Source organism: Stenotrophomonas sp. STEN031, assembly GCF_056759975.1.
The window spans coordinates 1-57,151 of the sequence record NZ_JBRREA010000017.1 but is presented as its reverse complement, the minus strand read 5'-3'; the positions used below and the strand labels follow the sequence as shown (position 1 = coordinate 57,151).

Annotated in this window: 52 protein-coding genes and 2 tRNA genes (1 of these 54 cut by a window edge); 22 read left to right on the top strand and 32 right to left on the bottom strand. The window is 64.4% G+C overall.

Features of this window, described 5'->3' with window-relative positions; translation table 11 throughout:
* The 6 genes from ACVOLQ_RS10150 to ACVOLQ_RS10125 all read left to right on the top strand — a co-directional run.
* On the top strand, positions 1-34 hold the 3' end of the coding sequence (locus ACVOLQ_RS10150) for a GNAT family N-acetyltransferase (RefSeq protein ID WP_481527895.1). It extends 575 nt beyond the left edge of the window; 34 of the gene's 609 nt are visible here — the last part of the coding sequence; its start codon lies off the left edge, out of view; the stop codon is at positions 32-34.
* Entirely contained in the window at positions 31-984 is a 954-nt protein-coding gene (gene argC / locus ACVOLQ_RS10145) for an N-acetyl-gamma-glutamyl-phosphate reductase (protein ID WP_312914593.1), read from the top strand. Before ACVOLQ_RS10150 ends, argC begins: the two co-directional genes overlap by 4 nt.
* Positions 985-1,066: 82 nt before the next feature.
* Positions 1,067-2,365 (top strand): argininosuccinate lyase, encoded by a 1,299-nt coding sequence (locus ACVOLQ_RS10140; RefSeq protein ID WP_481527894.1) that lies wholly within the window; start codon positions 1,067-1,069, stop codon positions 2,363-2,365.
* Between the two features lie 361 nt (positions 2,366-2,726).
* Positions 2,727-2,984 carry a YciI family protein gene (locus ACVOLQ_RS10135; protein WP_481508068.1) on the top strand — a complete coding sequence of 86 codons (258 nt, stop codon included), beginning with the start codon at positions 2,727-2,729 and terminating at the stop codon, positions 2,982-2,984.
* Positions 2,985-2,988: 4 nt separating this feature from the next.
* On the top strand, positions 2,989-4,137 hold the full coding sequence (gene proB, locus ACVOLQ_RS10130; RefSeq protein WP_313169655.1) for a glutamate 5-kinase: 1,149 nt from the start codon (positions 2,989-2,991) through the stop codon (positions 4,135-4,137).
* Positions 4,138-4,167: 30 nt separating this feature from the next.
* Positions 4,168-5,424 (top strand): glutamate-5-semialdehyde dehydrogenase, encoded by a 1,257-nt coding sequence (locus tag ACVOLQ_RS10125; RefSeq protein ID WP_481527893.1) that lies wholly within the window; start codon positions 4,168-4,170, stop codon positions 5,422-5,424.
* Between the two features lie 192 nt (positions 5,425-5,616).
* Here the strand turns inward: ACVOLQ_RS10125 and ACVOLQ_RS10120 are convergent, their stop codons facing one another.
* The 6 genes from ACVOLQ_RS10120 to ACVOLQ_RS10095 form a co-directional block, all read right to left on the bottom strand.
* Positions 5,617-6,831 (bottom strand): CynX/NimT family MFS transporter, encoded by a 1,215-nt coding sequence (locus tag ACVOLQ_RS10120; protein ID WP_481527892.1) that lies wholly within the window; start codon positions 6,829-6,831, stop codon positions 5,617-5,619.
* A gap of 80 nt (positions 6,832-6,911) precedes the next feature.
* Positions 6,912-6,988: transfer RNA gene (locus ACVOLQ_RS10115), tRNA-Pro, on the bottom strand.
* A gap of 160 nt (positions 6,989-7,148) precedes the next feature.
* Positions 7,149-7,225, bottom strand: a tRNA-Pro gene (locus ACVOLQ_RS10110).
* Positions 7,226-7,285: 60 nt separating this feature from the next.
* Positions 7,286-7,396 (bottom strand): cytochrome bd-I oxidase subunit CydX, encoded by a 111-nt coding sequence (cydX, locus tag ACVOLQ_RS10105; RefSeq protein WP_282269734.1) that lies wholly within the window; start codon positions 7,394-7,396, stop codon positions 7,286-7,288.
* Between the two features lie 30 nt (positions 7,397-7,426).
* Complete coding sequence (gene cydB / locus ACVOLQ_RS10100) at positions 7,427-8,578, bottom strand: cytochrome d ubiquinol oxidase subunit II (RefSeq protein ID WP_481527891.1); 1,152 nt, start codon at positions 8,576-8,578, stop codon at positions 7,427-7,429.
* Between the two features lie 15 nt (positions 8,579-8,593).
* On the bottom strand, positions 8,594-10,180 hold the full coding sequence (locus ACVOLQ_RS10095) for a cytochrome ubiquinol oxidase subunit I (protein WP_481527890.1): 1,587 nt from the start codon (positions 10,178-10,180) through the stop codon (positions 8,594-8,596).
* Between the two features lie 200 nt (positions 10,181-10,380).
* Here ACVOLQ_RS10095 and cydD point away from each other — a divergent pair, with 200 nt between their 5' ends.
* Positions 10,381-12,102, top strand: a complete 1,722-nt coding sequence (gene cydD, locus ACVOLQ_RS10090; protein WP_481527889.1) for a thiol reductant ABC exporter subunit CydD — start codon at positions 10,381-10,383, stop codon at positions 12,100-12,102.
* On the top strand, positions 12,099-13,766 hold the full coding sequence (gene cydC / locus ACVOLQ_RS10085) for a thiol reductant ABC exporter subunit CydC (RefSeq protein WP_481527888.1): 1,668 nt from the start codon (positions 12,099-12,101) through the stop codon (positions 13,764-13,766). Before cydD ends, cydC begins: the two co-directional genes overlap by 4 nt.
* Before the next feature lie 66 nt (positions 13,767-13,832).
* Here cydC and ACVOLQ_RS10080 read toward each other — a convergent pair whose 3' ends face one another.
* From ACVOLQ_RS10080 to ccmA, 16 genes are all read right to left on the bottom strand, one after another.
* Entirely contained in the window at positions 13,833-14,105 is a 273-nt protein-coding gene (locus ACVOLQ_RS10080) for a hypothetical protein (RefSeq protein WP_481527887.1), read from the bottom strand.
* 50 nt (positions 14,106-14,155) lie between these two features.
* On the bottom strand, positions 14,156-14,758 hold the full coding sequence (locus tag ACVOLQ_RS10075) for a GyrI-like domain-containing protein (protein WP_481527886.1): 603 nt from the start codon (positions 14,756-14,758) through the stop codon (positions 14,156-14,158).
* A 51-nt stretch (positions 14,759-14,809) separates the two neighbouring features.
* Complete coding sequence (locus ACVOLQ_RS10070) at positions 14,810-16,798, bottom strand: PEP/pyruvate-binding domain-containing protein (RefSeq protein WP_481527885.1); 1,989 nt, start codon at positions 16,796-16,798, stop codon at positions 14,810-14,812.
* Positions 16,799-17,048: 250 nt separating this feature from the next.
* Positions 17,049-17,657: a DUF1294 domain-containing protein gene (locus ACVOLQ_RS10065; RefSeq protein WP_481527918.1), complete on the bottom strand. Its 609-nt coding sequence runs from the start codon at positions 17,655-17,657 to the stop codon at positions 17,049-17,051.
* 192 nt (positions 17,658-17,849) lie between these two features.
* A complete protein-coding gene (locus ACVOLQ_RS10060) occupies positions 17,850-18,686 on the bottom strand; it encodes a DNA ligase (protein WP_481527884.1) in 837 nt (278 codons plus the stop codon).
* A gap of 92 nt (positions 18,687-18,778) precedes the next feature.
* Positions 18,779-19,903, bottom strand: a complete 1,125-nt coding sequence (gene metX / locus ACVOLQ_RS10055) for a homoserine O-acetyltransferase MetX (RefSeq protein ID WP_481527883.1) — start codon at positions 19,901-19,903, stop codon at positions 18,779-18,781.
* 437 nt (positions 19,904-20,340) lie between these two features.
* On the bottom strand, positions 20,341-21,366 hold the full coding sequence (locus tag ACVOLQ_RS10050) for a tetratricopeptide repeat protein (RefSeq protein WP_481527882.1): 1,026 nt from the start codon (positions 21,364-21,366) through the stop codon (positions 20,341-20,343).
* Positions 21,360-21,812, bottom strand: coding sequence for a cytochrome c-type biogenesis protein (locus tag ACVOLQ_RS10045; protein ID WP_481527881.1), 453 nt, complete (start codon positions 21,810-21,812; stop codon positions 21,360-21,362). Before ACVOLQ_RS10045 ends, ACVOLQ_RS10050 begins: the two co-directional genes overlap by 7 nt.
* Positions 21,809-22,435, bottom strand: coding sequence for a DsbE family thiol:disulfide interchange protein (locus tag ACVOLQ_RS10040; protein WP_481527880.1), 627 nt, complete (start codon positions 22,433-22,435; stop codon positions 21,809-21,811). Before ACVOLQ_RS10040 ends, ACVOLQ_RS10045 begins: the two co-directional genes overlap by 4 nt.
* Positions 22,432-24,366 (bottom strand): heme lyase CcmF/NrfE family subunit, encoded by a 1,935-nt coding sequence (locus ACVOLQ_RS10035; protein ID WP_481527879.1) that lies wholly within the window; start codon positions 24,364-24,366, stop codon positions 22,432-22,434. Before ACVOLQ_RS10035 ends, ACVOLQ_RS10040 begins: the two co-directional genes overlap by 4 nt.
* Complete coding sequence (gene ccmE / locus ACVOLQ_RS10030) at positions 24,367-24,834, bottom strand: cytochrome c maturation protein CcmE (RefSeq protein ID WP_481527878.1); 468 nt, start codon at positions 24,832-24,834, stop codon at positions 24,367-24,369.
* Entirely contained in the window at positions 24,831-25,004 is a 174-nt protein-coding gene (gene ccmD / locus ACVOLQ_RS10025) for a heme exporter protein CcmD (protein ID WP_481527877.1), read from the bottom strand. The genes ccmE and ccmD overlap by 4 nt, the downstream gene beginning before the upstream one ends.
* The gene (gene ccmC, locus ACVOLQ_RS10020) at positions 25,001-25,753 is read right to left on the bottom strand and encodes a heme ABC transporter permease CcmC (protein ID WP_481527876.1); all 753 of its coding nucleotides are present in this window, start codon (positions 25,751-25,753) and stop codon (positions 25,001-25,003) included. Before ccmC ends, ccmD begins: the two co-directional genes overlap by 4 nt.
* 332 nt (positions 25,754-26,085) lie before the next feature.
* Positions 26,086-26,718, bottom strand: coding sequence for a TetR/AcrR family transcriptional regulator (locus ACVOLQ_RS10015; RefSeq protein WP_313169693.1), 633 nt, complete (start codon positions 26,716-26,718; stop codon positions 26,086-26,088).
* Between the two features lie 99 nt (positions 26,719-26,817).
* On the bottom strand, positions 26,818-27,513 hold the full coding sequence (gene ccmB, locus ACVOLQ_RS10010) for a heme exporter protein CcmB (RefSeq protein ID WP_313169694.1): 696 nt from the start codon (positions 27,511-27,513) through the stop codon (positions 26,818-26,820).
* Positions 27,510-28,169, bottom strand: coding sequence for a heme ABC exporter ATP-binding protein CcmA (gene ccmA / locus ACVOLQ_RS10005; protein ID WP_481527875.1), 660 nt, complete (start codon positions 28,167-28,169; stop codon positions 27,510-27,512). Before ccmA ends, ccmB begins: the two co-directional genes overlap by 4 nt.
* A 181-nt stretch (positions 28,170-28,350) precedes the next feature.
* Between ccmA and ACVOLQ_RS10000 the strand changes: the two genes are divergently transcribed.
* The 4 genes from ACVOLQ_RS10000 to ACVOLQ_RS09985 all read left to right on the top strand — a co-directional run bounded on the left by ACVOLQ_RS10000 (position 28,351) and on the right by ACVOLQ_RS09985 (position 31,166).
* Complete coding sequence (locus tag ACVOLQ_RS10000) at positions 28,351-29,499, top strand: pyridoxal phosphate-dependent aminotransferase (protein ID WP_481527874.1); 1,149 nt, start codon at positions 28,351-28,353, stop codon at positions 29,497-29,499.
* Positions 29,499-29,825, top strand: coding sequence for a hypothetical protein (locus ACVOLQ_RS09995; protein ID WP_313494963.1), 327 nt, complete (start codon positions 29,499-29,501; stop codon positions 29,823-29,825). The genes ACVOLQ_RS10000 and ACVOLQ_RS09995 overlap by 1 nt, the downstream gene beginning before the upstream one ends.
* Before the next feature lie 5 nt (positions 29,826-29,830).
* A complete protein-coding gene (locus tag ACVOLQ_RS09990; RefSeq protein WP_481527917.1) occupies positions 29,831-30,646 on the top strand; it encodes an amidohydrolase in 816 nt (271 codons plus the stop codon).
* 91 nt (positions 30,647-30,737) lie between these two features.
* Positions 30,738-31,166 carry a peptidase associated/transthyretin-like domain-containing protein gene (locus ACVOLQ_RS09985; protein ID WP_313169701.1) on the top strand — a complete coding sequence of 143 codons (429 nt, stop codon included), beginning with the start codon at positions 30,738-30,740 and terminating at the stop codon, positions 31,164-31,166.
* Positions 31,167-31,706: 540 nt separating this feature from the next.
* Here the strand turns inward: ACVOLQ_RS09985 and ACVOLQ_RS09980 are convergent.
* The 5 genes from ACVOLQ_RS09980 to ACVOLQ_RS09960 all read right to left on the bottom strand — a co-directional run bounded on the left by ACVOLQ_RS09980 (position 31,707) and on the right by ACVOLQ_RS09960 (position 36,253).
* A complete protein-coding gene (locus ACVOLQ_RS09980; protein WP_481527873.1) occupies positions 31,707-32,342 on the bottom strand; it encodes an ATPase in 636 nt (211 codons plus the stop codon).
* A gap of 3 nt (positions 32,343-32,345) precedes the next feature.
* Complete coding sequence (locus tag ACVOLQ_RS09975; protein WP_481527872.1) at positions 32,346-32,690, bottom strand: type II toxin-antitoxin system prevent-host-death family antitoxin; 345 nt, start codon at positions 32,688-32,690, stop codon at positions 32,346-32,348.
* Between the two features lie 177 nt (positions 32,691-32,867).
* The gene (locus ACVOLQ_RS09970) at positions 32,868-34,502 is read right to left on the bottom strand and encodes a pseudouridine synthase (protein WP_313169707.1); all 1,635 of its coding nucleotides are present in this window, start codon (positions 34,500-34,502) and stop codon (positions 32,868-32,870) included.
* Positions 34,495-35,340, bottom strand: coding sequence for an SMC-Scp complex subunit ScpB (scpB, locus tag ACVOLQ_RS09965; protein WP_313169709.1), 846 nt, complete (start codon positions 35,338-35,340; stop codon positions 34,495-34,497). The genes ACVOLQ_RS09970 and scpB overlap by 8 nt, the downstream gene beginning before the upstream one ends.
* 16 nt (positions 35,341-35,356) lie before the next feature.
* Complete coding sequence (locus ACVOLQ_RS09960) at positions 35,357-36,253, bottom strand: segregation and condensation protein A (RefSeq protein WP_313169711.1); 897 nt, start codon at positions 36,251-36,253, stop codon at positions 35,357-35,359.
* A gap of 352 nt (positions 36,254-36,605) precedes the next feature.
* Between ACVOLQ_RS09960 and ACVOLQ_RS09955 the strand changes: the two genes are divergently transcribed.
* The 9 genes from ACVOLQ_RS09955 (at position 36,606) to ACVOLQ_RS09915 (ending at position 49,402) form a co-directional block, all read left to right on the top strand.
* Positions 36,606-36,905 (top strand): YciI family protein, encoded by a 300-nt coding sequence (locus ACVOLQ_RS09955; protein WP_313169713.1) that lies wholly within the window; start codon positions 36,606-36,608, stop codon positions 36,903-36,905.
* A complete protein-coding gene (locus tag ACVOLQ_RS09950; RefSeq protein WP_313169715.1) occupies positions 36,902-37,180 on the top strand; it encodes a BolA family protein in 279 nt (92 codons plus the stop codon). Before ACVOLQ_RS09955 ends, ACVOLQ_RS09950 begins: the two co-directional genes overlap by 4 nt.
* A gap of 144 nt (positions 37,181-37,324) precedes the next feature.
* Positions 37,325-38,344 carry a LacI family DNA-binding transcriptional regulator gene (locus ACVOLQ_RS09945; protein ID WP_481527871.1) on the top strand — a complete coding sequence of 340 codons (1,020 nt, stop codon included), beginning with the start codon at positions 37,325-37,327 and terminating at the stop codon, positions 38,342-38,344.
* Between the two features lie 76 nt (positions 38,345-38,420).
* A complete protein-coding gene (locus tag ACVOLQ_RS09940; protein WP_481527870.1) occupies positions 38,421-41,378 on the top strand; it encodes a TonB-dependent receptor in 2,958 nt (985 codons plus the stop codon).
* Between the two features lie 157 nt (positions 41,379-41,535).
* On the top strand, positions 41,536-43,110 hold the full coding sequence (locus ACVOLQ_RS09935) for a glucoamylase family protein (protein ID WP_481527916.1): 1,575 nt from the start codon (positions 41,536-41,538) through the stop codon (positions 43,108-43,110).
* A 22-nt stretch (positions 43,111-43,132) separates the two neighbouring features.
* The gene (locus tag ACVOLQ_RS09930; protein WP_481527915.1) at positions 43,133-44,398 is read left to right on the top strand and encodes a sugar ABC transporter substrate-binding protein; all 1,266 of its coding nucleotides are present in this window, start codon (positions 43,133-43,135) and stop codon (positions 44,396-44,398) included.
* Positions 44,395-45,276: a carbohydrate ABC transporter permease gene (locus ACVOLQ_RS09925; RefSeq protein WP_313169722.1), complete on the top strand. Its 882-nt coding sequence runs from the start codon at positions 44,395-44,397 to the stop codon at positions 45,274-45,276. Before ACVOLQ_RS09930 ends, ACVOLQ_RS09925 begins: the two co-directional genes overlap by 4 nt.
* On the top strand, positions 45,273-46,124 hold the full coding sequence (locus ACVOLQ_RS09920; protein WP_313169724.1) for a carbohydrate ABC transporter permease: 852 nt from the start codon (positions 45,273-45,275) through the stop codon (positions 46,122-46,124). The genes ACVOLQ_RS09925 and ACVOLQ_RS09920 overlap by 4 nt, the downstream gene beginning before the upstream one ends.
* Before the next feature lie 128 nt (positions 46,125-46,252).
* Entirely contained in the window at positions 46,253-49,402 is a 3,150-nt protein-coding gene (locus ACVOLQ_RS09915; protein ID WP_481527914.1) for a discoidin domain-containing protein, read from the top strand.
* Positions 49,403-49,730: 328 nt separating this feature from the next.
* Here the strand turns inward: ACVOLQ_RS09915 and eda are convergent, their stop codons facing one another.
* From eda to zwf, 5 genes are all read right to left on the bottom strand, one after another.
* Positions 49,731-50,390: a bifunctional 4-hydroxy-2-oxoglutarate aldolase/2-dehydro-3-deoxy-phosphogluconate aldolase gene (gene eda, locus ACVOLQ_RS09910; protein ID WP_296250452.1), complete on the bottom strand. Its 660-nt coding sequence runs from the start codon at positions 50,388-50,390 to the stop codon at positions 49,731-49,733.
* A gap of 39 nt (positions 50,391-50,429) precedes the next feature.
* Positions 50,430-52,340, bottom strand: coding sequence for a phosphogluconate dehydratase (gene edd / locus ACVOLQ_RS09905; RefSeq protein ID WP_481527869.1), 1,911 nt, complete (start codon positions 52,338-52,340; stop codon positions 50,430-50,432).
* A 132-nt stretch (positions 52,341-52,472) separates the two neighbouring features.
* Complete coding sequence (pgl, locus tag ACVOLQ_RS09900) at positions 52,473-53,192, bottom strand: 6-phosphogluconolactonase (protein ID WP_481527868.1); 720 nt, start codon at positions 53,190-53,192, stop codon at positions 52,473-52,475.
* Complete coding sequence (glk, locus tag ACVOLQ_RS09895; protein ID WP_481527867.1) at positions 53,189-54,196, bottom strand: glucokinase; 1,008 nt, start codon at positions 54,194-54,196, stop codon at positions 53,189-53,191. Before glk ends, pgl begins: the two co-directional genes overlap by 4 nt.
* On the bottom strand, positions 54,193-55,764 hold the full coding sequence (zwf, locus tag ACVOLQ_RS09890) for a glucose-6-phosphate dehydrogenase (RefSeq protein ID WP_481527866.1): 1,572 nt from the start codon (positions 55,762-55,764) through the stop codon (positions 54,193-54,195). The genes glk and zwf overlap by 4 nt, the downstream gene beginning before the upstream one ends.
* A 185-nt stretch (positions 55,765-55,949) precedes the next feature.
* Between zwf and ACVOLQ_RS09885 the strand changes: the two genes are divergently transcribed.
* Entirely contained in the window at positions 55,950-57,053 is a 1,104-nt protein-coding gene (locus tag ACVOLQ_RS09885) for an ABC transporter ATP-binding protein (protein WP_481527865.1), read from the top strand.
* Positions 57,054-57,151: the final 98 nt, after the last annotated feature.

The following is a 57,151-nucleotide window of genomic DNA, read 5'->3' as shown; positions in this document are numbered from 1 at the left end:
CCACCTGCAATTCCTTCTGGATTCGCATTCATGACTGACAAGAAATTCTCGGTAGGCATTGTCGGCGCACGCGGTTACACCGGTGCCGAACTGATCCGCCTGCTGGCCGCACATCCGCGCATCGAGCTGGCCTTCGTGTCCTCGCGCGAGCTGGACGGGCAGCGCGTGGCCGACCACAACAGCGCCTATACCGGCGAGCTGCGCTATGAAAGCCTGGGCCCGGACGCGGTGGCGGCCAAGGGCGTGGACGCGGTGGTGCTGGCCCTGCCCAACGGCAAGGGCGAACCGTTCGTGGCGGCGCTGGATGCGGCGGCACCGGACACGGTGATCGTCGACCTGTCGGCCGACTACCGTTTCGACAACAGCTGGTATTACGGCCTGCCGGAACTGACCCGCGCGCGCTATGCCGGGCAGAAGCGCATCAGCAACCCGGGCTGCTATGCCACGGCCATGCAGCTGGCGATCGCGCCGCTGCTGAGCCAGCTCGCCGGTCCGCCGACCTGCTTTGGTGTCTCCGGCTGGTCCGGTGCCGGCACCACGCCGTCGGACAAGAACAACCCCGAGCTGCTGCGCGACAACCTGATGCCTTACGCCTTGACCAACCACGTGCATGAGCGCGAGGTGTCGACTCAGCTCGGCGTGCCGGTGGAGTTCATGCCGCATGTGGCCCCGCATTTCCGCGGCATCACCATGACCGTCAATCTGTGGCTGCAGCAGCCGCGCAGCCGCGAAGAGATCGTCGCCCTGTACGCGCAGCGCTATGCCAACGAGCCCCTGGTCGAGGTGGTGGATGAGGCGCCGTGGGTCAGCCGCATTGCCGGCAAGCACGGTGTACAGATCGGTGGCTTCACCATGGCGCCGGGCAACAAGCGCGTGGTAGTGGTGGCGACCATCGACAACCTGCTCAAGGGCGCGGCTACCCAGGCATTGCAGAACCTCAACCGGGCGTTGGGGCTGGATGAACTGATGGCGGTTCCGTACTGATTCTGGTGGGCAGCGGCGGCTGAGAGGTTGTCCGCTTCGCGGCTTACGCCGCGCCTACATGGCTGCATTGAGAGAGATCGACATGACAAATTTGCTTTGGCAGAAGCCCGGCGTTGCGGTTGATGCGAAGATCCAGACCTTCCTGGCCGGTGACGACGTCATCCTGGACCGTGAGTTTTTCCTGCACGACATCCAGGCCAGCACCGCACACGCCGAGGGCCTGCAGCACATCGGCATCCTCAGCGCCGACGAGTTGGGCGCGCTCAAGCGCGAGCTGGCCATCCTGGCCGAGGATTTCCGCAACGGCAGCTTCGTGCTGGACGAGCAGTACGAGGATTGCCATTCGGCCATCGAGGCACGCCTGACCGAGCGCCTTGGCGATGCCGGCCGCAAGATCCACACCGGCCGCAGTCGCAACGATCAGATCCTGGTCGCTACCCGGTTGTGGCTGAAGGACAAGCTGGAGCGTGTTGCGCAGATCAGCGCCGAAGTTGCGAAGGTCGCGCTGGACCGCGCCGCTGCCGAACCGCTGCAGCCCTTGCCGGGCTACACGCATATCCAGCGCGCCGTGGTGTCCTCGGCGGGCATGTGGTGGGCCGGCTGGGCCGAGGCCTTCATCGACAATGCCATTCGTGCCCGCGACACCCGCGCGCTGATCGACACCAACCCGCTGGGGACGGCGGCCGGTTACGGCGTCAACCTGCCGCTGGACCGCGAGCACACCACCAAGGCGCTGGCATTCTCGCGCATGCAGATCAGCCCGATCTATGCGCAGCTTTCGCGCGGCAAGTTCGAGTTGGCGGCATTGGAAGCCTTGGGCGGCGCCACCCTGGACCTGCGTCGTATCGCCTGGGACCTGTCGCTGTTCACCACCGGTGAGTTCGCCTTCGTGGCGCTGCCGGCGCAGTACACCACCGGCAGCTCGATCATGCCGAATAAGCGCAACCCGGATGTGATCGAGTTGATGCGTGCCACCCATGCCAGCGTTGCCGCCGCGCGTACCGAGATCGAGCAGCTGCTGTCGCTGCCGTCCGGCTATCAGCGTGACCTGCAGAACTCCAAGGGCGCCATCGTGCACGGCTTTGGCCGCGGCCTGGCGGCGCTGGAACTGTTGCCGGCCTTGTTGTCGAACCTGGATTGGCGCGATGACAATATCCGCGCAGCGATTGATTCGGGCATGTATGCGACCGACGTTGCGGTGGAAGCCGCGGTGGCGGGCGTGCCGTTCCGTGATGCTTACAAGGCTGCAGCAGAGGCGGCGGATACGGCGGGGCAGGGGCGTACGCCCGAAGGCAGCCTGGCGGCGCGCGTGTCGCCCGGTGCGGCAGCGGATCTGCGACTGGAAGAGCTCAGTGCGCGCTGGAGCGCGTTGCAGGGCTGATGTTTTGATGCGGGCGCCGGAGGGCGCCCGTATTGGTTTTTGCCCCGGCTCTTGCTGTGGCATTGGCTTCGGCTTCGGCTTCGGCTGTGGCTGTGGCTGTGGCTGTGGCTTTGGCTTTGGCTTTGGCTGTGGCTCTGGCTGTGGCTCTGGCTGTCCCTTCTCCCGCCTGCGGGAGAAGGTGCCCAAAGGGCGGATGAGGGGGGCTTTTGATTTTCGCTTAGCTAGAAGCTTGCCCTCACCCCAACCCCTCTCCCGCAGGCGGGAGAGGGGCTTAAGCCAAAGCCAAAGCAAGTTCCAAGCGAAAGCAATCGCACCAACTTCCGCTTCGGCGTGGTGTCATACGCAGCTAAAGGAGAATTCAATGAAGCTCTACCTGGTACTGGCAATGCGCAAGCCGTCATTCGACGACGCAGTGATTGCCCCACACATAGCTTTCCTCAACGCACTTGTTGCGAAAGACCAGCTGCACCTGACCGGTGGTTTCAGCGACGGTACCGGCGGCGCCTACGTGCTGAAGAATGTCGACACCCTCGAAGCCGCCAAGGCCATCGTCGCCAGCGACCCTTTGGCCATCCAGGGCAGCTCCGAGCTGACCATCCACGAGTGGAACACCCGCTGATCCCATGATCCAGACGTCGTTCTCTCCGTTCACCGAACAAACACTGCCGCAATGGCGCCGCGCCGTCCTCAAGGTCGGCAGCAGTCTGCTGGCGGCCGATGGTGGCGGTCTGACCCCGCGTTTCGCGCTTGGACTGGCGCAGTTTGTCTCGGCCAATGTGCTGGCCGGGCGCGAAGTGGTGATCGTCTCCTCCGGCGCCGTTGCTGCCGGCCGCGCCATCGTTCCCAAGGCCGCTGAGGCCGGTGCAGCCATGGCCGCGCGACAGGCGCTGGCTGCGCTGGGGCAGGCGCAGCTGATCGCCTTGTGGCAGCGCTTCTTCGAGCGCCCGGTGGCGCAGGTGCTGTTGACCCACGACGACCTGCGCAATCGCCGCCGTTATCTCAATGCGCGCGCAACGCTCAATGAGTTGCTGGCACTGGGCGCCTTGCCGGTGATCAACGAGAACGACACCGTGTCGGTGGATGAGCTCAAGCTTGGCGACAACGACAACCTCGCCGCCATCGTCGCCGCGCTGGTCGATGCCGATGCCTTGTTCATCGCCACCGACATCGACGGGTTGTACACCGCCGACCCGCGCAGCAATCCCGATGCACAACCGATCAACGAGGTCGCCGAATTGACCCCGGACGTCCTTGCAATGGCTGGCGGCAGCGGCAGCGCGGTAGGCACCGGTGGCATGCAGACCAAGCTGCAGGCCGCTGCCAAGGCCGGCGCGGCCGGCATCGATACCTTCCTGTTCAATGGCCGCAGCGCCGACGTGGTGCGCGGGTTGGCACAGGGGCGCTTGTACGGCACCCGCCTGCATGCCGGGCAGTCACGTATTGCCGCGCGCAAGTATTGGCTGAAACATGCGCCGCTGGAGCCGGGTGCGATCCTGATCGACGCCGGCGCGGCACGCGCATTGCGTGACAAGGGCGCCTCGCTGCTGCCAGGGGGCGTGGTGGGTGCGGAGGGCGAGTTCCGCCGTGGTGACATGGTGGAGGTGCGGCTGTTCGATGCGCGGGGCCAGCAACAGGTGGCGCGCGGCGTCAGCCAGTACTCGGCAGTCGATATCCGCCGCATCAGCCAGCACCACACCCGTGAGATCGAATCCATCCTTGGCTACAACTACGGCGACAACGTGGTCCACCGTGACGACCTGGTGTTGCTGTGAGTTTTCCTTTGATCATCGGCAGGACAGAACATGAGTGATATCCGCACCCTTGCATTGCAGTGCCGCGATGCCGCGCAGCAACTGGGCCTGCTTTCCAGTCAGGCCCGCAGCGCGCTGCTGAAGTCGATGGCTGCTGCGCTGGAAGCCGATGCAGGCAGCATCCTCGTCGCCAACGCGCGTGACCTGCAGGCGGCACGCGACAAGGGGGTGGGCTCGGCGATGCTGGATCGGCTGGCCTTGAACCCGGAACGACTGCGCGGCGTGGCCGATGCGCTGCGCGAAGTCGCTGCCTTGCCGGATCCGGTAGGCGAGGTGACTCGGGACTACGACCGCCCCAATGGCATCCGTGTGCAGAAGGTGCGGGTACCGCTGGGCGTGATCGCGATGATCTACGAGGCACGCCCGAACGTGACCGCCGACGCTGCGGCGCTGTGCATCAAGGCCGGCAACGGCGTGATCCTGCGCGGTGGCTCGGAGGCCATCCATTCCAATACGGCGATTGCTGCCAGCCTCAAGCGTGCGTTGCGCGAGGCCGGCTTGCCGGATGCGGCACTTACCCTGGTTGAAGACCTGCGCCGCGAGACCATGCTGGAGCTGCTGCAGCTCAATGACCTCATCGACCTGGCCATCCCGCGCGGCGGTGAAGGCTTGATCCGTTTCGTCGCGGAGCATGCGCGGGTGCCGGTAATCAAGCACTACAAGGGCGTCTGCCACCTGTTTGTCGATGACAGCGCTGACCTGCAGTTGGCAGTGGACCTGCTGGTGGATGGCAAAACCTCGCGCCCGGCGGCCTGTAACTCGCTGGAGACCTTGCTGGTGCATGAGGCCATCGCGCCACGCTTCCTGCCGCTGGCCGCGGCCGCGCTGCGCGAGAGGGGTGTCGAACTGCGCGGTGATGCAGCCAGCCAGTCGCTGCTGCCCGGCATCGCCGCGGCCACCGAGGAGGATTACGCGGCCGAATACCTGGACCTGATCCTGGCCATCCGTGTGGTGCCGGACATGCAGGCGGCCATCGCCCATATCCAGACCTATACCTCCGACCATACCGAGGTGATCGCCACCGGCGATCCGGCCCATGGCGAAGCCTTCGTGCGTGCACTGCGCTCGGCGGTGGTGATGGTCAATGCCTCTTCGCGCTTCTCCGACGGCGGCGAACTGGGACTGGGTGCGGAGATCGGCATTTCCACCACGCGCCTGCATTCCTACGGGCCAATGGGGCTGGAGGCACTCACGGTGGAGCGCTTCGTCGTGCGTGGCGAAGGCCAGGTCAGGCATCCGCTGAAGTAACAGTAGAGGACCGCCATCGTGGCCTCGTAGCCCGGGTAAGCGCAGCGCACCCGGGAGCACATGGCGTTGGTAGCTGCAGGCCTTCGATCGTTGCAATCCCCGGGTGCGCTGCGCTTACCCGGGCTACGTTGCTTGCGCGAATACGAAAAAGCCGCCGATTCACATCGGCGGCTTTCCTGTATCAACGGCAGCTCACTTCCAGTGGTCTTCCAATTGCTGTGGTTTGCAGGCAAACCAGGCGCCGGTCAGCAGCACGCCGGAACATACGGCGAGGAAGGCGAACGACCAGGTCCAGCCGTTGCTCAGGCCATGCAGCCAGCCAAACAGCAGCGGGCCCAGGCTGGCCAGGCTGTAACCCACGCCCTGCATGAAGCCGGACAGCGCTGCCGAGCCGGCCTGGCTGCGGGTGCGCAGGTTGATCAGGGTCAGGCCGAGCGGGAAGGTGGACGGGCCCAGGCCGGCGATCACCGCCCACAGCAAGGGCGCGCTCATCGGTGCCCACAGCAGGCCAGCGAAGGCGATCATGTTCAGCACGAACACCATCACCGCGATCGGGAACGGATTGCGCATGCGCACCGCAAGTGCCGGTACCAGCAGGGACGGCAGCAGGCCGATGGCCGAATACACCGCCACCATCACGCCGCCGAAGGATTCACTGGCACCGGCTTCCACCATCACCTTCGGCAACCAGGTGAACAGCGAATACGTACCCAGCGAGGTCATGCCGAACATCAGCGCCATGCCCCAGCCGAGTTGCGTCTTCCAGACGCGGCCAGCGGCATGCTCGGCGTTGGTGGTGGTTGTTGCTTCCGCGCGTGGGGCGCTGCGTGCCAGCAGGATCCACGGCAGCAACGCGGCCAGCGACAGCAGTGACCACATGCCCAGCGAGATGCGCCAATCGAACTGATCAGCCACCGGTACCGCCAGCAGCGCAGGCACCATGGTGCCGGCCTGCAATACGGTGATGTAGATGGTGCTCAAGGTGCCGACGCGGTCGGCGAAATAGCGCTTTACCAGCGGCGGCACCACCACGTTGCCCATGCCCATGCCGGCCAGGGCGATCGCCGAGCCCAGCAACAGCATGCCGACGTTGCCGGAGAAGGCGCGCAACAGCAGGCCGGTGGTAGCCAGCACCATGGTCAGTACTGCCGTGCGCTCCAGGCCAATGGCGCGGGTGATGCGTGGGGTGGCCAGGCCGAATACGGCGAAGGCAGCGGTCGGCATCATGCCGAGCACGCCGGTCATGGTGCTGCCGAAATCGAAGATGTGGCCGAGTCGGTCCAGCAGCGGTGTCAGCGAGGTGACGGCGCTGCGCAGGTTGGCCGAGACCAGCACGATGGCGATGAATGCCAGCAGGCGGCCCTTGAGCAGGGGGTGCCGGGAAAGGGGCTGGGCGGACGTGGACATTGCTTACTCCGACGCGGTGGGTGGCGTCGTTTGAAACCCACCAAAAACAAAAGCCGACCAGAGGCCGGCTTTTGTCAAATTGGTCGGGGAGACAGGATTCGAACCTGCGACCTCTACGTCCCGAACGTAGCGCTCTACCAGACTGAGCTACACCCCGAAGGAGCCGCCTATGATAGCGGTGAACCTCGTGCCCTGCAAGTTCTTTTGTTCAGCCAGCGCTGCCTGCAAGGCGTGGTGCGTTGGCTGCCGGTAATCATGTACCGGCGAATAAAAAGCCTGGACAACGTTGCCGTTGTTCCAGGCTAGTTTCGACCCTTTGGTCGGGGAGACAGGATTCGAACCTGCGACCTCTACGTCCCGAACGTAGCGCTCTACCAGACTGAGCTACACCCCGCGAAGGGAGCCGGAAAGATACGCTCAGTCCGGCGTTTTGGCAATACCTTCACGCAGTTTTTCAGCGCTTTGCATCGATCTTGTTTGCTTCGCGCGCTTCAAACCACATGCCGTTGAGGATGGCGACCGTCGCAGCGAGGCCAGCACCCAGAATCCAAGCGAAATACCACATGAGTTGTCTCCTTGATGTTGTCGTTGCGGATCAGTAGGCGTTCGGGTTTTCACCCATTTCTTCCAGCGTGGTCTTGCCCTTCAGTACGCGGTACACCCAGGTGGTGTAGGCGATGATGATCGGCAGGAAGATCACGGTGGCCAGCAGCATCACCCACAGGGTCAGGTGGCTGGAGGAGCCGTCCCACACCGTCAGGCTGGAGCCCGGCTGGGTGGAGGAGGGCAGCAGGAACGGGAAGATCGCAAAGCCGACGGTGAGGATGATGCCGGCAATGGAGGCGCCGGAGGCGATGAAGGCCAGGCCGCCACGACGCTTGCGTAGCAGGACTGCGCTGGCAAGTGCACCCAGCAGGCCCACCATCGGCGCCAGGATCGTGGCCGGCATGGTGCTGTAGTTGTGCAGCCAGCCGCCGGCCTGGGAGAACTCAGCCGTCTTCAACAGCGGGTTGCTGGCACCATCGGTAACCACCTGCGAGGTGATCTGGTAGCCCGGCAGGCCGAAGGCAACCCAGGCACCGGCAAGGGCGAACAGTACGAACGAGGCAATGGCGGCGATGCTGCCGATCTTTGCCGAACGCTCAGCGACCGGGCCGCTGGTCTTGAGCACCAGCATGGCGGCACCGTGCGACACCAGCATCGCCACGCTGACCAGGCCTGCCAGCAGGGCGAACGGGGTCAACAGGCCGAGCAGGTTGCCGGTGTAGAACACGCGCTGGGTGTCATCGAAGTGGTACGGCACGCCAAGCAGCACGTTGCCAACCGCCACGCCCATGATCAGCGCCGGGATGAAGCCACCGATGAACAGCGCCTTGTCCCAGTTGTTGCGCCAGCGCTGGCTGGGCATCTTGCCGCGGTACTTGAAGCCGACCGGGCGCAGGATCAGGGCGAACAGGATCAGGAACATCGCCAGGTAGAAGCCGGAGAAGCTCACCGCATACAGCGGCGGCCAGGCGGCGAAGATCGCGCCGCCACCGAGCACCAGCCACACCTGGTTACCTTCCCAAACCGGGCCGATGGTGTTGATCACCAGGCGGCGCTCTTCATCGGTCTTGGCCACGAACGGCAGCAAGGTGCCAACGCCCAGGTCGAAACCGTCCATCACCGCAAAGCCGATCAGCAGCACGCCCAGCAGCAGCCACCAGATCACGCGTAGCGTCGTGTAGTCCAGAAGAATGAATTCCATGTGTGTTCTCCTGCCTTATGCCTGGCCGTTGCCGGCGGCATTGGCGTGGTTGGTTGCGACGGCCGACTGCTGCAGCGAGGGCAGGATGTCGTCCGGGCCCTTGCGGATGGCCTTGAGCATCAGCTTGACTTCGATGACCAGCAGCACCGTGTACAGCGCGGTGAAGCCGACCAGCGTTGCCAGGATTTCGTAGACGGCCAGGCCCGAGGCGGCATAGAACGTCGGCAGCACACCATCAACAGCCCACGGCTGGCGGCCGTACTCGGCGATGAACCAACCGCATTCGATGGCGATCCACGGTGCCGGCAGCGACCACAGGGCAACCCGCAGGAAGGCGCGCTTGTCCTCGAAGTTGTTGCGGCAGGAGTAGTAGAAGGCCAGGGCGAAGAAGCCAATCATGTAGATGCCGAGGCCAACCATGACGCGGAAGGTCCAGAACAGCGGGCCAACCGTCGGCACCGTATCCAGCGCAGCCTGTGCAATCTGCTCGGGGGTGGCGTTCTCGATGTCGTCGCGGTAACGCTTCAGCAGCAGGCCGTGGCCCAGATCCTGCCAATGACGGTCAAAGACCTCGCGGGCTTCAACGTCGTTCTTGTCGGCGCGGATGCGTTCCAGTGCGGCGTAGGCGATCTGACCACCCTTGACGCGACCTTCGGCCTGCTTGACCAGGTCCAGGATGCCCGGGATCTCCTCATCCAGCGAGCGGGTGGCGATCAGGCCCATCACGTACGGGATCTGCACTTCGAAGTCGTTGCGCTGTTCCTGCTGGTTCGGGATACCGAATGCAGTGAACGGTGCCGGAGCCGGATGGGTATGCCACATGCCTTCGATGGCAGCCAGCTTCATCTTCTGGTTTTCGGCCGTGGCGTAACCGGACTCATCACCCAGCACGGCAACCGAGATCGATGCCAGCAGGCCGAAGGCCGAGGCCACCGCGAACGAGCGACGGGCAATTTCGCGATGCTTGCCGCGCAGCATGAAGAACGCCGAGATCGACATCACGAACATCGCGCCAGCCACATAACCGGCCGAGACGGTATGCACGAACTTGGCCTGGGCCACCGGGTTCAGCAGCACGGCGGCGAAATCCACCACCTCCATGCGCATCGTTTCCGGGTTGAACACCGCACCCACGGGGTACTGCATCCAGCCGTTGGCGATCAGGATCCACAGTGCCGACAGGTTGGTGCCCAGCGCCATCAACCAGGTCACGGTCAAATGCTGCACCTTGGACAGGCGGCCCCAGCCGAAGAAGAACAGACCGATGAAGGTTGCCTCCAGGAAGAAGGCCATCAGGCCCTCGATGGCCAGCGGTGCGCCGAAGATGTCACCCACATAGTGGCTGTAATAGGACCAGTTCATGCCGAACTGGAACTCCATCACGATACCGGTACCCACACCCATGGCGAAGTTGATGCCGAACAGCACGCCCCAGAACAGGGTCATGCGGCGCCAGACATCCTTGCCGGTCATCACATAGACGCTCTCCATGATCGCGATCATGAAAGAGAGCCCCAGCGTGAGCGGGACGAAAATGAAGTGGTACATCGCGGTCAGCGCGAACTGTAGACGTGACAGTTCTACGACTGTTGAGTCGATCATGGCCTGGCTACCTCGTGGGAATTGGGCGTCATGGAGTGGCTGGGAGGGGTTCTATGGCAGCGATACTCCCCGTTCAGGCCTGCCAATGCCTTGATCTGGATCAATGTGGGCTGGCTGTCCAACGCTGATCGTGCAGGGCCGGCAGGCGGGGTACGGCTTGCTTACAATCACGTAGATCTCCTTCACCTGAGTTGTCAGTCTTGAGCGAAGTTCCACATTCCAACGCGGTGCAGCAGCAACGCCGCGTACAGCAGCAGTGGCTGGCGGCGCTGGCGTCCGGGGCCCGGTCACAGCAGCGTTTGGCGGCCTTGGCCGTCTGTACTTCAGGTGCGCTGCTGATCGTGCAGGCTGGCGCCATTGCCTGGTTGATCCAGAGCATAGTCGTGGAAGGACTGAATTGGGTACAGGTAATTCACGGTTTCTGGGTATTGGGGGTGGTTTTGCTGCTGCGCAGCCTGCTGGGTGGGGTCGCGCAGACCGCCGCCGGCAAGGTTGCCGACAGCGCCAAACTGGCCCTGCGCGAGCAGGTCTACCGGCGTTTGCTGGCACGCGGACCGCTGTGGCTGCGCCGCCAGCGCACGGGTGAACTGGGCGAGCTGCTGCTGTCGCATGGCGATGCCATCGAGGGCTATTACGCCGGATTCCAGCCGGTGCGGGTGGAAGTGGTGGTGGTGCCGCTGCTGATTGCCGCCGCCGTGGCCTATGTGGACTGGGTGGTGGCGCTGATCTTCATCTTCACCGCGCCGCTGGTGCCGTTCTTCATGATGCTGGTCGGCTGGGGTGCCGAGGCCGCGGGTCGGGCACAGCTGGGCGAACTGGCGCGCATGAGTGGCCACTTTGCCGATCGTATCAAGGGCCTGGGCCTGTTGCGCCTGTACGGGCGCGGTGAGGCCGAGCTGGAGGGGGTTGCCGCCGCCGCTGATGGCGTGCGCGAGCGCACCATGAAGGTGCTGCGCATCGCCTTCCTGTCCTCCACGGTGTTGGAATTCTTCGCCTCGGTCAGCGTGGCGATGGTGGCCCTGTACCTGGGTTTGAGCTATCTGGGGTTGATGTCTTTGCATTCGGTGGTGCCGACCTTGGGCACCGGCATGTTCTGCCTGCTGCTGGCGCCGGAGTTCTATGCGCCGTTGCGGCGCCTGGCCGCGCACTACCATGACCGTGCCAACGCGTTGGCGGCAGCGGCCGAAGTCGAGCGCCTGCTGGCTGACGATCAGGATGCTGCTTCGGCAACTTCCGTTGCTGCGTCCTTGGTAGCGCCGGAGCCGGCGCAGTTGCACGCGCCGCTGGTGTCGGTGCGCAATGTCGTGCTGCGCCCCCAAGGCGCCACCCACGATGTGTTGAAGGATTTTTCGCTGGAGATCGGCGACGGTCAGCGCCTGGCCCTGATCGGCCCCAGTGGCAGTGGAAAAAGCACCTTGCTGGAAGCCCTGGCCGGCTGGCTGCCGCCGCGCGAAGGTCGCATCGTGCTTCGGGACGGCGTGCGCATCGGCTACGCAGGCCAGCGTCCCTATCTGTTCCACGGCTCGATTGCCGACAACCTGCGCATGGCCGACCCGGCAGTAAGCGCTGCGCGCCTGCAGGCGGTGGCTGAAGTGGCCCAGGTGATGCGCTTTGCCCAGCATCTGCCCTTGGGCTTGAATACGGTGATCGGTGAGCGTGGCTTTGGTCTGTCTGGCGGTGAAGCGCGGCGGATTGGACTGGCGCGGCTATTGCTGCTGGAGCCGGATCTGTTCCTGCTCGACGAACCCACCGCCTTCCTTGATCCGCAGACCGAGGGGGACCTGCTGCAGGCCCTGGCCGCGCATACGCGTGGTCGCACGGTGCTGATGGCCACCCATAGCGAGGCGGCGATGCGCTGGGCCGACAAGATCGTCGATCTGCAGGGCAGCGTGCAGGTTGCAGTGCAGGGAGCGCGCGCATGAGCCCGCAGACGATGCGTGATGTATTCAAGCGCCACCGCTGGCGGCTGGCGTTGGCGACGGTGCTGCTGTTCACCACCATGCTGGCCGGGATTGGCCTGCTGGGTTTGTCCGGTGGCTTCCTCACCGCCGCAGCGTTGGCCGGTGCCTTGGGCATGGGCGGCACTTTCAATTTCTTTTCACCGTCGGCCGGCATTCGTGCGTTGACGATGGCACGCATCGTGTCGCGCTATTTCGAAAAGCTGGTCGGCCACGATGCGACCTTGCGGATTGCGCGTGACCTGCGCGTGTGGTTCTTCCAGCGTGCACTGCCGTTGGCGCCTGCCCGATTGGGAAGCAGTCGTACCGGTGAGTTGCTGGCGCGGTTGATCACCGATATCGGCGAAGTCGATGGTTTGATGGTGCGGGCGATCAGTCCTTTGCTGGCCTTGGCGGGCGCCGCCGTGGCGAGCGTGGTCGCGGCCGGAGTTATTTACTGGCCGGCGGCACTGTTGTTGCTGGTGCTCGCGGTGTTGGTGGGAATCGGCGTTCCGGTGTTCGCGGTGCGCCGTGGCGACGCGGTCGAGGCCGAGCGCGCGCAGCAGCGCGCCAGCCTGCGTACTTTGGCGTTCGAAGGCCTGGAAGGCGCCGCTGATCTCACCGCCCTGGATGCCCGCGATGATTGGGCGTTGCGTGTGGATGCAGCCGCGCAGCGGCTGGCGCGCAGCGATCAACGACGTCGTGGCCGTCTTATCGGTGGCAACGTGCTGCATTCGGCACTGGCTGGGCTTGGCCTGTTGGCGATGCTGTGGTTGGCCTTGACGGCGTTCCAGGCTGGCAAGTTGGAGGCGCCATTCGCCGCAACGCTGGTGTTCCTGACCGTTGCGTTGCTGGAGGTCGCAGCAGGCAGTGGCATTGCCTGGCAGGCCCTGCAGTCGGCGCGGGTGGCTGGCAAGCGTCTGCGGCAGATTGTTGATCAGGCGCCAGCCGTGCAGGACCCGGTCCAGCCTCGCGCCGTGGTTGCGGATGCCGCCGCGGTTGTGTTCGAGCAGGTGGTGTTTGCCTGGCCGGGCGAGACGCGGCGTCTGCTGGATGGCGTGGATCTGCAGCTGGCGCCGGGTGAGCGCATCGCCATCCGTGGCGACAGCGGCTGCGGCAAGACGACCTTGTCCGCCCTGCTGCTGCGGCTATGGGACCCGCAGCAGGGGGCAGTGCGCTTCGGTGGTGTCGATCTGCGTGAGTTCGTCCAGGATGATTGGTATCGGCAGATTGCCTGGTTGCCACAGGGGGCGCCGGTGTTTGCTGGCAGCATTGCGGAGAATCTGCGGTTGGGTGATCCGCAGGCCGGCGACGACGCCTTGTGGGCGGTACTGGCGGAGGTGCGCTTGAGCGATTGGGCGCAGCAACAAGGCGGGCTCGCCGCATGGGTGGGTGAGAACGGTGCCACCATGTCTGCGGGTCAGGCGCGGCGTTTGGCCTTGGCGCGTGCCTTGCTGCGCAACGCACCAATCATGGTGCTGGACGAGCCGACCGAAGGCCTGGACGTGGATACCGCGCATGCGCTGCTGCTCGATCTGGCGGCGGCGCTGGGGCAGCGCAGCCTGTTGATGATCACCCATGATCGACTGCCTGAAGGTGTGGTGCAGCGCGAGTACCGGTTGCAGCAGGGGCGCTTGACCCAGCAATAGCGAGCTTTGAGCCGGGCTATGCCCGGCTTTGGAAACCTCCAGGTTGCGACGAACAAGCGTGCGTCGTCAGCTGCGTTTGTTTCTACGCAAGCGCTTGAAACCATAGGCGACAAGGCTGGCAACAGGTACGGTGATCATCGGCCCGAACAGGAAAGCCAGGCCATCCTGCGCATCGCGATGGCCGGTCACATCCCAGACAAAGCGCAGGCCAAGATAGGGTGCGAGCAGTCCGCCGAACAGGGCGGCAAGCAGCACGGCAAGCCAGGTTCGTCGGCACAAGGCGCCGGCCGCCAAGCCCAGGCCGATGCTGGCTGCTGTTGCGACCAGCCAGAAGGTCATGCTGGGCTCCTGTTACTCGGGCTGAGGGCGGGGTTGGTCATCATTGTGATTCATTGCATGGGCTGGCGGATGATGGTTTTCCACTTCTCCGGTGCTGCTCTTCTGATGTCGCTCAGGTAGATCTCATGGTGCTTGCCGCGCAATGCGGATCGCTCGCCGATGAAAGCATGCAGGCGCTGGATCGCCGGTCCTTCATCGGTGAAGGGGCCGACATGCAGCAGCTGCGCACATCGTCCTTCGTGAAATGTCTCGAAGCGCAGCTTTGACAGGCCAGGCAGGGACTTCTTCTGCAAGGCGTTGACCGCGGACTCCACGTCCTGCCGGCACACCTCCGAAGGTTGCATGATCATCATGGTCCACAGCCAATGCTGCTTCTCATCGCGCTGGAACGTCGCCATGTCATCAGCCCACCATAGACCCTCCAGCGGCATCACGGCGTAGTCCATTCGCCCGGCTTTCCTGAGTGCGAACTTGATGGTGTAGGCGACGGAGAACAGCGCTTCCACGGCATCCCCGTACTCCTGCGAGGTGTTCGGATTGCCAGCGCCATCGATCATCAGGAAGTTGAAGGCAGGCACGTCGACCTCGGCAATGGCCTTGGCCGAGGGCTGGTAGAGCTGCTTCAGCTGGCGCTTGAGATCGATCTTGTCCACGGGCACGTCCGGATCGGCTGATATTGGGCGATGGAGAGGATGGGGCAGTCCCTAGCGGCTGCTTCCATCCACATAGGGCCGCGATTGCAGGATGAGTATGTCATCGCCAACCACTGCCCATTCGATGTCCTGATCAACTCCGCCCAACGCCTGCTTGGTGCGGCTGCCAACCGCTGCCAGCCTCGCGATCAGCGCATCGGTCAACACCTGGCGGGAGCCGGTCAGCGCCACTTCGCGAACACCGCCGCTGGCATTGGCGACCAGTTGGGTGTCCTCCGCGGAACGGCTGAGCACCTGCACGGCCTTGGACCAGTTCGAATACATCACCTGCTCGGCCTGCCGCTTGCCTTCCACCACGCGGATGCCGAGGCCGCGCTTGGCCGAGATATAGGTGATATGGCGACGTGCTGCATCAAATGGGTCGCGGGTGATCATCACCCCGGAACTGTCCGAGGGCGCGGCCAGCTGCACCAGTACCGCCATCGCTACCGCATCCTGGCCCAAGCCAGCAGCGCGGCGTGCTTCGTAGGCCTCGAAGTTGTAGACCGACGCCCATACCGTCTGCACTGCGCGCACCAGCGCATCGGAGCCGACGACATTGGGCACCGTCGTGTACAGGCCGGCGCCGCTGAAGTTGGGCAGGTCCTCGGAGTTGGAGGAGCTGCGCACGAATACGCCACGGCCCTGCAGCTGGCTCTGCCACTGCGATTGCAGGCTGCGCGCCAGGGCAGGGTCCGGCACGGCGTTGGCGATCTCGGCACGCAGTGCAGTGAGGGCGGTGCGGCGGACATTGGCATCGGTGGCGAAACCCGGCTGCTGCTGTAGTGCGGCCAGTCGCTCATTTATGCGCAGCTTCTGCATCGCCGATTGGTACTGCGAGAAGGGGACGCAGAATCCGTCGGGAACGCGGGCCGATGGCGACAGCGCGGACCTGAGGGTGCCCAGATTCGCCGCTTTGACGCCGCAATGATTGCTGTCCCTGGCGCGCAATGCCGAAAGCGGCTTCAGCGTGGTGACCGACAGGTCGGGCCGCGGCAGATTGCGCACACCGGCTTGCGTGGTTCCGGGAGGCGTGCGGGTTGGGCGAAGGGCTGGTCGCACCTTGTAATCGTTGTTTGTGACTTCCAGCTCGATCCATTGTCCGTCGTAGACGCGCAACGCAGCCTGCGCGTCACGGACATAGACGTTGGGGATACGCCACCCCTTGGCTAGCAGGTTGACGTGCGACAACAGTGTCGATGGGCGTTGGGTAACAAGGCCGGCAACCGGTGGCAGTGAGATCGGAACCTCGTCCAGCACCACGATGTCCTGCGGCGACAGGTTGCTTGCCTGTTCGATCGAACGGACTATGCGCAGGCGGCCGCTGGCGATACCTGTGTTCAAGGGCAGGAAGGATTGCTCGCGCAGCAGTGCTTCCTGGGTGGTGAAGGGCAGGCCGGCGGAGCGTGCGGTCTGTTCGTGCAACGTGGAATTGGTCTTGAAGCGGATCGCCTCGTAGAACGATCCCCGTACCAGCTGATCGGTCTGCCTGAGCAGTGCCGGTGTCAGCCGGTCGCCTTCCCAGAATTCATAGGTATAGCCGGGCAGATCGCGCTGCCAGCTTACGGTGCCGAACAGGAAACGCCGCTGCGGGTCCTTGTACTGCGCGTTGAGGGTGGCCTTGTCCAGTTGTGGCAGCAGCCGTTCGCGGCGCACGAAGGTCTCGTGCAGTTCGTAGCGTGGCGTATTGATGTAATAGATACGGGCCGGGTCACGGCGGTCGATGGTGAAGATCAGGTGCGGCATTTCCAGCGCCGTGCCGGGGTTGTAAATCCGCGCCAGGCGCATGAAATCGTCACGGCTGGCGATGCGCGCCAACTGCGCCGGGGCTTGGGCATTGTCGATGGCAGCTGCGGTGGTGCCCTGTCTGACCTCATAGGACGACGGCTTGCGTGCGGTTTGCGCCAGCGCGTTCGGCATCGCAGCGAGGAGGACGGCGCTGAGGGCGAAAAGATGCAGAAAAACGAGGCGGAGTGCTGACTTGATACGGGCTCGGTCCATGATGCCGTGCTGGAGCTGGGGAGCGCAGATGATAAGCGACCGCCATCTGCGCGGCTCGGCTGCACAGCCAGGCCATGATCGGTCCTTGGGCTGGAAGTCGCAGAATCCTTTGGCATGGTCGGCGACTCCTGGCCCGGAGAAAGCGTTGCACCTTCAAGCCTGAGGATGCTGTGGCTGCTTTTGGGGACTCGGCCGGAGTTCCCGGGTGCGCTGCGCTTACCCGGGCTGCGCTGGCATTGCGGCTGCGTGCTTAGTGGGGAAGGCTTAGTCTGCCGCTGGCAAGGAGCCAGATTGCGGTGACATTGAGCACGACCGTCAGCCAGAACATGGCCTGGAAACTGGACTTGCTGGTCTTGTGGCGGAACAGCCCCTGGCCGATCAGCGCGCCCGGCCAGCCCCCGAGCAGGGAGATCAGGTGCAAGGTGTTTTCGGGCGTGCGCTGCTCACCGCGTGCAGCTGCGCCCTTGTCGTGGAGATAGAAGCCCAGCGCTAAGACGCTCATCCCGCCAATCACCGGCAAGGTCCATTCGGGTATCGACTTGGCAATCCATAGTCCCAGTATGCAGAGCAGGGCGCATGCACCCAGCAGGACGTGCGGCAGGCGCGCGGTAAACGGAGGACGCTTTGGCTTGGAAGTGACGGTTTTGGTGGCGCTTGCCGAGCGCACCGCGATGGCATTGAAGCGGCCGCGTTCGTCCCTGCGCAGCGCATAGCTGATCAGCATGCCGTCAGTCGGACGTTGCGTGCGCTGCTCGAAAGCTTTGATATGGACGAAGGCGCGGTCACCACCGCCGTTCGGAATCACGAATCCGAAGCCCTTGTCATCGTTCCAATCCTGCAGCCGGCCTTGATAGCGCATCGAGCTTGCCCTTGTTTGTTGCCGCCATTGCAGCGCAAACATGAGCGGCTGTGAAGCCCTGCACCGGGTCTGCTTTTGTGGGAACGGCGTAAGCCGCGAAGCTGGCAATGCTGAGACCCCATGTGCGTGTGCCATCTGATGATGTATGTGCTTCGCGGCTTACGCCGCTCCTACAAGGAATGATTGCTTTGATCAGCGATCATCTCGCACCCGCAGGAAACGCGGAAACCGGGGCAGGCCGTGCACGGTCAGGCCGTTGTAGCGATAGGTCACCTGGCTTCCGATTGCGGGCGGATCGGCGCGCTGTGCATCACTCAGGCCGCTGCCGAGGCGGAACTGTGCGCCGCTGTCGGCACGCACGAGCAGCGCGCCGACCATGCCGGCATACTTGCCCTTGCCTGGTACATGGCCGATCACGCGTGCTTCGGCATCGTCGTACGGTTTGAGTTTGAACAAGCCAGCGCTGCGGCCGTCGCTGTAGCGGTTGTCCTGGTGATGCAGCATCAGGCCTTCGCCGCCAGCCTGGACGACGCTGCGCAGGTGTCGGTGCAGGCTCTCGGTATCTGGCAGGCGGCGTTGCTCTATGGCGAGCAGGTAGGGGTTGGCTTGATTGGCGATGATCCGGCTGAGCTGCGCGTGGCGCCGGGCGAAGCCATCGGTTGCATGGGGTAGATCGAAGGCCATGAAACGGAGCTTGCGCCACTGCTGCTCATCGGTTGGGCTGCTGCGGATGAGCCCGCTGGTGGCTTCGAACTGACCGCGTGCCATCCATAATTCGCCGTCGATCGCCTGTTTGGGCCAGCCTTGGGTAAACCATGCCGGCGTCGGGATGCGGTGACCGGCGCGGGTCCAGAGCGCGTGACCGTCCCAGCGTGCGCGCACGCCGTCGAGTTTCTCACTGACCAGATAGAGGGATACATCCGGTCCGTCCTGCCAGCTGCTGGCCAGCATCAAGGGTGATGCGGCGGCGAGCGCCGTGTTGAGCGAACTGCTCAATAGGAGCAATAGAAGCAGGAGGAAACGTCGCATGCTCGGCCCCCGGTTGTCGGAAGCTCAAGCGTGCTTTGCAGTCAGTGCAGGCGACCATCAGCGGCCGCCTGAATCCAAGGTCGGTGTGCTGGCTATGCGCTCGTCGGTAGCGCTTGCAGAAATTGCGCTACCGCCGGTCCGAAGCGGTCGTAGTCCACCAGGAAGGCGTCATGGCCCTGTGGCGAATCCATGCCGATGAACTGCGCGTCGGCGCCACCTGCGCGCAGGCCGTCGGCGATCTGCTGCTGCTGTTCCACCGGGAACAGGATGTCGGTGTTGGCGCCGATGGCCAACGCGCGCTCAACCTGGATCTTCGCCAGCCCGGCCAGTACGTCGCCATCGGCGTATTCGGCCAGGTCGAACCAGTCCATGGATCGACCGAGGTAGAGATAACAGTTCGGGTCGAAGTGGCGCACGAAGCGGCGGGCGTGGCCTTCCAGATAGCTCTCGACCTGGAATTCCAGGCCGAACGGGTCTTCGTCGGTCTGGTCCGAGTCCAGCCGCACGCGGCCGAAGCGGCCATCCCATTCCAGCGCCGAGCGATAGGTGATGACGCCGAGTTTTCGCGCCATGCGCATGCCCGATTCCGGGTAATGCACTTCGTCGTAATCGCCGTTGTTCCACGCTGGATCGAGGCGAATGGCCTCGCGCTGCAGCGAACGGATGGCGATCGAGAACGGCAGGGCGCGGGCGCTGCCGGAGATGTTGATGTGGCTGCGGGCGATGCCCGGGTGCTGCAGCAACACCGCCAGTGCGGTCATGCCGCCCATCGAGTTGCCGATCAGGCAGGCCAGCTGGGTGATGCCAAGTGCGCGCACGACTTCGGCGGCGGCGTTGGCCACGTCTTCAATCGACAACTCGGGGAAGGACAGCCGGTAGGTCTTGCCGGTGGCTGGGTCCAACGAGGCCGGGCCGGTAGAGCCCTTGCAGCTGCCCAGCGAGTTCACGCAGATGACGAACCAGCGGTCGGTATCAATTGGCTTGCCGGGGCCAAGCATCGGCTCCCACCAGCCGTTGGCGGGGTTGTCGGCATTGCGGGCGGCGTGCGCATCCGGCGACAGGCCGGTGACGATCAGGATGGCGTTGCTGGCATCGGCGGCCAGATTGCCCCAGGTTTCGTAGGCGACGTGGGCGCCGACAAGGCTGCCACCGCGCTTCATCGGGAATGGGGAAGACAGCGCATGGAAGCGACTGCCGACGGGGGTGAATTCAGTCATCTGCCAATTTTAACGGGGATGCCGGGCGCATCTTCGCATGGATGATAACCAGTGGTTATCACGCTATTCCGGCGAGGTGGGCGCGCCAGCGGAGCGTGCCGGGGCTGCGTGCCAAACCAGCCCTGTAGTCCGGGTAAGCGCAGCGCACCCGGGAGGCAAGGTCGGCCGAAGACGGTGAAATTCGCTTTAACTGCGGCGAAGGGCGTGAGCTTCACGCGTGGTGCGGAGTTCCCCGGGTGCGCTGCGCTTACCCGGGCTACGGGGCGGTACTTGAACGGCCGCGGCCGCAGTGCTGTCGGTGCCGGCCAGAGTGGGTTGTTTGTAGGAGCGGCGTAAGCCGCGAAGCTAAAGTTGCCCAAGCACATGGCATCCCTGCCATCTGCTGGATGTGCTCGCTTCGCGGCTTACGCCGCTCCCTCAAGACAGCTTGCAGCGGGTTACTGACCCAGCATGATCGCCAACGGCTTGTCAGTCGGCAATTTGACCTTGATCGGTACCGACTCGACGTCGCCTTCGCCGCGCATCGCATTGCCACTGGCGGACAGGCGGGCGAACACTTCCACTTCCTGTAGCGCCGACAGCTTCTGCGTGGGCATCGGGCTGTCGCCGTCGTCGAGGGTGACGGTCAGTGGCGCTGCCTGCGCAGGGTGGCGCTCGACGGCGACCGGCATTGGTGGGCCACCAGGGATGCGGGCGATGACGAACATGGTTTCCTTGCCGGCAGCGGCGCGTTCGGCCAAGGCAGGGGCCAGGGTAACCGTTATGGTGATGCCGCCGCCGGCAGTGCTTGCTGCTGCCGTTGTTGTTGCTGTGCCAACCTGCGCGGAGGTCGGCGCCTTGCCACGGGCGATATCGATCTGCGCCTTCAGTGCGTTTGCGGCGGCGGGCTCCAACCTTGGCAGCAGGCTTTCCCAGGTCTGCGCGGCCTGTTCGTTCTGGCCTTGCTGACGCTGCACGATGCCGGTGAGCCAGATCACCCGCTCGTTGTCCGGTGCGATCTGGCGGGCGCGGGCAAGCCACTGTTGGGCGGTGTCGTCGAACAGGAATTTGGGATCGGCCTGGGCGCGGGTCTGTGCGGCTTCGAGCAGCAGGCCGGGTTCGTCCGGCGCCAGCTGCACGGCGCGCTGGTAGGCCGCAGCGGCATCGGCGATCTTGCCGATCTCCAGCTGCGAGCGGGCCAGCAGCACCCAGCCGTCAACGCGCTCGGGGTTCTGCTTCAAGGCGTCCTGCAGCTGGGCGATGCCTTCTTCGATGGTCTGCGGCGTGGCCGCAGCTTCAGGTTGCGGCTGCATCGCCGCCGGGGTTCCCAGCAACTGGTACAGGCCCAGCGTGGCGACCATCGCCATCGCAACCAGGCTGCCCCAGATCCGCCGTTTGCCGGCGCGCCACAGTGGCCACAAGGTGACGCCGGTTGCCACTACCGCCAGCACTGCAGCACCTGCCATGAACCCGGTATTCACCATTCGCGTTCTTCCTGGCTGGCGTCGTCATTGCTGGCAACAGGGACGGTGCGGCCACGCCGCCGTATGTACACGATCAACAGCACGGCGCCGGCCAGCAACAACAGGCCGGGGCCGAACCAGAGCAGGGCGGTGCCGGCTTCCAGCTGCGGACGGTACAGCACGAATTCGCCGTAACGGTCGACCAGGAATTGCTTGATCTCGGCATCGCTGCGGCCTTCGTGCATCAGCTTGAGCACTTCGCGGCGCAGGTCGTGGGCAATCTGCGCGTTGGAATCGGCCAGCGATTGGTTCTGGCATTGCACGCAGCGCAGTTCGGCGGTGAGTGCGTGGAAGCGTACTTCCTCGGCACGGTCGCGGTATTGCAGTGGGCTGGGGTCGCCGGCTGGCTGCGCGCTGGCGGCGAACACCAGGCACAGCCATAGCAGGACCACAGCCCAGGCTTTCATCGGGCGGCCCCGAGGTCCGGTGCACCGTGTTTGCCACCGGCGGCGGCTTCGGCTTTTTCCAGTGCCGGAATCAGCTGCTCATCCATCACCTGCTGGGTAATGGCGCCGCTGTACTTCCAGCGCACGATGCCGCTGCCATCGACCAGGAAGGTTTCCGGTGCGGCAGCAATGCCCCAGTCCAGCGCGGTGCGGCCTTCCTGGTCGGCCAGCACCACCATGTACGGATTGCCCAACTGCTCCAGCCAGCGCAGTGCTTCGCTGGGCTCGTCCTTCCAGTTGTAGCCGATCACGCGCACGCGCTTGGTTTCGGCGAAGCGGGTGAGGATGGGGTGCTCATCGCGGCATGTCGGGCACCAGCTGCCCCAGACATTGAGCAGGTAGGGGGCGCCACGCAGTTGCTTGTCGGTGACATGCACGCTGGGGTCATGCAGCACCGGCAGGGAGAAGGCGGGGGCGGGCTTGTTGATCAGCGCCGAGGGCAGGCTGTCGCGGTCGGGTTTGCCGGAGCGGCTGACGCCGTACAGCATCAAGCCCATCAGGGCGAGGAAGAACAATGCCCCGAGGACGATGGCGACGGGAGGCAGGCGATGCTTGGTGTTGGGTTCGGGCGAAGGACTATTCATTTCGATTTCTCAGGCAGCCTGCGGAAACGGCGGTCGACGGCGGTGATGAAACCGCCCAGCGCCATCAGCGCTGCGCCCAGCCAGATCCAGCGGACAAAAGGTTTGATCTGTACGCGCACGGCCCAGGAGCCATCGCCCAGTGATTCTCCCAGCGCCACGTAGATATCGCCACCCAGGGTGGGATGGATGCCAGCTTCGGTCATCGGCTGGCCGCCGCTGGCGTACATGCGTTTTTCCGGGTGCAGGCGGGTAATCAGCGTGTCGCCACGCAACACCTGCAGGTGCCCGCGGTCGGAGTGATAGTTCGGCCCATCGCTGGCATCCACGCCTTCGAACAGTAGCGTATAACCGCCGGCGTCGATGGATTTGCCCGGTGCCAGCGCCACTTCATGCTGCACATGCAGCGCTTCCACCAACAAGGCGCCGACCAGGAAGACGGCGACGCCGAAGTGGGCGACCAGCATTCCCCAGGTTTCGGCATTGGGCCGGCCACTTTTGCGCAGGCGCACCCACAGGTAATAGCCGGTGCCGCCAGCTACCCATGCAGCCCCGGCAATACCGATGCCGGTCTTGAACTTGCCCTGTGGTGCCATCCACCAGCCAATGATGCCCAGCACAATCGCCAAACCGGCCCATGGCGCCAGTAGCGCCAGCGTGCGCAAGCCTTGCTCGCGCTGCCAGCGGCTGAGCGGGCCAAACGGCAGCAGCACGATCATCGGTGCCATCAACACCACGAACAGCGTGCCGAAGTACGGCGGCCCCACCGAGACCTTGCCCAGATCCAGCGCATCGGCCAGCAGCGGATACAAGGTGCCGAGCAGCACCATGGCGCAGGCGCAGCTGAGTAGCAGGTTGTTGGCCAGCAGCAGGCTTTCGCGGGAGTTGAGTGTGAACGCCCGACGCGGGTCGGCGCTGTTTCCACCCATGCCGGGTGCACGGATTGCATAGAGCAGCAGCGAGCCGCCGACCACGACGCCCAGGAAGATCAGGATGAACAGGCCGCGCGAGGGATCGGCGGCAAACGAGTGCACGCTGGTCAGCACGCCCGAGCGCACCAGGAAAGTGCCGAGCAGGGACAGCGCAAACGCCGCGATCGCCAACAGCAAGGTCCAGCCGACAAAAACGCCGCGTTTTTCGGTGGCCGCCTGCGAATGCAGCAGGGCCGCGCCAACCAGCCATGGCATGAAGCTGGCGTTCTCCACCGGGTCCCAGAACCACCAACCGCCCCAGCCCAGTTCGTAGTACGCCCACCAGCTACCCAGCGCGATGCCGATGGTCAGGAAGCCCCAGGCCGCGTTGGTCCACGGCCGGGTCCAGCGCAACCAACGCACGTCGATGCGGCCATCAATCAGTGCCGCAATGGCGAAGGCGAACGGCACCGCGAAGCCGACGTAGCCCAGATACAGCAGGGGCGGGTGGATGATCAGGCCCGGGTCCTGCAGCAGCGGATTGAGGTCGTGGCCTTCACTAGGCGCTGGCAGCAGGCGCGCGAACGGATTGGAGGTGAACAGCAGGAAGGCGAGGAAGCCAACGCTGATCATGCCCATCACCGCCAACACCCGCGCCATCACCTCGGGCGGCAACTGTCGCGAGAACGCCGCAACCGCTGCGGTCCAAAGCGCCAACACCAGCGACCACATCAGCAACGAGCCTTCGTGCGCACCCCATACCGCCGAGTAGCGGTAGATCATCGGCAACAGCGAGTTGGAGTTGTCGGCGACATAGCGCAGCGAGAAGTCCTGGCGCACAAAGGCAATCGTCAGCACCACGAAGGCGGCCAGCACCATGGTCAGCTGCAGCAGCGCTGCCGGGCGTGCGATCGCGGTGAGTGCCGGGATGCCGCGTTGGGCGCCGATCAGCGGCAGGACGCTTTGCAGCAGGGCTGCCAGCAGGGCGAGGATCAGCAATACCTGTCCGATTTCACCAAGCACTCAGGGCGTTTCCGTCGTTGGGGTGGTGACCGGGACCTGATGCTTGTCGTGCGCCACGCCCATCTTGTCGGCCAGCTCCTTGGGCATATAGGTCTCGTCATGTTTGGCCAGCACGTCTTCGGCGACGAATACGCCGTTGGCCATGCGTCCGGTGGCGACTACCGCCTGGCCCTCGCGGAACAGGTCGGGCAGGATGCGGTCGTAGGTGACGGGCAGCACCGCGTCGCCGTCGGTGACCTCGAAGCGTGCGAGCAGCGCGCCGGGTTCGCGTTTGAACGAGCCCTTCGCAACCATGCCGCCGAGCCGGAAACGTGCGTCCGGTGCGACCTGGCCGGCCTTGACCTCGGCTGGCGTGTACAGATAGGCGATGTTGCGCTGCAAGGCAGTGCTGACCAGGGCCACCGCTGTGCCGGCAACCAGCACGACCAGCAGGACCAGCAGCAAACGGCGACGCTGGGTCGGGCTCATCGGCTCAACTCCTCGTCGATCGGCGTGGCGCTGCCGCGGCTGGCGCGGGTGAGGCGCGCACGCGCCTCGCGCAACTGCTGGCGGATCTGCAGGCGAGGCACGATGAAGTCCCAGGCCAGCACGACGAAGAACACGGCATAGGCCAGCGCCACGTACTTGAAGTAGGTCATGCCGATTTCTCCAGCTTCTCGCGCAGCCAGGCCTTGCCGACTTCGCGCCGCAGGTTGTCGGCGCGGGCGCGCGCCAACAGTGAGCCGACGAACCAGAACTTGGTGGCCAGCACCATGATCCACAGCGGCAGGATCATGCTGCTGTCCATGCTGGACTCGCCGAACACGCGGATGGTCTGGCCCTGGTGCAGCGAGTTCCACCACACCACCGAGTAACGGATGATCGGCAGCATCACCACCCCGACAATCGCCAGCAGGCCGGCGGCGCGGGCGGCGGCGCGGCGATCATCGATGGCGCCGTACAGGCCCATCACGCCCAGGTACATGAACAACAGGATCAGTTCGGTGGTCAGGCGCGGGTCCCAATCCCACCAGGTGCCCCACATCGGCCTGCCCCAGATGCTGCCGGTGAGCAGGGTGATCAGGGTGAATGCGGCGCCGATGGGCGCGCAGGCCATGGCCAGTATCTCGCAGAGCTTGATCCGCCAGATCAGCGCGATGGCGCTGTAGAACGCCATCAACCCGAATACGAACAGGCTCATCCACGCCGACGGGACGTGGATGTAGAGGATGCGGAAGCTGTCGCCTTGCTGGTAGTCGGCAGGCACCACTGCCAAGGCCTGCCAAAGGCCGAAGCCGAACAGCGGTAGTGCGGCGATGTAACACCAGGTGGACCAACGGGCGGCGAAGGTGTCGAAGTAGGGCGGGGAGCCCAGCTTGTGAAACCAACCAACTAAACCTTTGAACATCCGCTCGCTCGCTGAGGAAGACGATGACCGGGCCGCAATTGGCGGCCCGGTCGGCTGGGTGGTGCGGCTTGCACCACCGTTGCTGTTTTCAGACTAGCGCAAGATACCGCAAATTCAGGCAACGGGCGGGTAGCCAGGAGTTCGTTGAAGAAGAGGGTTTCTCCGCACGTCCCAGCGCCGCGCGGCGGGGGCTGCCCCGTGGAAGAGGTAATGCTGCAATCGCCTGCGAGGTGTTTGCAGGGGGGGGCAAGTTGCCAGATGATTCGCTTGGCGACAGCGTGGCAGGGCTGGCGTGCCAGCCCTTCGATGGCACCGGACGCGGAATAGGTGGCTCAGCTTCGCGGCAGGGCCCCGGCCATGAACAGGCGCACCGCCGCACGGGCCTGCTCCTGCGCGCGGGGCAGGTCGCTGGCAATCACGCGGCCATTGACCGAGCGCAGGATCAAGCCGCCGATCACCACCATGTAGAAGAAGTGTGCGGCTTGCTCGGGGTTCTCGATGTACATCCGCCCGGCCGCGGTTTCGCGGGCGAAGTATTGGCTGAGCCGCACCTCCATGGGGGCCACGCCATGGGCATGGAACCAATCACGCAACCCCGGTTGGTTCATGCCCTCGGAAATGACCACGCGATGGCAGGCCAGGCGGGCGGGCGAGAGGACTTCCTCGGCCATCTGGCTGGCGGCCTCTTCCAAAGCCTCGGTAGGCGGCAACGGAGACTGCAGCAAGGTATCCAGGCTGCGGCCGAAGTCGTTGATGCTCTGCTCCATCAACGCATGGATCAGGCCTTCCTTGTCGCCGAAGGCACGGTACAGCGTCGCCATCGAGCCGCCAGCGCGTTTGACGATGTCGGCCAGGCGCGCGGCCTGATAGCCCTTTTCATTGAAGACTTCGGTGGCGGCCGCCAGGAACTTCTCCACGCGCAGTTCACCGCGGCGTTGCAGCTCGACCACGGGACGGGGGGGCAAGGTAGGCTTGTCTACGCTCGGGACTTCCGTGTGGGGCCGCTCAGCCATGTGCTTGGTGTGATTTGTGAAGTCACCGTCAAGAATAGCGCTGTTTTGCGCTCAGGAGTTGGCGATGCGGATTGCGGCTGCCGCGGTCAGCGGGGCGAGCACCGCGCTGACCAGCAAGCCGGCCGCCAGCATCAGCAGTGCGCCACTGGCATCGAAGCCCTGTGCGGCTGCCGCGACCGCGCCGGCCCCGAAGACCAGTACCGGTACGTAGAGCGGCAGCACCAGCAGCGCCAGCAGGATGCCGGCCCTGCGCATGCCTACGGTCAGCGCAGCGACCACGGCACCCAGCAGGCTCAGCAAGGGGGTGCCCAGTGCCAGTGCCGCAAGCAGCACGGGCAACTGCGCACGCGGCAGATGCATCAGCTCGGCCAGCAAGGGGCTGACCAGTACCAGCGGGAATGCAGTAGTCAGCCAATGCGAGAACACGCGCACCGCCACCAGCCAGGCCAGTGGCACCGGCGATAACAGCCATTGCTCAAGCGAACCATCTTCGGCGTCGCTGCGGAACAAGGTGTCCAGCGAGAGCAGTCCGGCCAGCAGGATGGACAGCCAAAGCACCGCCGAGGCAACGCTTTGCAGTTGTTTGGGCGCGGCCCCCAGGGCCAGGGCGAACAGGGCAACCACCAATAGTGCGAACAGGATTGGCTGCGCGGCATCGCCCCGCCGGCGCCACAGCAGCTTCAGGTCACGGGCGAGCAAGGCGCGGGCAGCGGAGAGCAGGGTTGGCTGCGGACCGGGCAGGCTCATGCCGCGTCCTCCTGTGCTGCAGGGCTGGCCAGGGTGAGCGTGCGGTTGCGCACCGGTGGTGCCGCATAGGCCCCGTGCGTGGTTACCAGGGCGCCGCCACCGCTGCGCAGGTGCGCGGAAATCATCCGGTTGACCAGGTTGATCCCGTCCAGGTCGAGATTGGCGTAGGGCTCATCCAGCAGCCAGATCGGGGCGGGCGAGAGCCAGATGCGGGCCAGCGACAGGCGCTTTTTCTGCCCGGCGGACAATTGCCGTACCAGGGTGTCCTCATATCCGGCGAGGCCAACGATGGCCAAGGCGTTGCCTGGCATCTGCCGCGCTCGCCGGCCTTGCAGGCCGCACAGGAAATGCAGGTTTTCCAGGGTGCCAAGGTCTTGCTTGAGTGCGCTCAGATGGCTCAGGTAGGCGATGTAGCGGGAGCGGTCGGTACTGCTCGCCGGCCGTCCGTCGATCTCGATGCGGCCTTGGTCCGGACGCAGCAGCCCGGCCAGGACACGCAGCAGGGTGGTTTTGCCGGCGCCATTGCTTCCTTGCACCAGCAGCGCTTCGCCTGCGTCGACATGCAGATCCAGCGGGCCGAATACCGGATCGTCATTGCGGGTGAAACGCAGGTCGCGTGCGGCCAGTAGCGGCGGGATGTTCGCGGTTTCAATCATCGGATCGGGCGCTTCCGTCCTTGGGAGGTGGCGCAGGCAGGGCAGCGCATCGGGGCGCGCAGTATAGCGCCGGGCCGTCGTTGCCCCGCACCGTGCAGGCACGGGTTGAGCTGCTGATTGGCAGCCGGGAGCGCTGGCTTTGCGTACACTCGGGGTTTTCTCCCCCGGCACGTACCTATCCATGCATCCGCAGACCAAGTTGCCCAAGGTGGGCACCACCATCTTCACCGTGATGTCGCAGCTGGCCGCCGAACACGGCGCGGTCAATCTTGGCCAGGGATTTCCGGACTTTTCCGCCCCACAGCGCTTGATCGATGAAACCGCCAAGGCCATGCGTGAGGGCCTGAACCAGTACGCGCCGATGACCGGTGTTGCACCGCTGCGCCAGGCCATCGCGCAGAAGGCGCTGGACTGCTACGGCGCACAGGTCGACCCCGACAGCGAGATCACCGTCACCTCCGGCGGCACCGAGGCGATCTTCAATGCCATCCATGCCGTGGTACGGGCCGGTGAGGAAGTCATCGTGCTGGACCCGGCCTATGACTGCTACGAGCCGGCGATCGACCTGGCTGGCGCGCGCGCTGTACACGTGCCGCTGGACCCGCAGACCTTCGCAGTGGATTGGGACCGCGTACGCGCGGCAATCACCCCGAAGACGCGCATGTTGATGGTCAACACGCCGCACAACCCATCCGGCGCGATGTTGACTGCCGATGACATGCAGGCGCTGGCCGAGGTGCTGCGCGGCACTGACATCTACCTGATCTCCGATGAAGTGTACGAACACATCATCTACGACGGCGCGCGTCACGAGTCGGCATTGCGTTACCCGGAACTGCGCGAACGGGCGTTCGTGATCTCGAGCTTCGGCAAGACCTACCACTGCACCGGCTGGAAGATTGGCTACGCCATCGCGCCGCCGGCAATGACCGCCGAGTTCCGCAAGGTCCACCAGTACAACACCTTCACCACCTACAGCCCGGCGCAATACGGTTTTGCCGCGATGATCCGCGATGAGCCCGAGCATCACCTGGAGCTGGGCGCTTTTTACCAGGCCAAGCGTGATCGCTTCCGCGAGCAGTTGCTGGGTACGCGGTTGAAGCCGTTGCCGGTGCCGGGCGGCTACTTCCAGTTAGTGGATTATTCGGCGATCAGTGACTTGCCGGACCATGAGTTCGTGCGCTGGCTGACCATCGAGAAGGGCGTTACCGCGATTCCGTTGTCGCCGTTCTACGAAACCCCGCCGGCCGGCCAGCGTCTGGTGCGACTGTGTTTCGCCAAGAACGATGCGACGCTGGATGCAGCCATCGAGCGCCTGCGCGCGCTCTGATGTTCGAAACCACCATGGATACCGGCTTGGTCGTTTTCCTCGTGGCGTTCGGCACGTTCCTGCTTGCGGTTGCGGTGAAGGGCTATTTGTTCCTTTCCGTGGTTCAGCCCGGCCTGCATGCGCGTGGCGTGTCGGTGGATGAGGGGCGCCTGGCGTTTCGTGGCAGCTTTGGTCGCTATACCCGTGAATATCTGGCGTTGCTTGATGATGTCGAGCGGTGCCTGCCGGTTAATCGTTGGATCGCGCGGCTGCAATGGTGGGTGCCGGTACTGGGCGCGGCCATGGCGACCAGCGCTGTTCTTTCTTCATGGCTTTCAGGACGATGACGACAATGCAGGACCTGCGTATTTCCCTGGTGCAGGGTGACACCCGCTGGCACGACCCTGCGGGTAACCGCGACTATTACGGTGCGCTGTTGGCGCCGCTGGCGGGAAACACCGATCTGGTGATCCTGCCGGAGACCTTTACCAGTGGCTTCTCCAACGACGCCATTGACCAGGCCGAAGACATGGACGGCCCGACTGTTGCATGGATCGCCGAACAGGCGCGCGCGCTGGGTGCGGCAGTGACCGGCAGCGTGCAACTGCGGGTTGATGGAAGCGTCTATAACCGCCTGCTGTGGGCTACGCCTGATGGCGAACTGCACTACTACGACAAGCGCCACCTGTTCCGCTTTGGCGGCGAGCACAAGCGTTATGCCGCCGGCAACGGGCGCTTGTGCGTGGAATGGAAGGGGTGGCGGATCAATCCGCAGATCTGCTACGACCTGCGTTTCCCGGTGTTCTGCCGCAACCGCTTTGATGTGGAGCGGGCAGGGCAGATGGATTTCGACCTGCAGATCTTCGTCGCCAACTGGCCGTCGGCGCGTGCCTATGCGTGGCAGACGCTGGCGCGTGCCCGGGCGATTGAGAACCTCTGTTATGTGGCGGTGGTGAACCGCATTGGCGTGGACGGCAATGGTCTGCATTATTCCGGCGACAGCGCGGTGATCGATTTCCTCGGCCAGCCGCAGCTGGAGATTCGTGAGCGTGAGCAGGTGGTCACCACGACGATCTCGGCGCAGGCGCTGGCGACGCATCGCGAGCGCTTTCCGACGATGCTGGATGCCGATACGTTCACCCTGGCTGGTCCGGTGGTGGTTCGCTGAACGCTGGCCGCGCACCGTGCCCGTCCGCTCTTTGCAATGGGCGGGCTGGCTGTCAGGCTCGGAGCGGGCTCAATCAAGCAGAGGATGCGCGATGAAGAAGATGGCGATGATGGCGTTGCTCGGCTTGGGAATGGTCCCGGCGGCGCAGGCAGCAGGCAATATCGACTGTGAATTGCGCTACAACCTGAGCGGTTGGTCGGCGTTCTACAAGACTTCCAGCGGTACCGGCACGATTACCTGTGACAACGGTGCCAGCATCCCGGTCAAGATCACCGCCAAGGGCGGCGGCCTGACCGTGGGGCGCACCACCATCACCGATGGTCGCGGCCGCTTTACCGGGGCTTATACGCTCAACGATTTGTTGGGCACCTATGCAGCGGCCGAGGTGCACGCCAGCGCTTCGCGGGCCACGGATGCGCAGGCAATGACCAAGGGTGACATCTCGTTGGCGTTGGCCGGAACCGGGCGTGGCTGGAGCCTTGGCATTGGTTTCGGCAAGTTCGTGATCGAACGGCGCTGATTTCCTGGATCAAGGGTGGCTGGCGGCAGAGCAGAAGCCTGCCCTCATCCGCCCCTGCGGGGCACCTTCTCCCGCTTGCGGGAGAAGGGAAAGCATAGAGGCAAAGTCCAAGGCCGAAGCAAAGTCCAAGGCCGAAGCAAAGTCCAAGGCCGAAGCAAAGTCCAAGGCCGAGGCAAAGTCCAAGGCCGAGGCAAAGTCCAAGGCCGAGGCAAAGTCCAAGGCCGAGGCAAAGTCCAAGGCCGAATCAGCGGCCAAAGCCGAGCGACTGATACCGTTGAAGCAGGCACAGAAGTCGCTGGGCAAGAGTGGTGCTTGTGCGCTGCTTCCTTCTCCCGCTGGCGGGAGAAGGTGCCCCGAAGGGGGCGGATGAGGGGAGCTCTTGCAGTGAGGGAGCGTGTGCAGCCGATATGCTCCGCTCCCGTCGCAAACTACCGGTCTGTCGCTCCCGCTCCCCCTGCATGCGGGGCGATGGACGTGCAAGGGTTGCGGTTCAAACCATGCACAGCGCAGGGCACGTCACCAAGCTTCTGGCCTTGCGCCTCAATCTTCCGCAGCTGCAGGAAATGCCTTGAGCGCAGCCCACACTATCGGCTTGGCCCATTCGGGCACCTGTGCAAACTCTTCCTGGCTGACCGGGCAGAGGATCCGCCCCCTATCCACTTCCAGGACCACCAAGGGTTCCACCAGGCCATCGGCATCGGTTGGCCGGCTGTTGTCGTAGACGTGCAATGTGGTCAGGTGTGGGAGTAGTTCAATCAGGTTGATACGCGAGCTGTCGTAGCGCTGGCGGATCTTGTCCTCCGGTATGTCGTGGCCACCCGCAGCAACGCGCTCGGCAACACGTTGCAGATGCAGGTCTACGCTATCCAGGCCGCAGAACCAGACGGTTACTTCATGCTGCTCGCAGGCTTCGCGCAACAACCGGGGAATGGTGCTGGCGCCGAGTGTGGTTTCGAAGGCGTAGTCGCGATTGGATTGCATCGCATCGCGCAGGCGTCGGGTGCCTTCCTGCCACGCGCAGGCGTTGGCTTCCGCCAGTGGCCAGTCGCGTTCGACCAGTTGCCGGGTAAAGGCGTCCGGGTTGAACCAGGTGGCACCGTCGTGCGCCAGCATCATACCCAGCAGCGAACTCTTGCCGGCGCCATTGACGCCGGCCAATACCAGGATGCGCGCCATCGGTCAGCGCGACTTGCCAGGGATGATTTTCAGGCCGCGACGTGCCGGGCGGCTCAAGGCCTTGTCCAAGGTCTTGCCGTCATCAAGCACAGCAAGATGGGCATCAAATTCGGCCTGCAACTGTTTGAGCGACTGTGCGCGTTGTGCCGCCTCGGTGACGCCGGCAGCTTGGGTGACCAGGCGCTGGTATTCCTCGGCGGAAACCACCACCGCCTGCGGATGGTTGTGGTTGGTAACCACCACGGCGCCAAGCCTGGCGACCTTGCGCATCAGGTCCGGCCAGCCTTTTGCCTTGACGTCGCTGGCGGGCGTCTTTTCCAGATCCAACAGATTCAGGGACAGGTCCATGGCGGCATCCAGTTGTATAGGTGGAAAATATACCAAATTTCCCATTTTTGGTAATTTTACGCCTACCGGTTCATCTGCCGTTGGCCGGCTGCTCCAGAACGCAAAACGCCCGGTGCTGGGTGCACCGGGCGTTGTTTACCTGCGTTGCGCGGTGAAGCGCGTCAGTTGAGCCGCAGATCAGGCGCCGCGCGGACCGCGGTTGCCACCACCGGGACGACCGCCACCCGGACGGCCTGCGCCGCCGGGACGGTTACCGCCCGGGCGCGGACCACCCGAGGGCCGACCGCCGGGACCGCCAGGGCCGCGGTTGCCACCACTCGGGCGGCCGCCGGCCGGACGTGCGCCGTACGGGCTGTAGCTCGGGGTGGCGTGATCGGAGGGGAAGCTCGGTGCATTGCCCGGATGGCCGTAGGGATGCTTGCGCTGACCCTGGCCTGCGCCCTGACCGCCTGCGCCCTGCGGACGACCCTGGCCGGGGCCGCCGCGGCTGGCACCCGGGGCACCGCCCGGACGCGGCTTGCCGTAGGGGCGGGCCTGACCATCGGCGGCCGGACCGCGACCGGGACCACGATTGCCGCCCGGGCCGCGTGCTGCGCCCGGACCTGCATTGCGGTGGCCGCTCGGACCGGTGCTGACACCGTCCGGCACATACCAGGTGCGGAACGCGGCCGGGTTGCCGTCCGGCAGGCTGCGGTCACCGGCGGGCTTGCGCTGCTTGAACGGCTTCTGCGACTGCTTGGCTGCAGCTTCGCCGCTGACCGTCAGGCCGCCCTTGAAGCCGCCGCCGCTCTTGCCGCCGCGGCCACGGCCGCCACGGTCTTCGCGTACGTTGTCGAAGCGGCGCAGTTCGCGGCCTTCATCGGCGCTGTTGTGGCCGTTGACGTAGGCGTTGCCGCGGCCGCCCTCGCGCGAGACGCGCAGGGTGGTCTTGGCGGCCTTGCGCTGGCCGATCACCGGCTGCAGGGTCAGTGCCGACGGCGTGCCTTCTTCCAGCTTGAGCTGGGCGCGCAACGCGTCAACCTGCTGGGTGCTCAATTCGGAGGACTGGCCGCGCAGCAACTCGCGCGGCAGTTCGATCTTGCCGTAGCGGGTACGCTTCAGGCGGCTGACCTGGCAGCCCTGCGATTCCCACAGGCGGCGCACTTCGCGATTGCGGCCTTCCTTGACGACCACGCGGAACCAGTCGTGCGAATCGGTGCCGCCAATGCGCTCGATCTCGTCGAACTTCGCGCCGCCGTCTTCCAGCAGCACACCGCGGCCAAGGCGCTCGATGATGGCGTCGGAGACCTTCTCCTCGCCTTCCGGCGCGCGCACGCGCACCACGTACTCGCGCTCGACCTCGAACGACGGGTGCATCATCGCGTTGGCGAGCTCGCCGTCGGTGGTAGCCAGCAGCAGGCCGGTGGTGTTGATGTCGAGACGGCCGATCGCGATCCAGCGTGCGCCCTTCAACGGCGGCAGCGCTTCGAATACGGTCGGGCGACCTTCGGGATCGTCACGCGTGGTGACTTCGCCTTCAGGCTTGTTGTAGATCAGCACGCGCGACGGGTCGGTCAGCGCGCTGGCGACGAAGCTGCGACCGTCAAGGTCGATCTTGTCGCCACTCTTGATCGACATGCCGGTCTGTGCGACTTCGCCGTTGACCTTGACCAGGCCGTCGGCGATGCGCTGTTCCAGTGCGCGGCGCGAGCCCAGGCCGGCCTGTGCCAGCACCTTGTGCAGGCGCTCTTCGAGCTTGGGCTGTTGTTCGGTGGCGGCTTCACGCTTGAGCGAGAGCTTGTTCAACGAAGGTTTACGGGGGGTGTCACTCATCTGTTTGGCTCCGGCCGGCGTTTTCCGCGTCGGCCTCTGGTTCGGAATCGGCTACGTCAACAGCCACGGTCGTCGTCGCGACGGCGTTGTTTTCAGTTTGTTCCACTTCCGCCGCGCGCTCTCCCGGCGCGGCGTCGGGTTCGCCGGTGAGGGCGGTATGGGGTGTGGTTGCGCCCGAATCCTTGGATTCGGATGCGGGTATCGGATCGCTGTCGTTGGCGGCATCCAGGCCTTGCGGCGCGGCGGCGGCTGCGGTCAGCGGGGCTGCGGGTTGGCCGTCGCCATCCAGCGGCAATTGCGGTTCCAGCTCGCCGATATCGCGCAGTTCGGACAGCGGCGGCAGTTCGTCCAGGCGCTTGAGCCCGAAATAATCCAGGAAGCCCTTGGTGGTGCCGAACAGCGCCGGCTTGCCCGGGACGTCGCGGTGGCCGATGACCCGGATCCACTCGCGTTCTTCCAGTGCCTGGATGATGTTGCTACTCACCGCCACGCCGCGTACCTGTTCAATCTCGCCGCGGGTGATGGGCTGGCGGTAGGCGATCAGGGCCAGGGTTTCCAGGGTGGCGCGGGTGTAGCGGGTCTTGCGCTCGGTCCACAGCCGGGACACCCAGCCATGCACCTCGCTGGTGATCTGGTAGCGGTAGCCCGAGGCCACTTCGACCAGTTCCACCCCGCGCCCGGCACAGCCTTCGCGCAGCAGTTCCAGTGCCCGTTCGATGCTGCCCGGCGGCGCCGGTTCATCCTCGGGAAACAGGCCCTGCAGCTGCGCCAAGGTCACCGGCTGGCTGGAGGCAAGCAGGGCACCTTCGACAATACGGTTGATCAGCGGTTGATCCATGCGTTGGGTCGGTTGCTCAGGCGGGGGTATCAGCGTCATCGAACTCGCTGGAAAACTGCAGCGGTGCGTTGGTGTTGCCAGTGGCCAGGGACTTCACGTAAATCGGGGCGAGCGGGGCTTCCTGCACGAGATCCAGCAGTTGTTCCTTGGCCAGCTCCAGAATCGCGAGGAAGGTGACCAGGACGCCGAGCTTGCCTTCCTCTGCGGTGAACAGGCTTTCAAAGCGATAAAACCGGTCGCCTTCCAGCAGGCCGAGCACATCGCCCATGCGTTGCCGCACGCTCAATGCCTCGCGCTTGATCGCGTGGCCGCTGAAGAGCTCGGCGCGCTTGAGTACGTCGTGCAGCGCCAACAGCATTTCCTTCAGTTCCACCGGCGGCGGCGTCTTGACCAGCACCCGCTCCGGCACGAAGGCGTGCGCCAGGCTGGTGTCGCGGTCCTGCCGCGGCAGGGCGTCGATATCCTCGGCGGCCTGCTTGAAACGTTCGTACTCCTGCAGGCGGCGCACCAGCTCGGCGCGCGGGTCTGCTTCCTCGCCTTCAATGCTGGGTGGGCGCGGCAGCAACATGCGCGACTTCACTTCAGCAAGGATGGCTGCCATCACCAGGTATTCGGCCGCCAGCTCGAAGCGCAGCTCCTGCATGACGTTGATGTATTCCACGTACTGCTTGGTGATCTCGGCGACCGGGATATCCAGGATGTCCAGGTTCTGCCGGCGGATCAGGTAGAGCAATAGATCCAGCGGGCCCTCGAAGGCGTCGAGGATGACTTCCAGTGCATCCGGCGGGATGTACAGATCCTGGGGGATCTGCAGTACCGGCTGGCCATGCACCATCGCCAGCGGCATTTCCTGCTGCTGAGGTAGGGGATGCGGCGCTGGCGGGTTCGCGTCGTGCGCGAGTTCGGAAGTCATCAGGTCGACATTCGGGGTATTGCGAGCTGGACGCGCCCGGGTTCCCGCCCGGAAGGGTTCCAGCACCTGTATAGCGAGCTACTCGCGCTTGTTCGGCGCGCTTCCACACATGAACAACAAGGCGCGCCGCAGGATCAGCGGCAACGTCATTACGAGGAGGTCGTCTACGCGGTCCGGGAAGTGATGTGCTTCGGTGGTTGGGTGGCAGGGTCTGGGCCCGCCACCGCACCGAGCGGCTACTGGCCGGCTGCGTGCAATGGACTAAAGAGTAATCGCCCGGGCAGGGCGGTGTCCAGCCTTGTGACGCTAGACTTGGCATCCTTCCATTCAGCAGACAAGCGGAGAAAGGCCAGTGTGGTACGTGATTGAAGGCTATGACGGAGAGGATGTGCTGGCTGCGCGGCTGCAGGCACGGGCGGCGCATCTGGCGCGGCTGCAGACATTGGTTGACCAGGGGCGGCTGCTTTTGGCTGGTCCTTGTCCTGCGATTGACGCCGAAGACCCGGGTCCGGCCGGTTTCAGCGGCAGCGTGGTGATTGCCAGCTTCGAGGACCTGGCGGCGGCGCGCGCCTGGGCGGATGCCGATCCCTATGTGGCTGCCGGGGTCTATCTGCGCGTGGATGTGCGTCCCTTCCGCAAGGTGCTGCCATGAACCGGGTCGAGCGGATCCGTGCGGCGTTGCAGGCCGCCCTGGCACCGCAGCAGCTGGAGGTTGAGGACGACAGCCACCGTCATGCCGGTCATGCCGGTGCCCGTGATGGGCGGGGCCATTTCAATGTCACGGTGGTCAGCGATGCCTTTGCCGGCAAGCTGCCGTTGGCACGCCACCGCGCGGTCTATGCCGCGCTCGGTGACATGATGGAAACCGACATCCATGCACTGTCGATCAAGGCGCTGACGCCGCAGGAGCGCGGGGGCGCCGGCTGAACGGCCAGGGGCGCTGCGGGGTGCCTGCCGGAGCCGGCAGGACAGCCGTTGTCCGGAGGCGTCAAATTGAACTAACGAACTGTTTACAAACGCGTTTGAAAACGTTTACAGTCCGCCCGACCCTGTACTGCGGAGGGTAGGCCAGTGGTGAAGTCGGCAATCACGATAAAGGATGTTGCCCGTGAGGCAAACGTCTCCGTCGCGACTGTGTCGCGCGCCCTCAATGGCCATGACAACGTCGCCGCACCGGTGCGCAAGCTGGTGCTGGAAGTGGCAAGCCGGCTGCGCTACACCCCGCATGCGGCCGCTCGCAGCCTGAGCAGCCGCACTACCCAGACAGTCGGTGTGGTACTTCCCGACCTCTATGGCGAGTTCTTTTCCGAGCTGATGCGCGGCATCGACGGCGTGGCCAGCGCCCATCGCCGGCATCTGCTGGTGTCCAGCTATCACGGCGACCAGCAACAACAAGGCTCGGTGCTACAGGCCATGCGTGGACGCGTTGATGGCCTGCTGGTTCTGTCGCCTTACGCAGGCGACTCCGATTTCCTGGTCGACAACCTGCCTCCTGCGCTGCCGACGGTGTTGATTAACACGCCGTTGGCCGAGGCGCAGTATCCGGTGTTCAGCATCGACGACCATGCCGGCGCACTGAGCATGACCCGGTATCTGTTGGAAACCGGCCATCGCCGCATCGCTTTCATTGCCGGGCCCGCACACAACCACGATGCGCAGCAGCGCCTGCTTGGTTTCCGTGAGGCGATGGCAGCTTTCGATGGCGAGGTTGAGGCCATCGAACTGCCTGGCAATTTCGACGAAGCCTCCGGGCATCAGGCCGGATTGGCGCTGTTGGCAGCCCCGGCACTGCCCGATGCGGTGTTTGCCGCCAACGACATGATGGCCCTGGGTTGCCTGTACGCGTTCTCGCAGGCAGGCGTAAACGTGCCCGCACAAGTGGCGCTGGCAGGCTTTGATGACATACCCCTGGCGCGTTTTGTTCACCCCGCGTTGACAACGATGCAGGTCAGCATCGCCGAGTTGGGCGAGCGGGCGATGCTGCACCTGGTGCAGATGATCGATAGCGGGCAGGCGCAGACAGTGCCAGCCGTAACCCTGGTCCCAACCTTGGTCGTACGCGACTCCACTGCCGTGTACGACCTCCCTTGACCCGGCGATAGACCGGGACGGTTCCCCACAAAAACGTTCCTTGCGGCCTATGCCGCCGCTTCGGGAGAGGTAAAGAATGAACAACAATGCTCGCAAACCCACCCCCGCACGCAAGCTGCTCAGCAGCGCACTGGCTGCCTGCCTGCTGCTAGGCGCTGCACCCGCATTCGCGCAGAGCACCGGTGCCACCATCCGTGGCCAGGTCATGGCTGACTCGGCCCCCGCCGCACAGGCACAGATCACTGCGACCAACATCGCTACCGGCTTGAGCCGCAGCGTGCAGAGCAGTGGCAATGGCAGCTACTCGCTGGCCGGCCTGCCGCCGGGTACCTACAAGGTCGACGTCAATGCCGGCGGCAAGAGCAGCAGCCAGAACATCACCGTGCAGGTCGGGCAGACCGCGACGGTCAACCTGGGCGTGGGCGGCGTCGCCGAGACGGGTGGCGGGGCGGCAACCACGCTGGATGCGGTGCAGGTAACAGCGCAGGCACCGATCGAGACCAAGACCTCGGAAATCGCCACTTACATCACGCCGCAGCAGATCCAGGCGCTGCCGCAGGGCACGCGCAACTTCCTGGCGTTCGCCGACACCGTGCCGGGCATGGCGTTCGAGCAGAACCCTGCCAACGGTTCGACCAAGTTGCGTGGTGGCGTGCAGAGCGCCAACAACGTCAACGTCTACATCGATGGCGTCGGACAGAAGAACTACGTCACCCAGGGCGGTATCACCGGTCAGGATGCCAGTCGCGGTAACCCGTTCCCGCAGCTGGCCATCGGCGAGTACAAGGTCATCACCTCGAACTACAAGGCCGAGTACGACCAGATCAGTTCGGCGGCGGTGACCGCGGTGACCAAGTCCGGTACCAATGAGTTCAAGGGCTCGTTCTTCTGGGACTACACCAACCAGGCTTGGCGCGAGCCGCGCGAGAGCGAGAAGAACGGCGTCGGCAAGACCCGTTCCGGTGAAAAACAGTACGGTGCCAGCTTCGGTGGCCCCATCGTGCAGGACAAGGCGCACTTTTTCGTCACCTATGAGGCCAAGGAATACAACGCGCCGCAGGATCTGAAGCCCGGTGAGGGCCGTTTGCCCGGCGATCTGCCGCAGGCCTGGCGCGACCAGCTTGGTGCCACCGCAACGCCGTTCAAGGAAGACCTGTACTTCGGCAAGCTGGATTGGTCGGTGAACGATGCCAACCTGCTCGAATTCACTTACAAGCGCCGCGAGGAAAGCGAGATCGGCAACGTGGGTGGGCAGAGTGCACGCAGCTACGGTACCGATACCGGCGTAACCGAGGATCGCTACGACCTGCGCTGGCAGTACTCCAGCACCAACTGGCTCAGCGATTCGCACCTCACCTATGAAAAGGCGTTCTGGACCAAGGCACCGGTGAATTTCGGCAACGGTGCCGTGCTGACCGATGGCAGTGGCGATGACGGCAAGCAGATCTATCGCATCGGCGCCGGCGAAGGTGGCCTGCAGGACAAGGGCCAGAAGGGCTGGTCGTTCCAGAACGACACCACTTTCTTCGGTTGGGAAGGGCACACGCTGAAGTTCGGCGTGAAGTACAAGCAGGTCGATCTGGACACCATCGAACAGCAACCCTACAACCCGCAGTTCTACTACGACATCAACCAGGGCGGCGTCGTTCCGTACTTCGTGCGCTTTGGCAGTCCGGCCGGCGGCACCGATGGCGGCTCGGTCACTTCCAAGAACAAGCAGTTCGGCATCTACATCCAGGACGACTGGGATGTCACCGAGCGCCTGACCTTGAACCTCGGCCTGCGTTGGGATTATGAAAAGACTCCGTCGTACCTGGATTTCGCCACCGCGCCGGATGTGCTGGCCTCGTTGGCGAGCCAGGACCCCAATGCCGCAGCCGGGCAGACTTACGCGCAGACGCTTGCGCTGGGCGGTATCGACGTCAACCGTTACATCAGCACCGGAAACAACCGCAAGCCGTTCAAGAACGCCATCCAGCCGCGCCTTGGTTTCTCCTATGACCTGAGTGGTGATGAGCGCCTGGTGTTGTTCGGCGGTGTCGGTCGTTCCTATGACCGTAACCTGTTCGACTACCTGCAGCTGGAGCGCAGCAAGGCAACCTTCCCGACCCGTCGTTTCAAGATCAACTCACCGGGCCATGCCTGCGTGGTAGGCGGTGACTGCCTGGAGTGGAGCCCACAGCTGCTTGACCGCGATTACCTGATGTCGTTGATCGATTCGACCGAGGCCGGTCGCGAAGTGTGGATGTTCGACAACAAGTTGAAGACGCCGTACTCCGACCAGTTCAGCCTGGGCATCCGCAGCAGCTTCAACATGATCGGGCAGGACTGGAACAGCTCGGCCACCCTCCAGCACACCCGGTACAAGGATGGCCTGCTTATCTCGCGTGGCAATCGCTATGCAGATGGTGCTGCCTATGGTCCCAATGGGAGCCCCTGGAGTGCCCCCGGCCTGCCGGGCCTCGGCTCGCTGATCGTGGCGACCAATGGCTTCGAATCGAAGAACACCGCATTGCTGCTGAGCCTGGACAAGCCGTATACGGCTGAAAGTCCGTGGAACATCAACCTTGCCTACACCTATACCGATGCCAAGCAGAACATCCACGAAAAGGATCCGGTCTACGGCTGGTACTTCCAGCAGGGTGGCTGGTTCGACGGCGCCTGGGCACCGAAGCACCGCTTGGTGGTCAGCGGCTTCACCGATCTGCCGTGGGGCATGAGTGCGTCCGGCAAGCTGACCCTGGCCAGCAAGATCAAGCGCTGGGATATCGACGGTACCGCGGCCTATGGCGGCTACGAGCGCCCGCACAGCTGGGAGGCGAGCGGCAGCGCGTTCAAGCAGTTCGACATGTCGCTGACCAAAACCTGGGATACCGGCACCGACCTGAAGCTCAAGGTCCGTGCCGATGTCATCAACGTCTTCAACTGGACCAACTGGGGTGGTTACGGCATCAACTGGAACAATGGCGTGGTCAACAGCTGGGATCAGTACGCGACCCGCACCTTCAAGCTGTCGTTTGGCCTGGACTGGTAAGCGTCATCGTCCCGGCTGGCACATGCCTGGCCGGGACGTTTCCTATATGCAGCAAGCCTTCGCCACGTGAACGTGGTGCAATGTTTTCAAGATGGATGTCGCCTTGAGCAAGTCACGTACCCCGCAATTGTTGGCCTGTGTTCTCGCCGGTATCGGGCTGGCGTTGTTGGGAGGCTGTGGCAAGGCGCCGGAGCCGCCGATGCCCAAGGTATTGCCGCAGGTGATCCTGATCGAGGCGGATCTGCCGCCGCGGCCGATGAAACCGGAACTGCCGCCGTTGTTCGACGACATCGAGCGCCGTACCTTCCAGTTTTTCTGGGACACCACCAACGAACAGAACGGGCTGACGCCGGACCGTTATCCGTCGCGGCCGTTCGCCAGCATCGCTTCGGTGGGGTTTGCGTTGACTTCGTATCCGATCGGCATCGAGAACGGTTGGGTCAGCCGCAACCAGGCGGTGGAGCGCACCCTGGTGACGTTGAAGTTCTTCCGTGACCTGCCCAGTGGTCCGCAGCGCACCGGCAAGGGCGGCTACAAGGGTTTCTATTACCACTTCCTGGACATGCAGCAAGGCCGCCGCTATGACAGCTGGGTGGAGCTTTCCAGCGTGGATACCGCGTTGTTGCTGATGGGCGTGCTGTTTGCGCAGAGTTATTACGATCAGGACGATCCGCGCGAAAAGGAGATCCGGCAGATTGCCGACACGATCTACAAGCGCGTGGACTGGCAGTGGCTGCAACGCAACAAGCCGTTGGTGTCGATGGGCTGGTTCCCGGAGAGCGGTTTCATCCAGCACGACTGGATGGGCTACAACGAAGCGATGATGCTGTACGTACTGGCCCTGGGTTCACCGACGCATCCGGTCGAGCCCGACGCATGGACGGTGTGGTCGCGTACCTATGACAACGATTGGGGGGTGTACCAAGGGCAGGAGTACCTGTCGTTCGGGCCACTGTTCGGCCACCAATACAGTCATGTCTGGATCGACTTCCGCGATATCCAGGACCCGTACATGCGTGAGCGTGGCATCGATTACTTCCTCAACAGCCGCCGCGCCACCCTGGCCCAGCGCGAGTACGCGATCGAGAACCCGATGCAGTGGAAGGATTACAGCGCCAATGTCTGGGGTTTGACCGCAGGCGATGGACCGCAGAACACCACCCAGGAGTACAAGGGCGAGCAGCGCCAGTTCCGCCATTACTCGGCGCGCGGCGCGGGCCTGCGCGAGAACTTCGACGATGGCACCATCGTGCCATCGGCAGCGATCTCCTCGTTGCCGTTCGCACCGGAGGTCGTCATCCCGGCCACGGTGGAAATGCACAAGCGCTACGGCGACTACCTGTACTCCAGCTACGGTTTCCTGGATTCCTTCAATCCCAGCTTCGGTTACGACATTCCGCTCAAGACCGGGCGCCTGATTCCCGAGCGTGGTTGGGTGGCCAGCGACTACATCGCCATCGACCAAGGGCCGATCCTGGCCGGCATCGCCAACTACCGCGATGAGTTCGTATGGGAGGTGATGAAGAAGAATCCCTACATCCGCAAAGGCTTGGAACGGGCTGGCTTTACCGGCGGCTGGTTGGCGCCGGAGGACAGCTTCCAGCCGCTGCAGAAGGACGAACAGGCCGCATCTGCACGGGCCGCGGGTATTGCCGAGTCGCGCGCGGCGGCAGCGGCAGAACAGAAGGCCGCCAGCCAACAGCCGGCGGCGCCTATGGGTAAGAAGCAGTGAAGCGCGGGCAATGATCCGCGCGCTGTCACTGCTGTCACTGCTGGTGCTGGCAGGCTGCGCCAAGCCTGCACAGGAAACGACCTTGCGGTTCTGGGCGATGGGCCGCGAAGCGGAAGTGGTCGGCGAACTGGTGCGCGAGTTCGAGGCGGAGAATCCGGGAATCCGTGTTGATGTGCAGAACATTCCGTGGACCGCAGCGCACGAGAAGCTGTTGACGGCTTATGCGGCTGACGGACTTCCCGATGTCTGCCAGCTGGGCAATACCTGGATCGCCGAATTCGCGACCCTGCAGTCATTGACGCCGCTGCAGCCACTGGTCGATACCTCCACCGTCATCGATCAGTCCGACTACTTCGCCGGTATCTGGGACACCAATATCGTCGATGGTCAGCTGGTTGGTATCCCGTGGTACGTGGATACGCGCCTGCTGTTCTATCGCAAGGACCTGCTGCGCCAGGCCGGTTACACACAGCCACCGAAGACCTGGGCCGAATGGGAACAGGCGAACGCGGCGCTGAAGAAGATCATGGGCACGCGTGGCTATCCGGTGCTGATGCCCTTGAACGAATTCGAGCCACAACTGTCATTCGCGCTGCAGCAGGAGGATTCGCTGCTGCGCGATGGCGATACCCGCGGCAACTTCCGCAGTCCCGGTTTCCGCCGCACGCTGGCCTTCTACGACAACATGTTCGAGCAGGGCTGGGCGCCGAAGATGTCCGAGACCCAGATTTCCAACGTCTGGGATGAGTTCTTCCGTGGCTTCACCGCGTTCTATCTGTCGGGCCCGTGGAATATCCGCGAGTTCCGTCAGCGCCAGCCACCTGGCCTGGAAGGTGAGTGGGGCGCCACGCCGTTGCCTGGTCCTGACGGGCTTGGCGCGGGCATTGCCGGTGGCACCAGTCTGGTGGTGTTCCGTTCCTCGCAGAAGAAAGAGGCGGCGTGGAAGCTGATCGAGTTCCTGTCGCGGCCGGCGATCCAGCAGCGCTTCTACAAGATCATTGGTGACCTGCCGCCGCGCCGCAGCGCCTGGCAGTCGCCGGAGCTGCAGGATGATCCACTGACCGCCGCATTCGCCGACCAGCTGGAGCGCGTCAAACCCACACCCAAGGTTCTGGAGTGGGAGCGCATCGCCCAGCAGATGCGGGTGGTGACCGAGCAGGTGGTGCGCGGTGGTTTGCCGCAGGACAAGGCGGTCGAACTGTTGGATCAGCAGGTGGACGACATCCTCGCCAAGCGCCGTTGGATCGTCGAGCAGCAGACCGATGCAGCCGCGAAGGCGGCACCATGAGGCGCGGCTCGCTGGCTGGCTGGATCTTTGCCGCACCGGCGCTGATCGTGATCGGTGTGTTCTTTGGTTTGCCCGTGTTGTCGGCGCTGGCCTTGAGCCTGACCGACTTCGATCTCTATGCCCTGGCTGACCCGCACAACCTGCGCTTCAACGGTCTGGGTAACTACATCGACCTGCTGCAGACACCGATGTTCTGGAAGTCGCTGGGCAATACCGCGTACTTCGTGGTGGCCGGGGTGCCCTTGTCGATAGCCGTTTCGCTGGGGGCGGCGCTTTTGCTCAATGCCCCGGCCGCGCGTTTCAAGGCGCTGTTCCGCACCGCATTGTTCGCGCCGGTGGTGACCACGCTGGTGGCGGTGGCGGTGATCTGGCGCTACCTGTTCCACACCCGCTACGGGCTGGTGAACTGGGGGCTGGGCCAGATGGGTATCAATCCGATCGATTGGCTGGGCGACCCGAACTGGGCGATGCCGACCATCATCGGCTTCGCGGTGTGGAAGAACTTCGGCTACAACATGGTGATCTTCCTGGCCGGCCTGCAGGCGATCCCGAAGGACCTGTACGAGGCGGCGCGCATCGACGGTGCCTCGCGCTGGCAGCAGTTCCTGCATATCACCCTGCCAATGCTGGGGCCGGTGCTGCTGGTGGTTGGTGTGATAACCGTGTCCGGTTACTTCCAGTTGTTCGCCGAGCCCTATGTGATGACCCGCGGGGATCCGCTGCAAAGCACGGTGAGCGTGCTGTATTTCATGTTCGAGGAGGGCTTCAAGTGGTGGAACCTTGGCCGGGCCTCGGCCGTGGCCTTCCTGTTGTTCCTGATCATCCTGGCGGTGACCACGTTGATGTTGCGCTTCGGTAAACGCAGGGAGCTGGTATGAGCCGGGTAGGTACAAGCCGGGAGATCGGGCAGTCGCGTTGGCACGCGTGGTGGGTAAACGGCGGCCTGCTGCTGTTGGCCGTGATCAGCCTGGCACCCTTGGCGTGGATGCTGTCGGTGTCGTTCATGCCCAGTGGGCAGGCATCGCAGTTCCCCCCGCCATTGCTGCCGGCACATACCACGTTGGCCAACTACCAGGCGCTGTTCGCCCGCACTGGCATGGGCAACAACTTCGTCAACAGCCTGTTGGTGTCGATTGCAATCACCCTGGGGTCGCTGCTGTTCAATACCCTGGCCGGCTATGCCTTTGCCAAGCTGCGCTTTGCCGGCCGCGAGCGGCTGTTCCAGATGCTGCTTGCTGCGTTGGTCATCCCTGCGCAGGTAGCGATGCTGCCGTTGTTCCTGCTGATGAAACAGATGGGCTTGGTGAACACCTTTGGTGGCGTGGTGGTTCCTGCGCTGGCCAGCGTGTTCGGTATCTTCCTGGTGCGCCAGTACGCGCGCTCGATTCCCGACGAACTGCTGGAAGCGGCGCGTATCGACGGTGCCAGCGAGGCGCGGATCTTCTTCCAGATCGTGCTGCCGATGCTCAAGCCAGTGCTGGTGACGCTGGCGATCTTCACCTTCATGGGGGCGTGGAACGATTTCATGTGGCCGCTGATCGTGCTGACCGACCAGGAGCACTACACCTTGCCGGTGGCGCTGGCCAGCCTGTCGCGCGAGCACATCATGGACGTGGAAATGATGATGGCCGGTGCCGTGGTGACGGTGCTGCCGGTGCTGTTGTTGTTCCTGGTGCTGCAGCGCTACTACATCCAGGGTCTGTTGCTGGGCAGCGTCAAGGGTTGATGCGGAACGAGCTGCCACCGGGCCGTAGCGCTGCACTTCCGTACGAAACATACCGCCGCGAATGGCGTTGATCTTTGCGAAAATCCGGCTGCTGTTGCCGGTGGTGAATCAGGATTCTGGTGATGAATATGCGTTACGCGTTCGGTCTGCTGTGTTTGTTACTGGCGTGGGTGCAACCGGCCAGCGCTGCCGTGTTGGCCAAGTTCGACGATATTGCTGCGTGGCAGCTGATCACCTCGCCGCAGGTCAGTGGCTCCTTGCGCCCGGTTGCCGGCAACAACGGCCGCGCGCTGTGCCTGGACTATGACTTCCATGAGGTTTCCGGCTACGTCGGTATCCGCCGTCCGCTGGATGTGACCTGGCCGGAAAATTACCAGCTGTCTTTCGACCTGCGCGGTGACTCGCCGGCCAACGACCTGCAGTTCAAGCTGGTCGATGCCAGTGGCGACAATGTCTGGTGGGTGAATCGGCCCGGCTTCAGCTTCCCCAAAAACTGGACCCGCATCAGCTACCGCAAGCGGCATATCGAGAAAGCCTGGGGGCCAGACCAGGACAAGACCCTGCGCCGCAGTGCGGCAGTGGAGTTCACCATCTACAGCAAGGTCGGCGGCCGCGGCACGGTCTGCTTTGACCAACTGACCCTGCAGCCGCTGCCGAAGGAAGACAACTCGGCATTGACCACCACGGTGATCGCCGATACCGCCACCGCCCTGCAGCAGCGCATCGCCGATGGCAAGCCCGATACACTGTGGATCAGTGGCGGGGTCAAGCAGCAGACAGTCAGCCTGGACCTGGGCAAGGTGCGCGAGTTCGGCGGGGCGGTGGTGCAATGGGCACCGGGCCTGGAAGCGTCGCGCTACGTGGTGCGTTCGTCCACGGATGGCCGCGACTGGAAGACGCTGCGTGAAGTCACCAGCGGCAGCGGCGGCAGGGATTGGTTGGCATTGCCGGAAACCGAGGCGCGCTACCTGCGCTTCGATCTGGTCGACGGGCCGAACTGGCGTTATGGCATCCGCGATATCAGCCTCAAGCCCTTGTCGTTTGCCAATACACCGAATGATTTCATCCGCTCTATCGCCGCTGATCTGCCGCGCGGTTTCTTGCCGCGTGGCTTCAGTGGGGAGCAGCCGTACTGGACCATTCTGGGCCTGGATGGGGGCCGCGAGCAGGCGCTGATCAGCGAGGACGGCGCACTGGAGGCGGTGAAGGGTGGCTTCAGCATCGAGCCGTTCGTCGTGCTCGATGGCAAGGTGCTCGGGTGGGCGGAGGTGAAGTCCAGCCAGAGTCTGCAGGATGGCTATCTGCCGATGCCGGCGGTGGCCTGGCAGCACGATCAATTTGGTTTGAACGTGAGCGGTTTCGTGCAGGGCCGGCCGGAGCAGGCGCAGCTGGTGGCGCGTTACGAGCTGCGCAATACGGACAAGGTCGCGCACGAGTACCGGTTGGCGCTGGCGGTGCGGCCGTTCCAGGTCAATCCACCCAGCCAGTTTCTCAACACGGTCGGTGGCGTCAGTCGTATCGACAATCTGGCCGTGCGGACCGGGCAGATCAGCGTCAATGGCCAGCCGCGCGTGTATACGTCGCTTCCGGCAGATGCGGGCTTTGCCAGCAGTTTCGACAGCAAGCTGGATGTCACCCATCTGGCGGACAAGAACTTGCCAACCACGCAGGAGGTTCGCGACGCCACCGGCTTGGCTTCGGGTGCCTTGATCTACAACTGGAAACTGGAGCCGGGCCAGCGCCGCGAAGTAGTGCTGGTGCTGCCACAGACTGGCAGTTGGCAGATGCCGGCCAGGTTCGATGCCGACAAGGCGCAGCAACAGGTCGCTACGATGTGGCGGCAGAAGCTCGACCAGCTCAAGCTGCGCGTGCCCGAGGCGGGTCAGCCGTTGGCAAATACGCTGCGGACCGCGCTCGCCCATATGCTGATCTCACGGGTTGGGCCAAGCCTGCAGCCGGGCACGCGTTCCTATGCACGCAGTTGGATCCGCGACGGTGCGATGATCTCGGAGGGCTTGTTGCGGATGGGGCGCGCCGATGCGGTGCGCCAGTACGTGGATTGGTATGCGCCATATCAGTTCGAGAGCGGCATGGTGCCATGCTGCGTGGATGCACGCGGTAGCGACCCGGTGCCGGAGAACGACAGTCATGGCGAGCTGATCTACACCATTGCGGAGTACTGGCGGCACACTGGCGACGCCGCCTTCCTGCAGCAGATGTGGCCGCATGTGCAGAAGGCCTGGAACTATATGGAGCAGCTGCGGCTGAGCGAGCGTACCGACGCCAACCGTGAACGCAATGCCGGCTTCTACGGCATGATGCCGGCCTCGATCAGTCACGAAGGGTATTCGGCCAAGCCGGTGCATTCGTACTGGGACAACTTCTGGGCATTGCGTGGCTACAAGGATGCCGCCGATATGGCGGCTGCCTTGGGCTTGGAAGCCGAAGCATTGACGATGGCCGCATCACGCGACCAGTTCCGCCAGGACCTGGATGATTCACTGCGGGCGGCAATGGCGGCACACAAGATCGACTATCTGCCCGGCTCGGTGGAGCTGGGTGACTTCGATGCCACCTCCACCACGATCGCGTTGGCGCCAGGGGGTGAGCAGGGCCGGTTACCGCAGCCCGCCCTGGACAATACCTTCGAGCGTTACTGGCAGAACTTCGTCGAACGCCGTGACGGCAAGCGGCAATGGAAGGACTACACACCCTACGAGTGGCGCAACGTGAGCGCTTTCGTGCGCCTGGGCTGGCGTGCACGGGCCTGGGAAGCCACCGAGTTCTTCTTCAAGGACCGTGCGCCGCCGGCATGGAACCAGTGGGCCGAAGTGGTGTCATCGACGCCGCGCCAGCCGTTCTTTGTCGGTGACCTGCCGCATGCCTGGGTGGCTTCGGATTTCGTGCGTTCGGCACTGGACATGTTCGCGTACGAGCGTGATGTCGACGGCCCGATCGTGCTCGCTGCGGGCGTGCCCGCCAGCTGGCTGACGGGCAAGGGCATCGCCATCGAGGATTTGAATACCTCGCACGGGATGTTGAGTTACTCGCTGCAGCGCAGTGACAAGCAGCTGACTTTGCAGGTATCCGAAGGACTGCGTTTGCCAGCAGCGGGGCTGTTGCTGCAATGGCCTTATGAGGGCACGCCCGGAGAGGCGACGATCAATGGCGAACCGGCACAGTGGCTGGGCAATGAGCTGCATGTCGGCAGCCTGCCTGCGAAAGTCGAGATCGAAATTCCTGCCGAGTTGCGTCGCAGTGAACGCAGCAAGCGTTGAGGAATAAAAACTGCGCCTCGAATACCGAGGCGCAGGCCAGTCGACGAGAGGGAGAGGAAGAACTTCCGTCGGGTCTGAAAAAAAAGAAACCAACACGCCCCCGTTGGCTTGCGGCCAAAGGTCGGGAGCAATGATGTAGTGCCGAGCCATGCTCGGCGGGGGCTTTCCCGGAAAATGCTTGTAGGAGGCCGCGAAGCTGATGCTGCGTGCAGATCACGCCTGGCACGGTACCCGCTTCCTGGCCGGGACCTGGGGAAGTGGATGCAGGTGGTTTCGATGCTGTCGGCTTCGCGGCTTACGCCGCTCCTACAAAAGAAGCTGCCTCGCGTCAGCCAGCGCGGGCCTGCTTGACGATGGCGGCGGCAGCGGCGGCGGACTTCTTGACTTCGTCCCATTGGCCGTTGCGGATCCAGCTGTCCTGCACCATCCACGAGCCGCCGATGCAGACCACGTTCTTCTGCGACAGGTAATCGCCTGCGGTGGCTTCGGTGATGCCGCCGGTGGGGCAGAGCTTGAGCTCCGGGATCGGACCGGCAACGCCTTTGATCATTGCTAGGCCACCGACGGCCGTGGCCGGGAACAGCTTGCAGATGCGGAAGCCACGCGCGACCAGTTCCAGCAACTCGGTCGGCGAGGCCGCGCCCGGAACCACCGGCAACGGCGCGGCAGCCAGGGCATCGGCCATGTGCGCGGGCGTACCCGGGGTGACGATGAAGTCGGCACCGGCGTCGATCGAGCGCTGCATCTGCTCGACGGTCAATACAGTACCTGCGCCAACCACCACATCCGGCAGTTCGCGCTTGAGCATGGCCAGCGCTTCCATTGCTACCGGCGTGCGCAGGGTCAGTTCAATCGCGGGCAGGCCGCCTTCGAGCAGGGCGGCACTGACGGCGCGCGCCTGGTCGAGGGTGTGCACGGTAACGACTGGCAGGATGCCGGCGGCGCTCAACAGCTGCTCGGCGCGGTCCTGGTATTGGGCAATGTTCATGGAGTCCTCTTTGATAAAGGTGTTCGCAAATCCTGGATCTCAGGCGTCGTTGGCTTCGTGGGGGGCAGCGGCTGCGGCGTGGTCGTGGCCAAGTTCGTATTCGGCGTCGTAGTCCCACAGGCTGCCATCGGGGCGTGCCGGGCCGCAGGAAATGGAGATCGCCCCCTGATCGGCAGGACCGACGATGCGGCGGTTCATCGCGAACAGGTTGCGGCCCATGTCCGAACCGGCCGGCGCGGTGTTGGCGGCAACGCCACGCGCAGCCCATTCGTCGGCATCGACCAGTACTTCCAGCGTGCCGGCTTCACCGTCCAGGCGAATGATGTCGCCTTCGCGGATGCGTGCGATCGGGCCGCCGCGTGCGGCTTCAGGGGTGACGTGGATGGCGGCGGGGATCTTGCCGGAGGCGCCCGACAGGCGGCCATCGGTGACAAGTGCAACACGGCGTCCCTGGTTCTGCAGCAGGCCCAGCAACGGCGCCAGCGAATGCAGTTCCGGCATGCCGTTGGAACGTGGGCCCTGGTAGCGCACCACGGCGACGAAGTCCTGCGGCAGCGCGCCGGCAGCGTGAAGCTTGTTCAGGATCTGCGGCGCATCGACGACCACGGCCGGCGCCTCGATGGTGCGGTACTGCGGCTTCACTGCCGACAGCTTTATCAGTGAGCGGCCGATATTGCCGCGCAGCAGGCGCAGGCCGCCCTGGGCCTCGAACGGATTGGAGGCGGGGCGCACCACGTCCTCGTCACCGCTGACCTCAGCGGCGGGCACGTAGCTGACCTTGCCGTCGGTGAGGCGCGGCTCTTGGGCGAAGGCGCGCATGCCGCCTTCTGCAATCGTGGTCGCATCGGCATGCATCAGGCCGGCGTCCATCAGTTCGCGGAACACGAAGCCCGGGCCGCCGGCAGCGGCAAAGCGGTTCACGTCGGCTTCGCCGTTCGGGTAGACGCGGGCCAACAGCGGCACGATCTGCGAGAGCTCGTCCATGTCGTCCCAGGTGAGCACGATGCCTGCGGCACGGGCGACGGCGATCCAGTGGATGGTGTGGTTGGTCGAGCCGCCGGTGGCCATCAAGGCGACCACGGCGTTGACGATGGCGCGTTCGTCGATCAGGTGGCCAAACGGGCGGAAATCATTGCCCAGTGCACTGATTTCCAGTGCGCGTGCGGTGGCGGCGCGGGTCAGGGCGTCGCGCAGCGGCAGTTCCGGGTTGACGAAGGAGGCGCCCGGCAGTTGCACGCCCATTGCTTCCAGCAGGACCTGGTTGGAGTTGGCGGTGCCATAGAAGGTGCAGGTACCCGGCGCGTGGTACGAGGCGGATTCGGCTTCCAGCAGTTCTTCGCGGCTGGCTTCGCCGGCGGCGTAGCGCTCGCGGACTTCGGCTTTCTTCTTGTTCGGGATGCCCGGTGTCATCGGTCCGGCCGGCACGAACACCGCCGGCAGGTGACCAAAGGCGAGGGCGCCGATCAACAGGCCGGGCACGATCTTGTCGCAGACGCCAAGATAGATGGTGGCGTCGAACATGTCATGGCTGAGGCCAATTGCCGTTGCCTGTGCAATCACGTCGCGCGAGAACAGCGACAGCTCCATGCCACCACGGCCCTGGGTGACGCCGTCGCACATCGCAGGTACCGCGCCGGCAACCTGGGCGGTAGCGCCGAGCTCGCGTGCGGCATTGCGGATCAACTCCGGGTAATGCTCGAACGGCTGGTGCGCCGACAGCATGTCGTTATAGGAGGTGATGATGCCGAGGTTGGGCGTCACGTCACCGCGCAGGCGGTCCTTGTCGGTCGGGCCGCAGGCGGCAAAGGCATGGGCCAGGTTGCCGCAGCTCAGGCGCGCGCGGAACGGACCTTCGCGCAGCGCGGCATCGATCCCGGCCAGATAAGCCGCGCGCGACGGGGCGCTGCGCTGGCGGATGCGATCGGTGATGGCTTGGATTTTAGGATGCATGGCTTTATGGCTGGGAATGGGGGGAAGTTGCTGGTAGTGCTCGGGCGATGGGTTTGCGGTCGGATCAGGCTGCTGGTGATGGGGAACAACCTGGGCTATCCATTCCCAATTCCCGAGTCCCCATTCGCCGGGTCACGGTGCCCAATGCACGCGCAGCTTGTTGCCGGGCGCATTGATTGCGGCAAGGATCGGGTAGGCAAGGACATCGCCGGAGGCGAGCGCGGCGTTGAGCACATCGAGCTTCTGCTTGCCACGTAGCAGCAGCAGGCGCTGGTTGACCGAAGCCAGGCCATGCGGGGTCAGGGTGATACGCAGTGGCCAATGCTTGGCGACGGGACAGCCGGTCGCATCCAAAGCAGCATAGGGATGTTTGCTCTGCAGTGCCTGTGCTAGATCCGCCGAGCCGGGAAACAGCGACGCGGTATGACCGTCATTGCCCATGCCCAGCACCACCAGGCAAGCCGGCTGCGAATGGGTGGCAAGCAGATTGGCGGTATGCACGCACTCGGCGATGGGCAGGCCAACGCGCACCAGCGGGTCGAAATGCGCGCCTTCGGCATGGCGCAGGAAGCTGTCGCGCACCAGCCAGGCGTTGCTGTCCTTGTCCTGCGGGGAGAGCCAGCGCTCATCGGCCAGGCCCACCTCGACCCGCGCCCATTCCAGGCCCTGGTCGGACAAGGTTTCGTAGATGGGAGCCGGGGTGGTGCCGCCGGACAGCAACATGCGGGCGCGCCCGCGTTGCTCGATTTCCGCGCTCAACAGCGCTGCCATTTCCTTGGCGACACTTTCGGTCCAGGCCTCTTCGTCAGCGTGGCGGACAAGTGTGATGCGGTCGGAAACAGCGGCGTTCATGCGGACACTCCTGGGGTTGCGCGCTGCATGTCCAGCGCATAAGCGGCGGCACCCAGCAGCCCGGGGCAGGGGTGGATGATGGCCATCGAGGGGATCTGCGACATCGTCGCGGCGAACCGGCCCTTGCTCTCAAAGCGTTGGCGGAAGCCGGAATGCTGCAGCTGCTGCAACAGGCGCGGAACCAGTCCGCCGGTGAGGAACACGCCGTCCCAGGCGCCTTGCACCAGTACCGCGTCACCGGCGACGGCGCCGAAAATCTCAAGAAACACTTCAACCGCACGGCTTGCCAGTGCATCGCCGTCGGCAGCGCGGGCACTGACGTCGGCCGGCTGCAGCAGGCCCGGATCGGTACCGGCGATCTCGCAGATCGCACGATGGATATTGACCAGGCCGGGGCCGCAGACCAGGCGCTCGTTGGAGACACGGCCGAACTGTGCCGAGAGGATCTCCAGGATGCGGATCTGCTCGGGGGAGTTCGGGGCAAAACTGGCATGGCCGCCTTCGGTGGCCAGTGGGTAATTGCGACCGTCGCGTACCACCAGGCCGCCAACCCCCAGGCCGGTGCCGGGGCCAAGCACGCAGTAGTTGCGTGATTCGCCCTCGGCGGCGGGTTGCCAACCGGCACCGCCAACCTGCACCACATCGTCAACGCCGAGCAGGGCGATCGACATGGCCTGGGCGACGAAGTCGTTGATCAGGTGCAGTTGCCCGAAGCCGAGCTGCTCGGCAGTACGCGCACGCGAGATGACCCACGGGTGATTGGTGATGCGCGCTTCGTCTCCATCCACGCGGCCAGCGACCGCGAACACGCCACTGGTGGCGCTGGCTCCACGTTGCTGCAGGTAATGCGCGGCGGCATCGGCCAGCGACGGGAACTGTGCAACCGGGTACTCGTCGATGCTGCTCTGGTCCAGCGGGGTGGCGGCGGAACAGTCGGCCAAGGCGAAACGCGCATTGGTGCCGCCAATATCCGCTACCAGTACCCGTCCGGGGTTGGGGCTCACAGCCCCTGCTCCGGACCGGCGTCGGCGGCGATGGATTCGGGCAGGAAATCCTGTGCCAGCTGCGGGCCCCAACCACCGGCGGGGTAGGGCTGCATCGGCAGGTCGGCGGCCTTCCAGGCGTCGCTGACGCTGTCGATCCAGGCCCAGGCCGCGCGTACTTCATCGTCGCGCACAAACAGGGCGTGGTTGCCGTTGAACGCATCCAGGAACAGGCGTTCGTAGGCGATGCGACGGTGCAGGCCGGTGGGAACCGAAAGTTCCAGCTCCAGCGGCTGCAGTTCCAGTGCGCCCCATTCCGGGCCGGCCAGCGAGCTCATCAAGCCGAGCTGGATGTTCTCCTGCGGCTGCAACTGGAAGGTCAGGCGGTTGGGGGTTGCGTTCTTGCGGTCGGGGCGCTCGAACAACCAATGCGTCACCGGCTTGAGGTTGACCTCGATGCGGGTGGTGCGCTCGGGCAGGCGCTTGCCGGTAACCAGATGGAAGGGCACGCCGGCCCAGCGCCAGTTGTCGATATGTGCGGTGACGCCGACAAAGGTTTCCGCTTCACTGCCTTCCGGCGGCTGGTAGGCCTGCGCGGGCTGGCCGTTGATGGTGCCGGCGGTGTAGCGACCGCGCACGCTGTCCTTGGCCGCGTGCTTGGCGTCGAGCGGACGCAGGGCGCGCAGCACCTTCACCTTCTCGTCGCGGATGCGGTCGGCTTCCAGCGATGCCGGCGGCTCCATTGCCACCAGGCACAGCAACTGCAGGATATGGCTCTGCACCATGTCGCGCAGGGCGCCGGAACGTGAGTAATAGGAGTCGCGGCCATCCACGCCATCGCTCTCGGCGACCAGGATGTGCACCGAGGCGATGTAGTTACGGTTCCACACCGCTTCCAGCAAGGTGTTGCCGAAGCGCAGTGCCATCAGGTTCTGCACCGCCGCCTTGCCCAGGTAGTGATCCAGGCGGAACACGCGGTCTTCGTCGATCAGCTGGCCGATGGACTGCAGGATCTCCTCGGCGCTGTCGCTGTCCGAGCCGATCGGCTTCTCCAGCATCAGGCGGTTGGGTGCAGCCAGCGCGCCGCCCAGTGCCAGGCCTTCGCAGGTGGAGATGTACAGGCCCGGCGGGATCGCCAGATAACTCACGCACTTGCGGTGCACCAGGTCCTTGACCGCCTCGGCGACCGATTCGGCATTGCGCAGGTCCACCGAGCGATAGTCGATGCGGTTGAGCAGGTTGCCGATGTCCTCCTGGCTGGCATGCGGCATCGCGGCTTCCAGCCGTGGGCGCAGGATGTCGCGGAACTTCTCGGTGTCATGCGGCGACAAGGCCAGCGCACGGACGCGGAAATCTTCAGGAAGTAGACCGTCGCCAAGCAGGCGTAGCAGGGACGGGAACAGATAACGCTGGGCCAGATCGCCTGTGGCACCGAACAGGAAGAGGGTGTCGTGCATTGCGCGAGTTTCGGGTGCGGATGACATCGTTGTCAATTGTTCGTCTTCAAGGCCTGCGCCGCGATGGGGACGTCCGCGTCCATCGGCGCGAGGGGGCGGGCGTGGGCAACCTGGGCTTGTGCAATGCAGCATGCCAAGAAGGCGGAAGCGGGTCCGTGCAGCGGAGCGCAGGTGCCATGTAAGAGCGACTGCGATGGTGCCATATGAATATGCTTACCGTGCACAATGTTTCGGATGTATACGATTGCAGGAAACTGTTCTCTTGCTGTAACGCAAGTGTTCTGCAGCGCCAGGTTTCGACTCGCGACGAGGTAGTGATGGCCAAGGTTCAATTCGACAGTGTGCGCAAGGTGTATGACAACGGTCAGGTGGCCGTGGCCGGCGCCAGTTTCGACATCGCCGATGGTGAGTTGATGGTGCTGGTGGGGCCATCGGGCTGTGGCAAGTCCACACTGCTGCGAATGGTGGCGGGGCTGGAGGAGATCACGGCCGGTAGCCTGCGCATCGGCGAGCGGGTGGTGAATGACGTCGCGCCGAAGGATCGCGACATTGCCATGGTGTTCCAGAACTATGCGCTCTACCCGCATATGACCGTGGCCGAGAACCTGGGCTTTGGTCTGAAGTTGCGCGGGCATGACAAGGCTGAAGTACAGCGCCGCGTGCAGGCGGCTGCCGATTCCTTGGGCCTGACGTCGATGCTGGACAAGCTGCCGCGCGCGATGTCCGGCGGCCAGCGCCAGCGCGTTGCACTTGGCCGTGCACTGGTACGCGAGCCGGAGGTGTTCCTGCTGGACGAACCGCTATCCAACCTGGATGCGAAGCTGCGTCACTCGGTTCGCACAGAGATCGCGCAACTGCATCGCAAGCTCGGTACCACGATGATCTATGTCACCCATGACCAGGTCGAGGCGATGACGCTGGGGCAGCGCATCGTCGTGCTCAACGAGGGCGTGATCCAGCAGATCGACACGCCGATGGCCTTGTATGACAAACCGATCAATCTGTTTGTTGCCGGTTTCCTCGGTAGCCCCGCGATGAACATGTTGCGTGGGCAGGTGCAACGGAATGCCGCGGGTGCTGCGGTGCTGCGGCTGGACGAGGGCGGCGAAGTGGGGTTGGGTGCTGTCGCGCTGGGCGCGGAGTGGATTGGCAAGCCGTTGGTGGTAGGCGTGCGCCCCGAGCATCTGCAGCCGGGCAGTGGTGCGGCTGCATTCAAGGCGCGCATCGAAGGGTTGGAGCCGGTAGGCAACGAGATTTTCGTCAATCTGCGCTATGGCGGGCAGACGCTGGTCATGCGAGTGACGCCACAGCAGCTGCCCCAGGTCGGGCAGGAGATTGCAGTTGAAGTGCACGGGTCGAAGCTGCACTTCTTTGATGCGGCCAACGGCAGTCGCATCGAATCATCGACCGGACCCATGTAGTGCCGCGCCCTGCGCGGCCTCGGCGCGCTGGCCGGTAGTGGGGGGGGCCGCGCCGCGGCGGGGGGGCGGGGGGCGCCGAGGGGGCGCGGCGCGGGGCG

Bases quoted from the DNA above. Each gene is read 5' to 3' on its own strand.
- argC (WP_312914593.1), top strand. From the start codon at position 31: ATGACTGACAAGAAATTCTCGGTAGGCATTGTCGGCGCACGCGGTTAC.
- ACVOLQ_RS10140 (WP_481527894.1), top strand. From the start codon at position 1,067: ATGACAAATTTGCTTTGGCAGAAGCCCGGCGTTGCGGTTGATGCGAAG.
- ACVOLQ_RS10135 (WP_481508068.1), top strand. From the start codon at position 2,727: ATGAAGCTCTACCTGGTACTGGCAATGCGCAAGCCGTCATTCGACGAC.
- proB (WP_313169655.1), top strand. From the start codon at position 2,989: ATGATCCAGACGTCGTTCTCTCCGTTCACCGAACAAACACTGCCGCAA.
- ACVOLQ_RS10125 (WP_481527893.1), top strand. From the start codon at position 4,168: ATGAGTGATATCCGCACCCTTGCATTGCAGTGCCGCGATGCCGCGCAG.
- ACVOLQ_RS10120 (WP_481527892.1), bottom strand. From the start codon at position 6,831: ATGTCCACGTCCGCCCAGCCCCTTTCCCGGCACCCCCTGCTCAAGGGC.
- cydX (WP_282269734.1), bottom strand. From the start codon at position 7,396: ATGTGGTATTTCGCTTGGATTCTGGGTGCTGGCCTCGCTGCGACGGTC.
- cydB (WP_481527891.1), bottom strand. From the start codon at position 8,578: ATGGAATTCATTCTTCTGGACTACACGACGCTACGCGTGATCTGGTGG.
- ACVOLQ_RS10095 (WP_481527890.1), bottom strand. From the start codon at position 10,180: ATGATCGACTCAACAGTCGTAGAACTGTCACGTCTACAGTTCGCGCTG.
- cydC (WP_481527888.1), top strand. From the start codon at position 12,099: ATGAGCCCGCAGACGATGCGTGATGTATTCAAGCGCCACCGCTGGCGG.
- ACVOLQ_RS10080 (WP_481527887.1), bottom strand. From the start codon at position 14,105: ATGACCTTCTGGCTGGTCGCAACAGCAGCCAGCATCGGCCTGGGCTTG.
- ACVOLQ_RS10070 (WP_481527885.1), bottom strand. From the start codon at position 16,798: ATGGACCGAGCCCGTATCAAGTCAGCACTCCGCCTCGTTTTTCTGCAT.
- ACVOLQ_RS10065 (WP_481527918.1), bottom strand. From the start codon at position 17,657: ATGCGCTATCAAGGCCGGCTGCAGGATTGGAACGATGACAAGGGCTTC.
- ACVOLQ_RS10060 (WP_481527884.1), bottom strand. From the start codon at position 18,686: ATGCGACGTTTCCTCCTGCTTCTATTGCTCCTATTGAGCAGTTCGCTC.
- metX (WP_481527883.1), bottom strand. From the start codon at position 19,903: ATGACTGAATTCACCCCCGTCGGCAGTCGCTTCCATGCGCTGTCTTCC.
- ACVOLQ_RS10050 (WP_481527882.1), bottom strand. From the start codon at position 21,366: ATGGTGAATACCGGGTTCATGGCAGGTGCTGCAGTGCTGGCGGTAGTG.
- ACVOLQ_RS10045 (WP_481527881.1), bottom strand. From the start codon at position 21,812: ATGAAAGCCTGGGCTGTGGTCCTGCTATGGCTGTGCCTGGTGTTCGCC.
- ACVOLQ_RS10040 (WP_481527880.1), bottom strand. From the start codon at position 22,435: ATGAATAGTCCTTCGCCCGAACCCAACACCAAGCATCGCCTGCCTCCC.
- ccmE (WP_481527878.1), bottom strand. From the start codon at position 24,834: ATGAGCCCGACCCAGCGTCGCCGTTTGCTGCTGGTCCTGCTGGTCGTG.
- ccmD (WP_481527877.1), bottom strand. From the start codon at position 25,004: ATGACCTACTTCAAGTACGTGGCGCTGGCCTATGCCGTGTTCTTCGTC.
- ccmC (WP_481527876.1), bottom strand. From the start codon at position 25,753: ATGTTCAAAGGTTTAGTTGGTTGGTTTCACAAGCTGGGCTCCCCGCCC.
- ccmB (WP_313169694.1), bottom strand. From the start codon at position 27,513: ATGAGCCTGCCCGGTCCGCAGCCAACCCTGCTCTCCGCTGCCCGCGCC.
- ccmA (WP_481527875.1), bottom strand. From the start codon at position 28,169: ATGATTGAAACCGCGAACATCCCGCCGCTACTGGCCGCACGCGACCTG.
- ACVOLQ_RS10000 (WP_481527874.1), top strand. From the start codon at position 28,351: ATGCATCCGCAGACCAAGTTGCCCAAGGTGGGCACCACCATCTTCACC.
- ACVOLQ_RS09995 (WP_313494963.1), top strand. From the start codon at position 29,499: ATGTTCGAAACCACCATGGATACCGGCTTGGTCGTTTTCCTCGTGGCG.
- ACVOLQ_RS09990 (WP_481527917.1), top strand. From the start codon at position 29,831: ATGCAGGACCTGCGTATTTCCCTGGTGCAGGGTGACACCCGCTGGCAC.
- ACVOLQ_RS09985 (WP_313169701.1), top strand. From the start codon at position 30,738: ATGAAGAAGATGGCGATGATGGCGTTGCTCGGCTTGGGAATGGTCCCG.
- ACVOLQ_RS09980 (WP_481527873.1), bottom strand. From the start codon at position 32,342: ATGGCGCGCATCCTGGTATTGGCCGGCGTCAATGGCGCCGGCAAGAGT.
- ACVOLQ_RS09975 (WP_481527872.1), bottom strand. From the start codon at position 32,690: ATGGACCTGTCCCTGAATCTGTTGGATCTGGAAAAGACGCCCGCCAGC.
- ACVOLQ_RS09970 (WP_313169707.1), bottom strand. From the start codon at position 34,502: ATGAGTGACACCCCCCGTAAACCTTCGTTGAACAAGCTCTCGCTCAAG.
- scpB (WP_313169709.1), bottom strand. From the start codon at position 35,340: ATGGATCAACCGCTGATCAACCGTATTGTCGAAGGTGCCCTGCTTGCC.
- ACVOLQ_RS09960 (WP_313169711.1), bottom strand. From the start codon at position 36,253: ATGACTTCCGAACTCGCGCACGACGCGAACCCGCCAGCGCCGCATCCC.
- ACVOLQ_RS09950 (WP_313169715.1), top strand. From the start codon at position 36,902: ATGAACCGGGTCGAGCGGATCCGTGCGGCGTTGCAGGCCGCCCTGGCA.
- ACVOLQ_RS09940 (WP_481527870.1), top strand. From the start codon at position 38,421: ATGAACAACAATGCTCGCAAACCCACCCCCGCACGCAAGCTGCTCAGC.
- ACVOLQ_RS09925 (WP_313169722.1), top strand. From the start codon at position 44,395: ATGAGGCGCGGCTCGCTGGCTGGCTGGATCTTTGCCGCACCGGCGCTG.
- ACVOLQ_RS09920 (WP_313169724.1), top strand. From the start codon at position 45,273: ATGAGCCGGGTAGGTACAAGCCGGGAGATCGGGCAGTCGCGTTGGCAC.
- ACVOLQ_RS09915 (WP_481527914.1), top strand. From the start codon at position 46,253: ATGCGTTACGCGTTCGGTCTGCTGTGTTTGTTACTGGCGTGGGTGCAA.
- eda (WP_296250452.1), bottom strand. From the start codon at position 50,390: ATGAACATTGCCCAATACCAGGACCGCGCCGAGCAGCTGTTGAGCGCC.
- edd (WP_481527869.1), bottom strand. From the start codon at position 52,340: ATGCATCCTAAAATCCAAGCCATCACCGATCGCATCCGCCAGCGCAGC.
- pgl (WP_481527868.1), bottom strand. From the start codon at position 53,192: ATGAACGCCGCTGTTTCCGACCGCATCACACTTGTCCGCCACGCTGAC.
- zwf (WP_481527866.1), bottom strand. From the start codon at position 55,764: ATGCTGCATTGCACAAGCCCAGGTTGCCCACGCCCGCCCCCTCGCGCC.
- ACVOLQ_RS09885 (WP_481527865.1), top strand. From the start codon at position 55,950: ATGGCCAAGGTTCAATTCGACAGTGTGCGCAAGGTGTATGACAACGGT.